The 57,279-nt window shown below is 71.0% G+C and carries 47 protein-coding genes and 2 riboswitches (2 of these 49 cut by a window edge); of the genes, 19 read left to right on the forward strand and 28 right to left on the reverse strand.

The window, feature by feature from the left end; all coding sequences use genetic code 11:
* From J2S22_RS09100 to J2S22_RS09120, 5 genes are all read right to left on the reverse strand, one after another.
* Positions 1–321 carry the 5' portion of an ActR/PrrA/RegA family redox response regulator transcription factor gene (locus J2S22_RS09100; RefSeq protein WP_272776919.1) on the reverse strand. The gene continues 252 nt to the left of window position 1, outside the view, so only the first 321 of its 573 coding nucleotides appear in the window; its start codon is at positions 319–321; its stop codon lies beyond the left edge, outside the window.
* A 180-nt stretch (positions 322–501) separates the two neighbouring features.
* Positions 502–1,872 carry an ActS/PrrB/RegB family redox-sensitive histidine kinase gene (locus tag J2S22_RS09105; RefSeq protein WP_272776920.1) on the reverse strand — a complete coding sequence of 457 codons (1,371 nt, stop codon included), beginning with the start codon at positions 1,870–1,872 and terminating at the stop codon, positions 502–504.
* 112 nt (positions 1,873–1,984) lie between these two features.
* Positions 1,985–2,290, reverse strand: coding sequence for a hypothetical protein (locus J2S22_RS09110; protein WP_272776921.1), 306 nt, complete (start codon positions 2,288–2,290; stop codon positions 1,985–1,987).
* A gap of 28 nt (positions 2,291–2,318) precedes the next feature.
* Positions 2,319–2,591, reverse strand: coding sequence for a BrnA antitoxin family protein (locus tag J2S22_RS09115; RefSeq protein ID WP_272776929.1), 273 nt, complete (start codon positions 2,589–2,591; stop codon positions 2,319–2,321).
* Between the two features lie 285 nt (positions 2,592–2,876).
* On the reverse strand, positions 2,877–3,110 hold the full coding sequence (locus J2S22_RS09120; protein WP_272776922.1) for a hypothetical protein: 234 nt from the start codon (positions 3,108–3,110) through the stop codon (positions 2,877–2,879).
* 123 nt (positions 3,111–3,233) lie between these two features.
* Between J2S22_RS09120 and J2S22_RS09125 the strand changes: the two genes are divergently transcribed.
* The 5 genes from J2S22_RS09125 to J2S22_RS09145 all read left to right on the forward strand — a co-directional run bounded on the left by J2S22_RS09125 (position 3,234) and on the right by J2S22_RS09145 (position 8,863).
* Positions 3,234–4,019 (forward strand): ABC transporter ATP-binding protein, encoded by a 786-nt coding sequence (locus J2S22_RS09125; protein ID WP_272776923.1) that lies wholly within the window; start codon positions 3,234–3,236, stop codon positions 4,017–4,019.
* A complete protein-coding gene (locus J2S22_RS09130; protein ID WP_272776924.1) occupies positions 4,016–4,849 on the forward strand; it encodes an ABC transporter permease in 834 nt (277 codons plus the stop codon). The genes J2S22_RS09125 and J2S22_RS09130 overlap by 4 nt, the downstream gene beginning before the upstream one ends.
* A 206-nt stretch (positions 4,850–5,055) precedes the next feature.
* Complete coding sequence (locus tag J2S22_RS09135) at positions 5,056–6,351, forward strand: polyhydroxyalkanoate depolymerase (protein WP_272776925.1); 1,296 nt, start codon at positions 5,056–5,058, stop codon at positions 6,349–6,351.
* 330 nt (positions 6,352–6,681) lie between these two features.
* Entirely contained in the window at positions 6,682–7,473 is a 792-nt protein-coding gene (locus tag J2S22_RS09140; RefSeq protein WP_272779872.1) for a M48 family metallopeptidase, read from the forward strand.
* Positions 7,474–7,657: 184 nt separating this feature from the next.
* Positions 7,658–8,863, forward strand: a complete 1,206-nt coding sequence (locus J2S22_RS09145) for a multidrug effflux MFS transporter (protein ID WP_272779873.1) — start codon at positions 7,658–7,660, stop codon at positions 8,861–8,863.
* A 34-nt stretch (positions 8,864–8,897) separates the two neighbouring features.
* On the opposite strand, the gene J2S22_RS09150 is transcribed toward J2S22_RS09145, so the two are convergent.
* Positions 8,898–11,054 carry a transglycosylase domain-containing protein gene (locus tag J2S22_RS09150; protein ID WP_272779898.1) on the reverse strand — a complete coding sequence of 719 codons (2,157 nt, stop codon included), beginning with the start codon at positions 11,052–11,054 and terminating at the stop codon, positions 8,898–8,900.
* Between the two features lie 751 nt (positions 11,055–11,805).
* Between J2S22_RS09150 and J2S22_RS09155 the strand changes: the two genes are divergently transcribed.
* Positions 11,806–12,342, forward strand: a complete 537-nt coding sequence (locus J2S22_RS09155; RefSeq protein ID WP_272779874.1) for a hypothetical protein — start codon at positions 11,806–11,808, stop codon at positions 12,340–12,342.
* 67 nt (positions 12,343–12,409) lie between these two features.
* On the opposite strand, the gene J2S22_RS09160 is transcribed toward J2S22_RS09155, so the two are convergent.
* From J2S22_RS09160 to J2S22_RS09170, 3 genes are all read right to left on the reverse strand, one after another.
* Complete coding sequence (locus J2S22_RS09160) at positions 12,410–12,976, reverse strand: SRPBCC family protein (protein WP_272779875.1); 567 nt, start codon at positions 12,974–12,976, stop codon at positions 12,410–12,412.
* A 183-nt stretch (positions 12,977–13,159) separates the two neighbouring features.
* On the reverse strand, positions 13,160–14,137 hold the full coding sequence (locus J2S22_RS09165; protein ID WP_272779876.1) for a Bug family tripartite tricarboxylate transporter substrate binding protein: 978 nt from the start codon (positions 14,135–14,137) through the stop codon (positions 13,160–13,162).
* Between the two features lie 211 nt (positions 14,138–14,348).
* Positions 14,349–15,326: a Bug family tripartite tricarboxylate transporter substrate binding protein gene (locus tag J2S22_RS09170; RefSeq protein ID WP_272779877.1), complete on the reverse strand. Its 978-nt coding sequence runs from the start codon at positions 15,324–15,326 to the stop codon at positions 14,349–14,351.
* Positions 15,327–15,804: 478 nt separating this feature from the next.
* Between J2S22_RS09170 and J2S22_RS09175 the strand changes: the two genes are divergently transcribed.
* From J2S22_RS09175 to J2S22_RS09190, 4 genes are all read left to right on the forward strand, one after another.
* The gene (locus tag J2S22_RS09175; protein ID WP_272779878.1) at positions 15,805–16,626 is read left to right on the forward strand and encodes a hypothetical protein; all 822 of its coding nucleotides are present in this window, start codon (positions 15,805–15,807) and stop codon (positions 16,624–16,626) included.
* The gene (locus J2S22_RS09180) at positions 16,623–18,794 is read left to right on the forward strand and encodes a hypothetical protein (protein ID WP_272779879.1); all 2,172 of its coding nucleotides are present in this window, start codon (positions 16,623–16,625) and stop codon (positions 18,792–18,794) included. The genes J2S22_RS09175 and J2S22_RS09180 overlap by 4 nt, the downstream gene beginning before the upstream one ends.
* Complete coding sequence (locus J2S22_RS09185; RefSeq protein WP_272779880.1) at positions 18,776–20,650, forward strand: DNA translocase FtsK; 1,875 nt, start codon at positions 18,776–18,778, stop codon at positions 20,648–20,650. Before J2S22_RS09180 ends, J2S22_RS09185 begins: the two co-directional genes overlap by 19 nt.
* 144 nt (positions 20,651–20,794) lie before the next feature.
* Positions 20,795–22,549 (forward strand): chloride channel protein, encoded by a 1,755-nt coding sequence (locus J2S22_RS09190; RefSeq protein WP_272779881.1) that lies wholly within the window; start codon positions 20,795–20,797, stop codon positions 22,547–22,549.
* Positions 22,550–22,555: 6 nt separating this feature from the next.
* On the opposite strand, the gene J2S22_RS09195 is transcribed toward J2S22_RS09190, so the two are convergent.
* A complete protein-coding gene (locus J2S22_RS09195) occupies positions 22,556–25,384 on the reverse strand; it encodes a [protein-PII] uridylyltransferase (RefSeq protein ID WP_370878191.1) in 2,829 nt (942 codons plus the stop codon).
* A gap of 275 nt (positions 25,385–25,659) precedes the next feature.
* On the opposite strand from J2S22_RS09195, the gene J2S22_RS09200 reads away from it, so the two are divergent.
* The 3 genes from J2S22_RS09200 (at position 25,660) to J2S22_RS09210 (ending at position 28,375) form a co-directional block, all read left to right on the forward strand.
* Complete coding sequence (locus tag J2S22_RS09200) at positions 25,660–26,649, forward strand: aliphatic sulfonate ABC transporter substrate-binding protein (protein ID WP_272779882.1); 990 nt, start codon at positions 25,660–25,662, stop codon at positions 26,647–26,649.
* A 22-nt stretch (positions 26,650–26,671) separates the two neighbouring features.
* Positions 26,672–27,529 carry an ABC transporter permease gene (locus J2S22_RS09205; RefSeq protein ID WP_272779883.1) on the forward strand — a complete coding sequence of 286 codons (858 nt, stop codon included), beginning with the start codon at positions 26,672–26,674 and terminating at the stop codon, positions 27,527–27,529.
* A gap of 72 nt (positions 27,530–27,601) precedes the next feature.
* Positions 27,602–28,375 (forward strand): ABC transporter ATP-binding protein, encoded by a 774-nt coding sequence (locus tag J2S22_RS09210; RefSeq protein ID WP_272779884.1) that lies wholly within the window; start codon positions 27,602–27,604, stop codon positions 28,373–28,375.
* A gap of 28 nt (positions 28,376–28,403) precedes the next feature.
* Here J2S22_RS09210 and J2S22_RS09215 read toward each other — a convergent pair whose 3' ends face one another.
* From J2S22_RS09215 to J2S22_RS09230, 4 genes are all read right to left on the reverse strand, one after another.
* On the reverse strand, positions 28,404–29,579 hold the full coding sequence (locus tag J2S22_RS09215; protein ID WP_272779885.1) for an ABC transporter permease: 1,176 nt from the start codon (positions 29,577–29,579) through the stop codon (positions 28,404–28,406).
* 1 nt (position 29,580) lies between these two features.
* Complete coding sequence (gene rbbA, locus J2S22_RS09220) at positions 29,581–32,331, reverse strand: ribosome-associated ATPase/putative transporter RbbA (protein WP_272779886.1); 2,751 nt, start codon at positions 32,329–32,331, stop codon at positions 29,581–29,583.
* A complete protein-coding gene (locus J2S22_RS09225; RefSeq protein ID WP_272779887.1) occupies positions 32,328–33,374 on the reverse strand; it encodes an HlyD family secretion protein in 1,047 nt (348 codons plus the stop codon). Before J2S22_RS09225 ends, rbbA begins: the two co-directional genes overlap by 4 nt.
* A 144-nt stretch (positions 33,375–33,518) precedes the next feature.
* Entirely contained in the window at positions 33,519–34,190 is a 672-nt protein-coding gene (locus J2S22_RS09230; RefSeq protein WP_272779888.1) for a DJ-1/PfpI family protein, read from the reverse strand.
* Positions 34,191–34,259: 69 nt separating this feature from the next.
* On the opposite strand from J2S22_RS09230, the gene J2S22_RS09235 reads away from it, so the two are divergent.
* Positions 34,260–35,330 (forward strand): GlxA family transcriptional regulator, encoded by a 1,071-nt coding sequence (locus J2S22_RS09235; protein WP_272779889.1) that lies wholly within the window; start codon positions 34,260–34,262, stop codon positions 35,328–35,330.
* Here J2S22_RS09235 and J2S22_RS09240 read toward each other — a convergent pair.
* The 6 genes from J2S22_RS09240 to J2S22_RS09265 all read right to left on the reverse strand — a co-directional run bounded on the left by J2S22_RS09240 (position 35,320) and on the right by J2S22_RS09265 (position 41,884).
* Positions 35,320–36,192 carry a branched-chain amino acid ABC transporter permease gene (locus J2S22_RS09240; RefSeq protein WP_272779890.1) on the reverse strand — a complete coding sequence of 291 codons (873 nt, stop codon included), beginning with the start codon at positions 36,190–36,192 and terminating at the stop codon, positions 35,320–35,322. The two genes, J2S22_RS09235 and J2S22_RS09240, sit on opposite strands and share 11 nt — an antisense overlap.
* Positions 36,189–37,178 (reverse strand): branched-chain amino acid ABC transporter permease, encoded by a 990-nt coding sequence (locus tag J2S22_RS09245; protein ID WP_272779891.1) that lies wholly within the window; start codon positions 37,176–37,178, stop codon positions 36,189–36,191. The genes J2S22_RS09240 and J2S22_RS09245 overlap by 4 nt, the downstream gene beginning before the upstream one ends.
* Before the next feature lie 199 nt (positions 37,179–37,377).
* Positions 37,378–38,067, reverse strand: a complete 690-nt coding sequence (locus J2S22_RS09250) for an ABC transporter ATP-binding protein (protein ID WP_272779892.1) — start codon at positions 38,065–38,067, stop codon at positions 37,378–37,380.
* The gene (locus J2S22_RS09255; RefSeq protein ID WP_272779893.1) at positions 38,064–38,858 is read right to left on the reverse strand and encodes an ABC transporter ATP-binding protein; all 795 of its coding nucleotides are present in this window, start codon (positions 38,856–38,858) and stop codon (positions 38,064–38,066) included. The genes J2S22_RS09250 and J2S22_RS09255 overlap by 4 nt, the downstream gene beginning before the upstream one ends.
* A 106-nt stretch (positions 38,859–38,964) precedes the next feature.
* Positions 38,965–40,212: an ABC transporter substrate-binding protein gene (locus tag J2S22_RS09260; protein WP_272779894.1), complete on the reverse strand. Its 1,248-nt coding sequence runs from the start codon at positions 40,210–40,212 to the stop codon at positions 38,965–38,967.
* A gap of 247 nt (positions 40,213–40,459) precedes the next feature.
* Positions 40,460–41,884: a M24 family metallopeptidase gene (locus J2S22_RS09265; RefSeq protein WP_272779895.1), complete on the reverse strand. Its 1,425-nt coding sequence runs from the start codon at positions 41,882–41,884 to the stop codon at positions 40,460–40,462.
* 476 nt (positions 41,885–42,360) lie between these two features.
* Between J2S22_RS09265 and J2S22_RS09270 the strand changes: the two genes are divergently transcribed.
* The 3 genes from J2S22_RS09270 (at position 42,361) to gcvP (ending at position 47,323) form a co-directional block, all read left to right on the forward strand.
* Positions 42,361–43,212 (forward strand): GntR family transcriptional regulator, encoded by an 852-nt coding sequence (locus J2S22_RS09270; protein WP_272779896.1) that lies wholly within the window; start codon positions 42,361–42,363, stop codon positions 43,210–43,212.
* Between the two features lie 118 nt (positions 43,213–43,330).
* Positions 43,331–43,879, forward strand: coding sequence for a flavin reductase family protein (locus J2S22_RS09275; protein ID WP_272779897.1), 549 nt, complete (start codon positions 43,331–43,333; stop codon positions 43,877–43,879).
* A 122-nt stretch (positions 43,880–44,001) separates the two neighbouring features.
* A riboswitch (glycine riboswitch) is annotated at positions 44,002–44,088 on the forward strand.
* 3 nt (positions 44,089–44,091) lie between these two features.
* Positions 44,092–44,170, forward strand: a riboswitch (glycine riboswitch).
* A gap of 267 nt (positions 44,171–44,437) precedes the next feature.
* Positions 44,438–47,323: an aminomethyl-transferring glycine dehydrogenase gene (gcvP, locus tag J2S22_RS09280; protein WP_272779447.1), complete on the forward strand. Its 2,886-nt coding sequence runs from the start codon at positions 44,438–44,440 to the stop codon at positions 47,321–47,323.
* 128 nt (positions 47,324–47,451) lie between these two features.
* Here gcvP and J2S22_RS09285 read toward each other — a convergent pair whose 3' ends face one another.
* The 8 genes from J2S22_RS09285 to J2S22_RS09320 all read right to left on the reverse strand — a co-directional run bounded on the left by J2S22_RS09285 (position 47,452) and on the right by J2S22_RS09320 (position 55,450).
* Complete coding sequence (locus J2S22_RS09285) at positions 47,452–48,228, reverse strand: sulfite exporter TauE/SafE family protein (RefSeq protein WP_272779448.1); 777 nt, start codon at positions 48,226–48,228, stop codon at positions 47,452–47,454.
* On the reverse strand, positions 48,228–50,654 hold the full coding sequence (gene pheT, locus J2S22_RS09290) for a phenylalanine--tRNA ligase subunit beta (RefSeq protein WP_272779449.1): 2,427 nt from the start codon (positions 50,652–50,654) through the stop codon (positions 48,228–48,230). The genes J2S22_RS09285 and pheT overlap by 1 nt, the downstream gene beginning before the upstream one ends.
* Before the next feature lie 3 nt (positions 50,655–50,657).
* Positions 50,658–51,098, reverse strand: a complete 441-nt coding sequence (locus J2S22_RS09295; RefSeq protein WP_307155818.1) for an endonuclease domain-containing protein — start codon at positions 51,096–51,098, stop codon at positions 50,658–50,660.
* A gap of 109 nt (positions 51,099–51,207) precedes the next feature.
* On the reverse strand, positions 51,208–52,290 hold the full coding sequence (pheS, locus tag J2S22_RS09300; protein WP_272779451.1) for a phenylalanine--tRNA ligase subunit alpha: 1,083 nt from the start codon (positions 52,288–52,290) through the stop codon (positions 51,208–51,210).
* 108 nt (positions 52,291–52,398) lie between these two features.
* The gene (gene rplT, locus J2S22_RS09305) at positions 52,399–52,758 is read right to left on the reverse strand and encodes a 50S ribosomal protein L20 (RefSeq protein WP_111419834.1); all 360 of its coding nucleotides are present in this window, start codon (positions 52,756–52,758) and stop codon (positions 52,399–52,401) included.
* A 69-nt stretch (positions 52,759–52,827) separates the two neighbouring features.
* The gene (gene rpmI / locus J2S22_RS09310; protein ID WP_272779452.1) at positions 52,828–53,028 is read right to left on the reverse strand and encodes a 50S ribosomal protein L35; all 201 of its coding nucleotides are present in this window, start codon (positions 53,026–53,028) and stop codon (positions 52,828–52,830) included.
* Positions 53,029–53,323: 295 nt separating this feature from the next.
* Positions 53,324–53,863 (reverse strand): translation initiation factor IF-3, encoded by a 540-nt coding sequence (gene infC, locus J2S22_RS09315; RefSeq protein WP_272779486.1) that lies wholly within the window; start codon positions 53,861–53,863, stop codon positions 53,324–53,326.
* 228 nt (positions 53,864–54,091) lie between these two features.
* Positions 54,092–55,450 carry a glycosyltransferase family 4 protein gene (locus J2S22_RS09320; RefSeq protein ID WP_272779453.1) on the reverse strand — a complete coding sequence of 453 codons (1,359 nt, stop codon included), beginning with the start codon at positions 55,448–55,450 and terminating at the stop codon, positions 54,092–54,094.
* A gap of 179 nt (positions 55,451–55,629) precedes the next feature.
* Here J2S22_RS09320 and J2S22_RS09325 point away from each other — a divergent pair, with 179 nt between their 5' ends.
* Positions 55,630–56,457 (forward strand): alpha/beta hydrolase, encoded by an 828-nt coding sequence (locus J2S22_RS09325; protein ID WP_272779487.1) that lies wholly within the window; start codon positions 55,630–55,632, stop codon positions 56,455–56,457.
* 31 nt (positions 56,458–56,488) lie between these two features.
* Positions 56,489–57,279 carry the 5' portion of a hypothetical protein gene (locus J2S22_RS09330; RefSeq protein WP_272779454.1) on the forward strand. The gene runs 181 nt beyond the window's last position, so 791 of the gene's 972 nt are visible here — the first part of the coding sequence; its start codon is at positions 56,489–56,491; its stop codon lies off the right edge, out of view.

Here is a 57,279-nt window from a genome sequence, read left to right on the forward strand (position 1 = left end):
CGTCACCGCGGTGGCGATGTTGCCGTAGCCGGTGAGCACGATTCCACGGGCGTCGGGCCGGCGCTTCTTCAGGGCCGAGATGACGTCGAGGCCGTTGCCGTCGCCGAGCCGCATGTCGACCACGGCGAAGGCCGGCGGCTGGCGCTCGACCTGCTGCAGCCCGTCCGCCACCGTCTCGGCGGTCGTCACCGTGAAGCCGCGCGACTCCATGGCGCGCGCCAGCCGCTGCAGGAACGACTTGTCGTCCTCCACGATGAGCAACGAACGCTCGCCCGCGGGGGCAGACCCCGACAGCGCAGACGAAGACGTGGCTTCCACCATGGCGTCGATCCTTGTCCTGCTCGTCCTTACCTGGTCCACATGGGTCCCGGTCCGGCCGAAGGCCGGCCGTCACGTGCCTTACGACGAAGCTGCCCGGTCCGACGCGAAATTGCGCCGGACCAGATGTCGCACCTCGCCGATCCGCCGTGCCCCTGCAGGTAGGATCGGACCGGCCGCGACTCAAGCCCGCGGCGCCTCCTCCTCGGGCACGCCGGCGTCGCTGCCGGCCGAGCCCCACAGGGTCTCGGCCGGATGCTCGAACTCCTCCCGGCTCCAGTGGATGCGGACGATCGCGCCGCGCTGCGGGAACCTGCGGTTCTGCAGGGTGAGGCGGCCGCCGGAGCGCTCCAGCAGGGTCTTGGCGATGAAGAAGCCGAGCCCGAGGCCGGGCGAGTCCTCGCCCTTGCGGCGGCCGCGACGACTGGTCACGTAGGGCTTGCCCAGCCGGTCCATGATCTCGGGCGGGAAGCCCGGCCCGTCGTCGGAGATCATGATCCACACCGAGTCGGCGTTCCACGACACCGCCACCTCGACCCGCTCGCGGGCGAAGTCGGCGGCGTTCTCGACCAGGTTGCCGAGCCCGTAGAGGATCGCCGGGTTGCGCACCCCGATCGGCTCCGGCCCGCCCTCGGACGGCATCACCACGTCGATCGCCGCCTCGCCGGTGCGGTGCGGCGCGACCACGTCCTCGACCAGGGCCGAGATCGGCATCCGCACGAACATCTCGCCCGGCTCGGGGAACTCGGACAGCTTGCCGAGGATCTCGCGGCAGCGCTCGGCCTGCTGGCGCAGCAGCCGGATGTCGTCGAGGATCGGCGAGGCGGGATCGAGCTCGCGCTCCAGCTCCTTCGACACCAGCAGGATGGTGGCCAGCGGCGTGCCGAGCTCGTGGGCGGCGGCGGCGGCGAGCCCGTCGAGCTGGGAGAGGTGCTGCTCGCGGGCGAGCACCAGCTCGGTGGCGGCCAGCGCCTGGGTCAGCTTGCGCGACTCCTCGGTGATCTGGCCGGCATAGATGCTGATGTAGCCGATGGCGAGCGCGATCGCGAGCCACACCCCGAACACGTAGATCCAGGGCAGCTCGAAGGTCCCCTCGCCCGGCCACGGCAGCGGGAAGTACACGAACATCAGGAGCGTCGCCGACGAGATCGCCAGCATCCCCAACATCAAGGTGAGGCGCGCCGTCAGAATGCTGGCGGAGATCAGCACGGGGCCGATGAACAGGAGCGCGAACGGGTTCTGCAGCCCGCCGGTGAGGAACAACAGGATCGCGAGCTCGGCGATGTCGATGCCGAGCAGCAGCGCGACGCCGTCGGATTCGAGCCGCGCGTCGCCATGGAAGCGCCACAGGAGATAGACGTTGAGCGAGCCGTAGAGCGTGACCACCGCGAGGGCGATCCAGAACAGCGCCTCGCTGACCAGGCTGTCGTGGACGATCAGCACGGCGGCGAGCTGGCCGAACACGGCGATCCAGCGCAGCCGGACCAGCGTGTCGAGACGGACCGGCCGGGCGGGCTCGTCGTCCTGGGACGGGACGGTGGATTGCAGCGTCATGGCGGGAGTGTAGCGGGTCGCCTCTTAACGAACCGCCGCGACGCGGCGCCGCGGGGCACGGCCGGCCGCTGGCCGGGCGTCCGCCCCACGACGGTGGGACGGAGGGCGCCGTTCAGCTCCGCCGGCCCTGCGCCTCCTGGGTCTTCAGCCACTCCGACAGGGTCTCGGTCGACTTGCCGGCCTTGCTGCGCGCCGGCGCCTTGGCGGAACCGGAGCCGGACTTGGCGACGGATCGCGAGGCGGAGCCGGACTTGGGCTTGGCCCCGCTCCTCCCGGTGGCGGCCGGCGGCTCGGCGCCGTCACGGGCGAGCCGCAGGGCGCGCAGCCGCTCGGTCTTCTCGCGCAGCGCCTGGGCCTCCCGCTCGTAGGCGGGCACCCCCTTGCCGCCGTCCGGGCGGTCCTTGGGACGGTCGTTCATGACTTCTTCTCCGGCTTATTGAAACGGGCTACGGCTCCAGCGCCTTGCGCAGCGCCGCATTGATTCGGTCCTGCCAGCCCGGCCCGCTCTCGCGGAACCGCTCGAGGACATCCTGATCGATCCGCAACGTCACCTGCTCGCGCACCGGCGGCAGGCCCTGGGCCGGCGTCTTGGGGGCGACCGGGGCGGGGCCGGCCACCGGCTTGGTGGTCACCGCCTTGAACGCCTTCTCGGCCGCCGCCCGTGCGTCCTGGCCCCCGCGCCGCGTGTCGTATGGGCGGCGTATCCTGTCGCCGGTCATCGGCTTCCCCTCGTGCTCTCGTGCAGCGTCCTGGCGCGGCGTCGTGATGTGGCTGTGATCGATCGGCATGTCCAGCGCCCGGCCGTCCGCATGCCGGCCGCTCGCGCGGCGCAGGCGGCGCGGGGCCCGACGCAGCCACGCGCATCCTGACACATTGCGGCGTCCGGCTGTAGCGGGTCGTGTGCAGATGTGGGCAACGCCCGCCACGCCGCGCGCCGCAACGGCATCCGCCCGGCGGGAGCGCGGGCGGACGCCGTCGCCGAATCGTCGCGGCCGGAGCCGGCCTCAAGCCGTGTGGCCGTCGCCCGGCGTGGTCGGGGTCTTCTTGGCGCGCTGCGGCGTCATCGGCGCCGGGGCCAGGTCGGGATGGCCGCGTGGTCCGCCGAGCTGCGCCTGCGCGTAGTCGTCGCCCGTCGGCCGCTCGGCGCCCGGATCGGTGCGGGCCGGAAGGTCCGGACGCGGAACCGCCGCGTCCGGCTCCGACTCGGGTGCAGCGCTTCGGCGGGGCGTGTCGGCCATGCGGATCTCCAGGGTTTTCGGGGTTAACCCCGCCCGCCGCGCGAGGTTCGACCGCGGCCGCCGGGCGGCCCTGCGACCCGCGCCCTTGCACCTCCCGCATATCCCCATACATTCGCCGGGCCCATGACAGCAGCAGCACGCATCAGTCCCGCCATCGAGGCCGACCGGCTCGTCAAGATCTACAAGGGCGGGACGGCGGTCGACGGCGTCTCGTTCGCGCTGCCGGCCGGCTCGGTGACGGGCCTGCTCGGCGGCAACGGCGCCGGCAAGACGACCACGATCGCCATGATCATGGGCCTCGTGATGCCGACCTCCGGCACCGTGCGGGTGCTGGGTGCCGAGATGCCGCGGCAGCGCTACCGCGTGCTGGAGCGGATGAACTTCGAGAGCCCCTATGTCGAGATGCCGCTGCGCCTGACGGTGCGGCAGAACCTCACCGTGTTCGGCAAGCTCTACGGCGTCGACGGGATCGACGCGCAAGTCGCCCGGCTCGCCGGGGAGCTCGACCTCGTCGCCCTGCTCGACCGGCCGACCGGCAAGCTCTCGGCCGGGCAGAAGACCCGGGTGGCCCTGGCGAAGGCGCTCATCAACAGCCCCGAGGTCCTGCTGCTCGACGAGCCGACCGCCTCGCTCGACCCCGACACGGCCGACTGGATCCGCGAGCGGCTGGAGCGGTACCGGGCGGAGCGCGGCGCCACCATCCTGCTCGCCTCGCACAACATGGCCGAGGTCGAGCGGCTGTGCGACCGGGTGATCATCATGAAGCGCGGCCGGATCGAGGACGACGGCACGCCGGCGGCGCTGCTGGCCCGCTACGGCCGCTCCAACCTCGAGGAGGTCTTCCTCGACGTCGCCCGCGGCCGCGGCGAGGCGGCCGAGGCGGATGCGGAGCGGGAGGCGGCGCAATGAGCCTCCGCACCGGAGAAGGCAGCACCGGCGAATGGGAGATCTCGGGCCGGCGCATCGCCGCGCTGGTCGAGCGCTACTGGTACCTGCTGCGCTCGTCGTGGCCGCGGCTCCTCGACCTCGTCTACTGGCCGGCCGTGCAGATGCTGATGTGGGGCTTCCTGCAGACCTACGTGTCGCAGACCGACGGGGCGCTGGCCCGCGCCGGCGGCACCTTCATCGGCGCCGTGCTGCTGTGGGACATCCTGTTCCGCGGCCAGCTCGGCTTCTCGATCTCGTTCCTCGAGGAGATGTGGTCGCGCAACCTCGCCAACCTGATGATGAGCCCGCTGCGGCCGATCGAGTTCGTGATCGCGCTGATGATCATGAGCATCGTGCGGCTGTCGATAGGTCTCGTCCCGGTGACGCTGCTCGCCATCGCGTTCTTCGGCTTCAACCTGTGGGGGCTCGGGCTGGCGCTGGCGGCCTTCTTCGTCAACCTGATGCTGACGGCCTGGGCGGTCGGCATCTTCGTGTCCGGCATCCTGCTGCGCAACGGGCTCGGCGCCGAGAACCTCGCCTGGACCATCATGTTCCTGATGCTGCCGCTGGCCTGCGTGTACTACCCGGTCGCGGTGCTGCCGCCCTGGCTGCAGACCATCGCCTGGATGCTGCCGCCGACCTACGTGTTCGAGGGCATGCGGGCCCTGATGATCGACCACGTGTTCCGGGCCGACCTGATGGCGTGGGCGCTCGGCCTCAACCTGGTGCTCTTCGCCGGCGGCACGATCGGCTTCCTGGCGCTCCTGAAGAGCGCCCGCCGCCAGGGCTCGCTGCTGCAGACCGGCGAATGACGATTCAGCCCTAGCGGGAGCGCGTCTCCAATATCGCGCACAATGATACGCGATAAAATCCGACGCGAAATTTTTTGTCTTTTTCGCTCCTGAAAACGGAATTTGACGTTGCGCAATGCTGCGCCGCACGGCAGCATTGATCAAACATAAAATCCTACGTCGGAAAGCGAGCTGCCAGACTCCTGGCGAGCCGAAGGAGCCGCATCATGACAATCCGGGACGTCGAACATACGCCGCCCCCGTCGCTGGAAGGCGTCGGCATGGGCCTGTCCTCGCCGCTGTACTGGTTCTACGAGATGACGCATGTGGCGCTCAATCCGTCGCGCGCCCTCGCGCACGCCACCCACGCCTTCTTCAAGAGCCCGAGCAATCCGGTCTCGAGCACCACGTTCGGCAAGTCGATCTCGGCCGCCTGCGAGCTGTTCGAGCGGGCCACCCGCCGCTACAGCCAGCCCGAATGGGACATCGAGAACACCGTCGTCGACGGCCGGCTCGCGCCCGTCTCGGTGGAGAGCGTGTGGGAGCGTCCGTTCTGCCGGCTCCTGCATTTCGACCGGCAGGTCGCGATCACCCACAAGCCGGATCCGCGCGTCCTGGTGATCGCGCCGCTGTCCGGCCACTACGCGACGCTGCTGCGCGGCACCGTCGAGGCGCTGCTGCCCGACCACGACGTCTACATCACCGACTGGATCGACGCCCGCATGGTGCCGATCAGCGAGGGCCGCTTCGACCTCGACGACTACATCGACTACATCATCGGCATGCTGCGCCTGCTCGGCAGCGACACCCACGTGCTCGCGGTGTGCCAGCCCGGCGTGCCGGCGCTGTGCGCCATCTCGGTGATGGAGGCGAACGAGGAGGCACACGTTCCCGAGTCGCTGATGCTGATGGGCAGCCCGATCGACACCCGCATCAGCCCGACCCAGGTGAACCAGGTGGCGATGAAGCGCGGGCTCGACTGGTTCCGGCGCAACGTCATCACCAAGGTGCCGTTCCCGAATCCCGGCTTCATGCGCGACGTCTATCCGGGCTTCCTGCAGCTCAACGGCTTCATGTCGATGAATCTCGACCGCCACCTCGAGGCGCACAGCAAGCTGTTCCAGCACCTCGTCGAGGGCGACGGCGACTCGGCCACGGCGCACCGCAAGTTCTACGACGAGTACCTGGCCGTGATGGACCTCACCGCCGAGTTCTACCTGCAGACCGTCGACACCGTGTTCGTCCGTCACCTGCTGCCGAAGGGCGAGTTCGTCCATCGCGGCATCCGGGTGGATCCCGGCAAGGTCCGGCGCGTCGCGCTGATGACCATCGAGGGCGAGCAGGACGACATCACCGGCCTCGGCCAGACCCAGGCCGCCCAGACCCTGTGCTCGAACATTCCCGACGAGAAGCGGCTCCACTACGTGCAGCCCGGCGTCGGCCATTACGGCGTCTTCAACGGCTCGCGATTCCGCAACGAGATCCTGCCCCGGATGGCCGCCTTCATTCGGGCGAACGACTGACACGGCGCGCCGCGCCCTCCGGCGCGGCGCCCGACGGGGCCGGCGCGACGCCCGCCTAGACACGATCGGCCCGGCTTTGCAACGACTTCGGCGCGCCCCCGAAAGCCTCGCGCAACATCTTCAATCCACACGATAAATCCGCGTGCCCCCAAGTCCCCGCTCCCGCCGATAAAGCGGACCCAGATTCAATTCTTCGCACCCCACATTTCGACGTCGCGGCGTCGCGTCTCACAAGATTTGGCCCCTCCAAAAGGACCGTTCGGAGGGGGCTTCAAGCTGCCCCGAATATGGCACACTCCGGCCCCAGGACGGGGGGCGGAATCGACCGTCATGACTCTGCGCGCCATGCTCTATCGTCGCCCGAGCGAACCGCACGCCATCGAGGTGGTGTTCGAGCGCTCGATCTATCTGGTCCGGCTGCGCCGGCACCGGCAGGCGCGCCGCTACACGCTGCGCATCCAGGCCGCGACCCGCGACGTGGTGCTGACCATGCCGCCGCAGGGCACCGTCAAGGAGGCGCGCGATTTCGCCGAGCGGCACGGCGGCTGGATCGCGGCCCGGATGGGGCGGCTGCCCAAGCCGGCCCCCTTCGCGCCCGGCACCGTTCTGCCGCTGCGCGGCACGCCGCACCGCATCGTCCACCGCCGCGGCGCCCGCGGCACGGTGTGGACCGAGACCGACGAGAGCGGCGAGAAGCTGCTGTGCGTCGCCGGCGAGGCGGCGCATCTGGAGCGGCGGGTCACCGACTTCCTGCGCCGCGAGGCGAAGCGCGACGTCGAGGCCGCGGCCCGCGTCTACGCCGACCGGCTCGGCCTCCGCATCAAGCGGATCACCATCCGGGACCAGACCAGCCGCTGGGGCTCGTGCTCCACCACCGGGGCACTGTCGTTCTCGTGGCGCCTGGTGCTGGCGCCCCGCTACGTGCTGGACTACCTCGCCGCCCACGAGGTGGCGCATCTCGTCGAGATGAACCACTCGTCGCGGTTCTGGCGACTGCTGCTCAAGCTCTGCCCCGACATGCGCCGCGCCAAGGTGTGGCTCGACGTGCACGGCGGCGACCTCCACCGCTACGGCGCCCGCAAGGACGAGCCGCCGGCCCGCCGCCGCCCGGCCGCAATGTGAGTCCGCGGACAGGAGTCTGACCCGTCCTGGCCGGGACGAGTGTCCCGGCCAGGACCTCGTAGGATGCGGCGCACCTCGACACGGCGCGGCCGCATGCGCTACATGCCGGGCCGGCAGGCCCGGCCGGGCCGGTGCCGCGATCGCGCCGCGCGCCCCTCTCGCACCCGGACCCTGCGTACCCCCGATGCTCCGTCCCGACACCTTCGCCCTGACGGCCCTGCTGGCGCTGCTGACCGCGCTCGGCCCGCTCGCCATGGACCTCTATCTGCCGTCGTTCCCGGAGATCGGGCGGACGCTCGCCGCGACGCCGTCGCAGGTGCAGCTCACCATCTCGTTCTACATGCTGGGCTTCGCGGTCGGGCAGCTGTTCTTCGGGCCGATCTCGGACCGCTTCGGCCGCAAGCCGGTGCTGTCCTTCTCGCTGGTGGTGTTCTGTGTCGGCACGCTCGCCTGTGCGCTCGCCCCGACCATCACCACGCTGATCGCCGCCCGCGTGCTACAGGGCGCCGGCGCCGCCGGCGTCATCGTGCTGGCCCGCACCGTGGTGCGCGACCTCTACGAGGGAGCCCGCGCCGCCCGCGAGATGGCCCTGATGGGCGCCATCATGGGCTTCGCCCCGATCCTCGCGCCGATGGTCGGCGGCGTGCTGGAGGAATGGCTCGGCTGGCGGGCCGGCTTCGTGCTGATCCTCGTCGCCGGGATCGCCGCCATGAGCGTGGTCGGCGGCCTGCTGCCCGAGACGGTGCCGCCGTCGCCGAAGCACGCCAAGCTCGTCCGCGGCTCCCTCGAGTCCTTCGGCATCATCCTGAAGAACAAGGCGTTCCTCGCCTATCTCGGGATCGTCACGGCGACCTTTTCGGGCCTGTTCTCCTACATCTCCGGCTCGCCCTTCGTGATGCAGAGCGTCTACGGCCTGTCGCCCACCGGCTTCGGCCTGTTCTACGGCGTGACCTCGCTCGGCTTCATCTCCGGCACGCTGACGGCGGCCCATGTGGTGATGCGGCTCGGCTTCGACCGCACCATCGGGATCGGCGCGACCGGCGTGCTGGTCGGCGGGCTGGGCTCGCTCGCCGCCGTCGGCTTCGCGCCGCACTCGATGGCGGCGCTGGCGGCAGCGCTCGCCGTGTTCCTGTTCGGCTTCGGCATGGCGATGCCGCAGGCGCAGGCCGGCACGCTGCAGCCGTTCCCGGAGCGCGCCGGCGCCGCCTCGTCGCTGGTCGGCGGCGTGCAGCAGACGGTGGGCGCCGCGGTCGGCGCCGTGGTCGGGCTGGCGCTCGGCGCGACCGCCTGGCCGATGGTGATCGCCATCGCGCTGACCGGCGTCGCTACCTTCGCGATCTGGATCACGACGCGGAAGGTGCGGGCCGCCGCGCACCGGCGGCACGGCTGAGCCCGCTCGTCGCGGGGGCCCGGCCGGCGCGGCCTCACCGCCCGAGCAGGCGATCCAGGAACCAGCCGTCGAGCCCGGCGGAGGCGGCCGGGCGCTGCGATCCGCCGGCCGCAGCGACCGGGGCCGGGCGGGGCGCCGGCGCGGGCGAGGCCGTCGCGCCCCAGCCGGGGGCGACGGCGGACGGAGCCGGCACCGGGGCCGGCGCCGGCGCAGGCACCCCGGCCGTGGTGCCCGACAGGCCGACCAGATCGGCGATCGGCACGCCGTCATGGGCGCTGCGCATGAACTTCGCCCAGGTCTCCACCGGCGGGCCGCCGCCCGTCATCTTGCGGGTCGGCGAGTTGTCGTCGTTGCCGAACCACACGCCGGTGACGAGGTGGCCCGTGAACCCGACGAACCAGGCGTCGCGGAAATCCTGGCTGGTGCCGGTCTTGCCGGCGACCGGCCAGCCCGGCAGGCCGCCGGCGGCGCCGCGCGCCGTGCCGACCCGCACGGTCTCGCGCATCATCTGGTTCATCATCGCCACATAGGCCGGCTCGACGACGCGGCCGAGCACCGAGGACGGGCGCGCATAGAGCACCTTGCCCTTCGGCCCGCGTATGCGCTGGACCACGTGCGGCACCGTGGCGAGCCCGCCATTGGCGAAGGGCGTGTAGGCGTTGACCAGCTCCAGCACCGACACCTCCGAGGTGCCGAGCGCGATCGAGGCGTTGGGCTCGAGCCTGGAGGCGATGCCGAGCCGGTAGGCGGTGCGGGTCACGGCCTGCGGCCCGAACTCCATGGTGAGACGCACCGACACGGTGTTGAGCGAATGCGCCAGCGCCTGGGTCAGGGTGACGGGACCGTGATACTCGCGGCCGTAGTTCTCGGGCCGCCAGCCCTTGATGGCGATCGGCTTGTCGTCCCGCACCGTGTCGGGACGCAGGCCGCGCTCGATCGCGGTGAGATAGACGAACGGCTTGAACGCCGAGCCCGGCTGGCGCTTGGCCGCCACGGCACGGTTGAACTGGCTCTCCTGGTAGTTCCGCCCGCCGACCAGCGCCCGCACGCCGCCCTCCGGCGTCATCGCGACGAGCGCCGCCTGGGCGACCCCGAACTTCTCGCCGCGCTGGGTCAGCGTGTCGATCACGGCGCGCTCGGCGAGAATCTGCAGGGCCGGATCGATCGTCGTCTCGACCACGAGATCGTCCTCGACCCGGCCGACGATGTCGTTGACCACGTCCATCACCCAGTCGGCGACGTAGCCGGCCGAGCCGCCGCCCGGCTTCACGACTCGCGGCGGATCCGCCATCGCGGCCTTGATCACGCCGTCCGGCACCATGCCCTCCTCCGCCATGGCGGCGAGGACGAGCTGGGCGCGGCGGCCGGCGCCGTCGTAGTTGCGGGTCGGCGCCAGCTTCGACGGCGACTTCACGAGGCCCGCCAGCAGCGCCGCCTCGCCGACCGACACCTCGCGGGCCGACTTGCCGAAATAGCGCTGCGACGCCGCCTCGACCCCATAGGCGCCGGAGCCGAAATAGACCCGGTTCAGGTAGAGTTCCAGGATCTCGCGTTTGGAGAACTTCTGCTCCAGCCACAGCGCCAGCATCACCTCCTCGAGCTTGCGCATGATGGTGCGCTCCGGCCGCAGGAAGAGGTTCTTGGCGAGCTGCTGGGTGATCGACGAGCCGCCCTGGGCGATGCCGCGTCGCGCGACGTTGGCCCACACGGCGCGACCCAGCCCGAGCAGGTCGATGCCGAAATGCGAGTAGAAGCGGCGGTCCTCGATGGCGATGAAGGCGTTGGGCAGATGCGCCGGCATGTCCCGGAGAGCGAGCGCCGAGCCGCCCATGTCGCCGCGGCTGGCGAGCAGCGTGCCGTCCATCCCGGTGATCTGGACGTTGGGCGGCCGCTTCGGCACCTCGAGCGCGTGGATCGGCGGCAGGTGCATGGCGACGTAGATGAACAGGGCTCCGGCGGCGACGACGCACCACAGGCCGGCGACCGCCGCCCAGTAGACGCCGCGCCCGAACGCCGAGCCCTTGGGGCCGCGGCTCCGGCCGCCGCCCCTGCCCTTGCCGCCCTTGCCGCCCACCCCGCCGTTCGCAGACTTGCCGTTCGAGGAGCTGCCGGTCGCCTTGGCCGCCTTCGCCCCGCCCGGCTTCGCGCCGCCGGTCCTGCCGGCCCCGCCCTTCCCGGTCGCCTGCGACATGGCCGGCCCCTCGTCGATGTCGAATGCCTCGAAGTCCGCGTCCTCGTCGCGCCGTCGCTTGCCCGAGCGCGGAATCCCGACCTGGGCGTCCTCGTCGACCACGATGAGCGGCGCCCGGGATTTTTTCGGCTCGCCTTTCGGCGGCGGCTTCACCTCGGGGGCGCGGCTCCCGGCGCCGTCACGGCCGGCGGCCCGCGCCGTCTTCACCCCGGTGCCGGCTCCGGCGTCTCGCGTGCTCTTCGGCGGCGCCATCCCACTCCCCGGCCGGACCGCGACGGTCCCGTGTCGCCGGCGCCGCCTGATCCTGGCCCGAAAGCCCGGCACGCCGACGCGCCGGCGCCGCCCCCGCGGCCCCGGCCTGTCCCGGCGAAAGCGTAGAGGCGGCAGGGTTACGGGGGGGTTAAGTGAGGGGCGCCCCCCTCGGACCCTCTCGGCCTCGCGGAAACGCGACCGAGCACAACACATCGTCGGCACGCACGTGAAACAGCGCACGCCAGCGGCACATTCCCTAAGATTCATCGATAACGAGGAATTACCTCGAATTTTAGCGGTCGGCCGTTGTCGTGGCGGGACCGGCGGCGGACACTCTCGACGCGTGCGGTCGCGGGCCGGACGGCCGCTGGACACGGCGACCGGGCGGCGTCCGCGGACGTGACCGAACGGTCGACCCCCGAAAGGCCGGCGCCGCTGGGCGACACGGCCGGACGCCGCCGGCCGGGCGGCGATGCCATCGACAGCGGGAGGAACCGACATGAAGCGTATCGCGTACACGATGCTGGTCGCCGGGGCGGCGACCCTGGCGTTTTCTCCCGCCGCCTCGGCGCAGCGCTGGCACGGGCCCGGGATGCATCGGGGCGGCGGCTACGCCGTCCCGGGCCGCGCCTGGGCGCGACCGGCGATGGCCCGCGGCTACGGCTGGCGGGCGGCGGGCTGGCGCGGCACCCGCGTGCGTCCCCATGGCTGGCGCGCCGCCGGGTGGCGGGGCTACGGGCCGCGGGCCTATGGCTGGCGTGGTTACGGCTACCGGCCGTGGGCGCCGGCCGCGATCGGCGCCGGCGTCGCTGCGGCGGCGGTCTACGGCGCCACGGCTCCGGGCGCCTACGCACCCGCTTACGGGCCGGGCTACGGATACGACTCCGGCGCCGGCTATGCGGGTGCGGCCTGGGGCACCGGCTGCGGCGGCGGGTTCGGAACCGGCTGCGGCTGGTCGGGCTACACGATGGTTCCGGCCGGCTACGGCTGCGGCGGCTGCGCCTACACGGTGGTCTATCGCCGCGGCTGCTGCTGACCGGCAGCGCCGACCGCCTCGGCGTCGCCCGATCCTGGATGGCGCGAGCGCCGTCCGGGCCGTGGGCTCATCCGATCCTGCGAAGCCCGACGGCGCTGCCGATCGCCCGGCCGAGGACATGCAGGCCGTCGACCGCCGGTGCCGGCCCGCCCGCGTCGGGCGCGATCCCGGTCGCGTCCGCTTCGGCCGCCACCGTCTGGTCGAGCGTTTCGGCGAAGTCCTGGAGCAGATACGCGGCAATGTCGCGATAGACGGCAGTGCCGCGCACATAACGGGTGATCGGCCCGGCGAGGGTGAGATCGGTCGTGACCACGACCCGGCTGCCGGCAGCCGTCGGCTCCAGGCGGAAATCGACCACCGCCATCACGGTGCCGCGCCGCCCCTCGTCCAGCCCTTCGCATTCGACCCGCGCCGTACGGGCGACGTCGTCGAGCGCCACAATCCTGGCCCGCCCGTCGAAACGCAGACGGACCGGCCCGACCCTGACCGAGAACCGGCCGAGAAACTCGCCCGTGTCCGTGACGTCGGTCAGCTCGGCGCCGGGCAGGCAGGGCGCGATGCGGGGGATGTCGATGAGCCGGCGCCACGCCACGTCGGGCGGAAGCGAGACGTCGAACGAATTCTCGAACTGCATGATCGATCGGCCCCGGACGGACGGCGCCGCTGCCGCGCCGATCCGGCGCGGCAGCGGCCACCGTCTCCTACCCGACCGGCCGGTCGGCGTCGATGCGCCCAAGGGCGCGGCAGGGCGAGACGTGCGGGCCCTGCCGCCGGCGCGTCGAGGCAGGCCCGCCGCAGGGGCGGGCCCGCCGTTCGCTCACTTCAGCTGGATGTTGGCGGCCTTGATCACCGGGCCCCACTTCTCGGCCTCGGCCTTCATGTAGGCTTCGAACTCCTTCGGCGTGGAGCCGACCGCGACCGAGCCGGTCTTCTTCAGATAGGCGACGACGGTCGGGTCCTTCAGCGCGTCGGCGACGTCCTTCTGGAGCTTCGCCACCAGCGCCGGGTCCATGCCCTTCGGCCCGAGCAGGCCCCACCAGACGGCGGTGTCGAAGCCGGCGACGCCGGCCTCGGCGACGGTCGGCACGTCCGGCAGGGCCGGCGAGCGCACGGCGGTCGTCACCGCGAGCGCCCGCACGGTGCCGCCCTCGAGCTGCCCGACCACCTCGGCCATCGGATTGAAGCTCATCGGGATCTCGCCGGCGATCACCGACATCAGCGCGGGCGCGCCGCCCTTGTAGGGGATCGAGACGATCTTCACCTTGGCCATGTGGTTGAGCAGCTCGCCGGCGAGATGCGCCGAGGTGCCGATGCCCGACATCCCGTAGGACAGGCTCTCGGGCTTGGCCCGCGCCTGGTCGAGCAGCTCCTTCAGGCTCTTCACCGGGCTGTTCTTCGCCACGTTGATGGTGAGCGGCGAGTAGGCGACCTCGGTGATCGGGGTGAAGTCGGCGAAGGTGTCGTAGGGCAGCTTCGGATAGAAGAACTGGTTGAGCGGGTGGCCGCTGGCGACGAGCAGCAGCGTGTAGCCGTCGGGCGGCGACTGGATCAGCGCCTGCGAGGCGATGATGCCGCCGGCGCCGGGGCGGTTGTCGACCACGATCTGCTGGCCCCAGGTCTTCGACACCGCCTGGCCGACCGTCCGGGCCAGCACGTCGACGGCGCCGCCGGCCGCATAGGGCACCAGGATGTGGACGGGCTTGGTCGGGAACGACTGGGCCGTCGCCACGGCCGGAGCGGCGAGAACGAGCGGCAGCGCGAGCGTCGCGAGCGCGAGGCGTCTCGACAGAATCATCGGCGATCTCCCTCGGGTGCGCGCCGGCCCGGGCGGGCGGAGCCGGCCCCCGGCGCGTCGGTTGCGGGCGGACGCTGCGCTTTGCGCAGTGATGACGCAAATGGTTCGTTTTTTTGGATTGAGCAATCCAGTGCATCAATCGCGGAACGCCGGATCGCCATGCCCGCGGCACGCGGCGACGCGGACGGAGGCCGCCCGCGCCGCGCCGGGCTCAGTTCGTGGTGATGCCGGCCGCCTTGATCACCGGCACCCACTTGTCCATCTCGGCCTTGTGGTAGGCCGTGAAGCCGGCCGGCGTCTGGTGGGCGGCCGGCGGGATCTCCTGGGCGATCTCGCCGTAGCGCGCCTTGGTCTTGGGATCGGCCAGTGCCTCGCGCACCGCCGCGCCGAGCTTCTCCAGGATCTCCGGCGGCGTGCCCTTCGGGGCCCACAGGCCCTGCCACACCGAGACGTGGAATCCGGGCAGGCCGGCCTCGTCGACGGTCGGCAGGTCGGGCAGGACGCCGAGCCGGGTCGGCGACGTCACCGCATAGGCCTTGACGGTGCCGGCACGGATCTGCGGCAGCGCTCCCGAGGTCTGCTCGATCATGGTGTCGAGATGGCCGGCGACCACGTCCTTGAGGCCGGGTGCCGAGCCGCGATACGGCACGAACTGGAACTTGACGCCGATGCGGTCCTGGAAGGTGAGGCCGGAGACGTGGCCGGGCGCGCCGACGCCGCCGGTCGCCATGGTCGGGCCGGGCTGGCTCTTCAGCCAGGCGATCAGGCCTTTCAGGTCGGTCGCCGGCACGTCCTTCTTGGACAGGATGATCTGCGGACCCGAGGCGAGCTGGGCGATCGGCGCGAAATCGGCGAACAGGTCGTGATTGAGGTTCGGATAGATGCCGGCGTTGACGACATAATGGTTCCAGCCGCCGATGCCGAGCGTGTAGCCGTCCGGCTGGCTGCGCGCGACGCGGCCGGTGCCGATGGTGCCGGAGGCGCCGCCGACATTCTCGATCACGATGGTGGCGCCGCCGAGCGCCGTCGCCATGCGCTCGGTGACGATGCGGGCGATGGTGTCGGTGGGACCGCCGGCGCTCGCCGCGACGATGACGGTGACGGGACGGCTCGGATAGGTCTCGGCGGAAGCGCCCTGCGCGAGGACGACGCCGGCCGCGCAGGCGGCCAGAAGCAGCACAGACTTCATGTCGCAAGCTCCGTGTCGACGGAAGAGGCCGATGGCGAGACGGGAATGGAGAGACCGAGGTCGGTCGTGAGGCGGGCGAAGCCTAGCATGCCCGCGGCCGGTGGGAAGACGCCCATGCAGCGCCGAATGGTCGCGACGTGATTTGTTTGTTCCGCCGCGGCGCACGCGCTGCAGCGCGACATCGATGCTGCGCGGCAGCAGAGCATCCGCACACGTGATCACGTCCGCCACGGCCCGGCTCGTCCGTCCACTTTGCATGCAAGGACGCTCGGGACGGTCCGGCGGCACTCTCCGGCTTCGGCCGAGGCGGCCGCCAAGATCCCCGGCCCGGCTGGACGGGCCGGGGCGAGGCCTCCATGCGCTCCGCTGCGCCCCGCACACGCGGCCGCCCGGGCGGCAGATTCGGCTTTTCTCGCGCTGCACACCGACTATGATGCCGGCCGGTTCCGCCGTTTCATTGCCCGACCCGGTCGCTGCCATGGCCTCGAAGCTCGACGACCTCCTCCCGGCGATCGTCGCCGCCAAGGATGCCGGCCTGACGCTCGGCAGGATCAAGGGCAAGTTCGTCGGCAGCGGCAGACGCGGCGCCGCCGAGCGCGAGGCGGCGTTGCGCGACCGGCTCGCCGCGCTGGCGCGCGAGGGGGCGATCTGGGGCCCGGTCCGGCACGGCGGCACCCAGTACTGGTTCGGCAGCGGCCAGGGTCCCTCGATCGAGACCGCGAGCGCGATCCTGGTCCGGCTCGTGCTCCAGTCGGGCACCAAGCTGCTGTCCCGGCCCGGCCTCGAGAAGAAGGTCACGGGACTGCACCGGCGGTACTTCGCCGACGCGATCAAGCACGCGGTTGCGCGCCGCGAGATCGTCGAGCTCGGTTGCGGGACGTCCAGGTACTACCTCCACCGCGACGTCGCGGCGGACCGTTTCGGCCTGGAGGCGGCGGACGACGGCGCGCCTGCGCCGAACGCATCGGCCGCGGCGCCCGCCGCGCCGGCCCCGACCGCCGTGTCGGCCGCGGCAGCGGCGCCGCAGCAGCTCGACCTCGCGGCGCTGCTGCCGGCCTATCGGCGGCTCAAGGCCGAGCAGGGCGGCTTCTCGGCGGTCAAGATTCTCGATCTGCAGACTGCGCTGGGCGCGCCGCGCGAGGCGCTGCACGCGCTGCTGCTCGCCGAGGCCAAGGCGGGCCGGATCTCGATCCATCCGACCACCTCGGTCGAGCTTCCCGCCGCCGTGATCGAGGCCGGCATCCGCCTGCCCGGCTTCGCCGAGCCCTTCGTCACCGTCGTCGTAAAGGACGACCGATGACGAAGACCTTCGCCGAGCTCGCCGTGAACCCGTTCGAGGACGACGTGGTCCGCGAGCCACGCGAGGTCTCGTTCTCGGTTCGCGGCCTCAACGACGCGCCGCTGAGCCGCCTGCACCGCGAGTTCTCGGCGCTCGACGGCGGCCCGCCGCCGCGCCGGCCGACGAGCCCCAAGAAGGCCCAGCTCGTCGTCTCGCCGGACCGCGGCTACGGCAAGTCGCACCTGCTCGGCCGCCTGTTCGCCAGGCTCGGGCGGCGCGCCACCAAGGTGTATCTGCGGCCGTTCCAGGATCCCTACAAGGCGTGGCACTCGATCCTGCTGCTCACCCTCCAGGAGCTGGAGCAGCCGGACGAGGCGCGCAGGGGGGCGCCGCGCCAGATCGAGTCGCTCGCGGTCGGCACCCTCGCCCATGTGGCGGCAGACTTCGTCGCCGACCTCCCGGGCTACAAGGACGCAGACGGCGCGGTCTCCTTCCTGCGCAAGCTCGGGGCCGAGGCGGCCCTGCCCGACGAGAAGACGCGGCCATGGTTCGAATGGCTGAGCGGCCGCATCCTCGATCCGCGCGACATCGGAAAGCTCTCCGCCCGGCTGCATCTGCGCGGGATCGATCTCGACGGGCGCGAGCAGGCCTGGCTGATCGTCCTGGCGGCGATCGCGCTCGACGAGCGCCACGGCGAAGGCCGCCGCACCGCGCTCAAATGGCTGCGGGCCGAGCCGCTCGAGGTCGACGAGGTCGAGTTCCTCGGACTGTCCGCCGCCGACAACGAAGGCCGCGGCGACTCGACCGCGCAGGAGATCAACGACCTCAGCTTCCGCCGCCTGCAGGGGCTCTGTCAGCTCGCCTGCTACTATCGGCCGTTCCTGTTCTGCTTCGACCAGACCGAGTTCTACGCCAGCGACCCGGCCCTGATCCGAACGCTCGGCAACTGCATCGACCAGCTCTATGTCGACCTGCGCAACCACCTCACGGTGATCACGGCCAACCAGGAGAACTGGGCGACCGAGATCCTGCCTCGCATCGCACAGCCGCAACGGGACCGGCTGTCTCCGATCGTCGAGCTGGAGGGGATCAAGCTGGACGGGGCGCGCGAGCTGGTTCTCGCGCGGCTGCAGGACCACGACCTGGACGAGGCGGAGATCGCGCGCTTCTTCGCCGACGGCTGGCTCGAGTCTGTCTTCGATCCGGTGCCGCAGCTCGGCGTGCGGGCCCTGCTGATCCGCGCGGCCGACCGTTTCCGAGCGCTCGCGTCCCCGCAGGACGAACGCGGCAAGCCGCCATCCCCGCCGCCGCCTCTCGACGACCTGTTCCTCCTGCAGGTCAACGACGTCCGCTCCAAGCAGGCGCTCATCGCCTACAGCCCGGACGCGCTGATGTGGTTCGTCAAGGACGTCGGCAAAGGCCAGCCGGGCGTCACGGTCAGCCGGCCGGCGCATCGCCGCTACGTCACGGTCGAGTGGGCCTGGCCGGACCGCTCGGTGTTCTTCGCCTTCGAGGGCGGCGACCACTGGCACCGCTGGGGCAGCATCGCCAAGGAGGCGCAGGACCTCGCCGACGCCATCCCGGGCCGCACCGTGCTGACCTACGTGTTCCGCACGCCCGATCTGCCGAAGGTGCCGCGGCCCACCTGGAAGGCCGTCAACCAGGTGATCGAGGCGGCCGAGCGGAAGGGCTTCGCCATCGTCGAGCTGACCCTCGACCAGGTCTGCGCCCTGCATGCGGCGCGCGAGCTCTACTCCAACGCGCTCCAGGGCAACATCCCGTACTCGGGCGCCGAGACGCTGGCCTTCCTGCAGCAGCGCTTCGCGGCCGAGCTCGCCGAGCTGGCGGAGCGCCCGCCGGCCCCGCAGGGGGCGGGCCTCGGCGCGACCCGGCACGATCCGGCGCGTCCGGCCTCCCGCCCGAGCCCCGCTGCCGGGCCGGCGCGACAGGCCTCCGCGGTGAACGGTCACGAGACACCCGCTCTGCCGCACGCGCTCGATCCGGCGCGGCTGCGCATCGTGCTCGACACGGTGCGGGAGCAGCGCATCGTCGACATCGCCGCGGTGCTCGACCGGCTCGGCGACGAGCGCCTGCGCGATCCGCTGCTGCGCAGCGTCGAGGCGCATCCGAACCTGAAGGCGCATCCGGGGCCCCGAACCATCTTCCTGCAATGGCGCATCACACCCTGACGGCGAGCGAGCTGACGGCCGCCGTCCTCGACCCGGACTGGCGGGCGCGATGGTGCGCCGGCGAGCGGCCCTCGACCCGCAGCTTCGCGCCGCCCGGCACGCCGCGGGCGATGAGCCTGCGCTTCCACAAGGAGGCCGAGGCGCTGGTGCGCTGGCTGACGGCGCCCGCCAGCCTCGCCGCGGCGGCCCGCCTCGACACCGCCGACTCGCTGCTCGACCATCTGTGGGCGAGCTCGCTGCAGGCCGTCACCGACAAGCTGTTCGAGAAGGGCCGCGGCGAGGAGGCGCAGCTGTTCACGGCCCGCCTGCGCACCTTCTGCACACGGCTGATCGACCTGCGGCGACGCGCGACGCACTTCGAGAACTGGCAGGACGTGTTCGTCGGCGCCGAGCAGGAGCTCGCCCGCATTCCGGTGCGGATCGGCGACGACACGGTCGAGGTCAGGGCCCGGGTCGACGCCATCCGCATCCATCCCGAGCGGCATCTCGAGGTCGTCGACTACAAGCTCTCGCAGGGCGACCGCCAGCGGGCCGACCTGGTCCAGCTCGCCATCTACGCGCATCTGCTGCCGATCTGGCGGCCGGGCTGCGGCTTCTCCGGCACGCTCGAATACTACCTGCCGGATTTCGGCGAGGTGCCGGTCTCTCGCGACGACCTCGCTGACATCTTCTCCGGCATGGTCGCGCCGGTGCTGCGCGAGATGTTCCCGTCCGCCCGCCCGGCGACCGCGGCGGGCGCCGCGCCGACGGCGGCCCCCGCCTCCGGGCCGGCCGCGGCGCACTCCGATCCGGGCGCGGTCGGCCGTGCCGTCGTCGCGGCTTTCCGCGGCTTCAATCTGGAGGTCGAGGTCGCCGGCGTGATCGAGGGACCGCAGCTCGTCCGCCTGCGCCTCGCCCCGGCTCCCGGCGTGAAGGTGTCGTCGCTGGCCAACCGGGCCGAGGATCTGCAGATCCCGCTGTCGCTTTCGGTGCCGCCGCTGATCCGGGCCGGCAAGGGCCACGTGATTCTCGACCTGCCGCGGCCGGAGCCGAAGCCGTGCCTGCTGAAGGAGGCGCTCGCCGGGCGCCTCGCGGCCACGCTGAAGAGCCCTGTCGCGTTCCCGATCGGAATCGGGGTGGAGGGCGATCCGGTGGTCGCCGACTTCGCCGATCCCAACACCTGCCACGCGCTGGTCGCCGGCTCGACCGGCTCGGGCAAGAGCGAGTGGCTCAAGGCGCTGGTGGCGAGCCTGGTGCTGCGCAACACGCCGGCGCAGGTGCGCATCGCCCTGATCGATCCCAAGATCCTCACCTTCGCCGGGGTCGAGGACAGCCCCTGGCTGTGGCGCCCGCCGGCGACCACGCTCGCCGACGCGATGGCGATCCTGCGCGCCGCGACCGCCGAGATGGACGCGCGCTACCAGCGCCTCAAGCGCGGCGGCTTCGCGAATCTCGCCGAGCGCATCGCCGCCGGCGAGACCGACATCCCGTTCCTGGTGCTGATCTTCGACGAGTTCGCCGACCTCGTCCTCGCCGGCCGCGACGAGAAGCGGGAGTTCGAGGCGCTGGTCGCCCGCCTCGCCGGCATGGGCCGGGCCGCCGGCATCCACCTGGTGCTGGCGACGCAGCGCCCGGACCGGACGATCGTCACCGGCCTGGTCAAGGCGAACCTGCCGCTGAAGGTGTGCCTGAAGGTCGCCAACGCCGTGAACGCCCTGATCGTCCTCGACGAGCCCGGCGCCGAGAGCCTCTACGGCAAGGGCGACCTCCTCTGCGACTTCGGCAAGGGTCTGGTGCGGGCGCAGGGCCTGTTCGTCCCGCAGGCCGAGTTCCTGGCGGCGGTGGCGCCGCCGCGGCGGGGCGGGCGCCGGGGCTGAGGCGCGCGCGGTCGGCCGGACGGGCTTGCCGCGGCGGCGGGGCTCGGCCACAGTGCCGCCGTCCGGGACGCCGCCCCACCCGGTTCTCCCCCACGGCGGCAGCGGCGCGCGCGCCGGCGCCCCCGAAGTTCGCAAGGCACGCGCGTGGCTCCTTCCCCCGGCGAGTTCGAAGCCCCCCACCGGCTGCGGGCGCTGGTCCGCTCGCGCGAGACCGCCCTCGTCGTGCTCGGCGCCGCGGTCGGGGCGATCGCCGGCCTGGTGGTCACGGCGATGAGCGCGGCCGTCGACCTGCTGCACGCGCTGCTGTTCGGCATCCCGTCCGGAACCCGGCTGTCGGCCTCCTGGTCGGTCGACGCCGTCGCGGCCCTGACGGTGCCGTGCCTCGGCGGGCTGGCGTTCGGCGTCGTCTCGGCCCTCGTCGCGGCGCGGCGGCCGCAGCGCGAGGTCGACCCGATCGAGGCCAACGCCTTGCACGGCGGCCGCATGTCGCTGGTCGGCAGCGTGGTGGTCGCGATCAAGACCGTGTGGTCGAGCGGGGTCGGCGCCTCGGTCGGGCTGGAGGCCGGCTACACCCAGCTGGCGAGCGGGATCGCCTCGCGCATCGGCATCGCCTTCCGACTGCGCCGCGGCGACCTGCGCGTGCTGGTCGGCTGCGGCGCCGCCGGGGCCATCGCCGGCGCCTTCGCGGCGCCGCTCGCCGGCGCCTTCTACGCCTTCGAGCTCGTGATCGGGACCTACTCGGTGGCGGGCCTCGCCCCGATCGCCACCGCGGCCGTGGTTGGCTACGCGGTCGCCGGCGCGATCGCGCCGACCCATATCGGCATCGTGGCGCCGCAGGCGGCCGCGGTCGCCCCGCACGAGCTGCTGCTCGCCGTGCTGATCGGGCTCGCCATGGCCGCGCTCGGCATCGCCGTGATGCGGGGCGTGGCCGCCATCGAGGCGGTGTTCGCCCGCCTGCTGCGGCCGGCGCTGCGCCCCTGCCTCGGCGGCCTCGTGGTCGGCGCGCTCGCGCTGGTGACCCCGCAGGTGCTTTCCTCGGGTCACGGCGCGCTGCATCTGGTCGGAATCCTGGACCTGCCGCTGAAGACCGTGGCGCTCGTCCTGGTCCTCAAGATCGTCGCCTCGGCGGTGTCGCTCGGCTCCGGATTTCGCGGCGGTCTGTTCTTCGCGTCGCTCCTGATGGGCGGGCTCGCCGGCCAGCTGTTCGCCGGCCTGCTCGGCACCGCCTTCCCGGGCATGTCCATCGATCCCAACGTCTGGTCGGTCGTCGCCATGAGCGCGCTCGCCGCCACGGTGGTCGGCGGCCCTCTCACCATGACCTTCATCGCGCTCGAATCGACCGGCGACCTGTGGCTCACGGTGGCCGTGCTGGTCGCCGTCATCGTCGCCGCGCAGGTGACGCGCGAGCTGTTCGGCTACTCGTTCGCGACCTGGCGGTTTCACCTGCGTGGCGAGACCATCCGCAGCGCCGCCGACGTCGGCTGGATGCGCGACCTCACCGTCGGCCGGATGATGCGGGACGCCCGCACCATCCCGGCCGACGCGACGGTCGCGGACCTGCGCCGCGCCTATCCGCTCGGCTCCACCGGCCAGGTGGTCGCGGTCGACCAGGGCGACGTCTACGCCGGCCTGGTGATCGTGCCGGAGGCGCACGCGCCGGAGCGCGCCGAGACGGAGCCGGTGCGCGCCCTCGCGCGGTTCAAGGAGGAGATGCTGTCGCGGACCATGACGGCCAAGCAGGCCGCCGCGGTGTTCGAGCGCACCGAATCGGAGGCGCTGGCCGTGGTCGAGTCGGCCGAGAGCCGGAAGGTGGTCGGCCTGCTCACCGAGTCCTACATGCTGCGCCGCTACTCGGCCGAGCTCGAGCGCCGCCGCCAGGAGATGCTCGGCGAGGGGTGATCCCCCCTATCCCACCGCCGCCGCGTCGCCGGCGAGCGGGCCCGGGACCCGCTCCGGGCGCGGCGCGAAGGGCTGCAGCAGGGCGCGCTTGATGGTGGCGATGCGGGTCGGCGAGGTGATGCGGGCGCCCATCAGGTCGGTGACGTAGAACACGTCGACGGCGCGCTCGCCGAAGGTCGCGACATGCGCCGAGGTGATGTTGAGGTTGAGCTTCGAGAGCGTCGAGGTGAGCTCGTAGAGCAGGCCCGGCCGGTCGAGGCCGGAGACCTCGACCACCGTGTAGCGGTGCGACCACTGATTGTTGACCGACACCTCGGGCTCCACCCGGAAGGCGCGGATGCGCCCCTTGCCGGGCTGGCGCTTGGCCAGCATGTCGGGCACCTTCATGTCGCCGCGCAGGGCCTTCTCGATCGCCTCGGTGATGCGCCCGGCGCGGCGCGCCTCGTCGTCGTCGCGGTCGAACTCGCGCGACACCGAGATGGTGTCGAGCGCCAGCCCGTCGGTGGTCGTGTAGATCTGCGCGTCGACGATGTTGGCGCCGGCCGAGGCGCAGGCGCCGGCGATCACCGACAGGAGCCACGGATGGTCGGGCGCCAGCACGGTGAGCACCGTGACGCCGCGGCTCTGGTCGAACGAGAACTGGGTGGCGAGCGGCAGGCCGGCCGCCTCGGTCTCCCGCACGAAGCGGGCGTGGCCGATCTGCGCGGCGAGATCCACCTTGAGCCAGTAGGCCGGGTAGTGGCGGCCGATATAGGTCTCGACCTGCTCGGCCGGCCAGTCGCCGACCTGGGCGAGCTCGCGGCGGAACGCCGTCTGGGCGGCGGAGACGCGCTGGGCGCGGTTGACCTCCGAGAAGCCGCCGGTGAGGGCCGGCTCGGCCTCGTAGTAGAGGGCGCGGAGGAGCTGCGACTTCCACGAGTTCCACACGCCGGGGCCGACCGCCTTGATGTCTGCCGTGGTCAGCATGGTGAGCAGCTTCATACGCTCAAGCGACTGCACGATCTGCACGAAGTTCTCGATGGTGCGGCGGTCAGAGAGGTCGCGCGACTGCGCGATGGTCGACATCACGAGGTGATACTCGACCAGCCATGCCACCGTCTCGGTGTCGGCGGCCGAGAGGCCGAAGCGCGGGCAGAGGTGCCGGGCGATCTTGGCGCCGGCCACCGAGTGGTCCTCGGGCCGCCCCTTGGCGATGTCGTGCAGGAACAGCGCGACGTACAGCAGGTCGCGGTGCTCCGGCTGGATGGTGCGCATCAGCTCGTTGGAGAGGCCGTACTCCTCGCTCTGCCCGGACTCGATCTCGGCCAGCACGCCGATGCAGCGCAGCAGGTGCTCGTCCACCGTGTAGTGGTGGTACATGTTGAACTGCATCATCGAGACGACGCGGCCGAACTCCGGCACGAAGCGGCCGAGCACGCCGGCCTCGTTCATCCGGCGCAGCACGATCTCGGTGTCGTTGCGGCCGGTGAGGATCTCGAGGAAGAGCCGGTTCGCCTCCGGGTCGGCCCGCACGTGCTTGTCGATCAGCTTGAGCGAGCGGGTCGCGGTGCGCATCGCGTCCGGATGGAAGGCGAGGCTGTGCCTCTGGGCGAGATGGAAGATGCGGATCAGGTTCTTGGGGTCGCGCGAGAAGACGTCCGGATCGGCGATGTTGATGCGGTTGTTGTCGACGATGAAGTCGTCGCTCTCGCGCAGCGTCCGCTGCGGCCGCGGGCGCAGCCGGTTGACGAAGCGGTTGAGCATCGGCACGTCCTTCTGGTGCCGGCTCTCCAGCCCGGCACAGAGGATCGCGGTGAGGTCGCCGACGTCCTTGGCGATCAGGAAGTAGTGCTTCATGAATCGCTCGACGTCCTGCATGCCGGGATGCTCGGTGTAGCCGAGCCGCACGGCGAGATCGCGCTGGATGTCGAAGGACAGCCGCTCCTCGGCGCGGCCGGTGACGAAGTGCATGTGGCAGCGCACCGACCAGAGGAAGTCCTCGCAGCGCTGGAACAGCTTGTATTCCTGGCGGTCGAACACGTCGCGCTCGACCAGCTCCTCGGGCGTGTGCACCCGGTAGACGTACTTGGCGATCCAGAACAGCGTGTGCAGGTCGCGCAGGCCGCCCTTGCCGTCCTTGACGTTGGGCTCGACCAGATAGCGCGACTGGCCGACGCGCTTGAGCCGGTCCTCGCGCTCGGCCAGCTTGGCAGCGACGAATTCCGGGCCGGTGTTCTGCACCACCTGCTTGTCGAAGCGCGTCACCAGCTCGTCGTAGAGCGACTGCTCGCCGAACAGGAAGCGCGCTTCGAGGATCGCGGTGCGGATGGTCATGTCGGCCTTGGCCTGGCGCACGCTCTCGTCGATCGAGCGCGTCGCGTGGCCGACCTTTAGGCCCATGTCCCACAGGCAGTAGAGGATCGCCTCGGCGATCGACTCGCCCCAGGCGGTCTGCTTGTAGGGGAGCAGGAACAGGAGATCGATGTCGGAGCCGGGCGCCATCAGGCCGCGGCCGTAGCCGCCGGTGGCGATCACGGCCATGTGCTCCGAGTCGGACGGGTTCTGGGTCGCGTAGAGGTGGGTCGACGCGAACTGGTAGAGCAGCGCGATGATGGCGTCCTGCATCTCGCACAGGCGCTCGGCGCAGCGTCGCCCGTGCTTGTCCGCCAGCAGGAGCTGCTCGGCCCTGGCGCGCCCTTCGGTCACCACGGTCTTGAGACGCTGCGCCACGGCGGTGCGCAGCTCGCGCTCCCGCCCCGGATACTCGTGGGCGAGCCGGTCGAGGTCGGCCGCGACGGCCTCCACGTCGAACAGCTCGCAGGCGGGGCGGAGCGGCCGGTCCATCACGTCGGTCATGACGCCTGGATAGCGAACCCGGCGCATCGTGTCACGGCCGCCGTTGCGGCACCGCGGGAACGCCCTTCTGCCGCGGGACGGCGACGGAGAACGCCATGCTCCGAACCCGTAAATACTAGAAATTCCTGTGATATTGACGATCTCGCCGGGTTTTGTCAGGTTTTTTCCGCATCCCGCCGGCCGGTTCGCCCGGGCTGCGCCTTCTGAAAGTCTTCCGACAACAGGGCCGCGAACATGCGTTCGACCGGCCGTCCCCGAACGCGCGGAGGTGTCCCATGCCGTCGCTGTCGCGCCGTGCCGCGACCGGCCTTCTGGCCGGTGCCCTCGTCCTGCCGCTCGCCGGGCCCGCCGGGCCGGCGCACGCGGCCGACAAGCCCCGTGACATCCGGCTCGACTGGGCGACCTACAATCCGGTGTCCCTGGTGCTCAAGGACAAGGGCCTGCTGGAGAAGGAGTTCGCCAAGGACGGCATCGCCATCCGCTGGGTGCAGACGCTCGGCTCCAACAAGGCGCTGGAGTTCCTCAACGCCGGCTCGATCGACTTCGGCTCCACGGCGGGCTCGGCCGCCCTGGTGGCGCGGATCAACGGCAACCCGATCAAGTCGATCTACGTCTACTCGCGGCCGGAATGGACCGCCCTGGTCATCCGCAAGGATTCTTCCGTCGCCTCGGTGAAGGACCTGAAGGGCAAGCGGGTGGCGGTGACGCGCGGCACCGACCCGCACATCTTCCTGGTCCGCGCGCTGCTCGACGCCGGCCTGACCGAGCGCGACATCACCCCGGTGCTGCTGCAGCACCCGGACGGCAAGACGGCGCTGATCCGCGGCGACGTCGACGCCTGGGCCGGGCTCGACCCGATGATGGCACAGGCCGAGGTGGAGGACGGCGCGAAGCTCCTCCTCCGCAACAAGGAGGCCAACACCTGGGGCATCCTCAATGTCCGCGAGGCGTTCCTGAAGGACCATCCCGAGCTGGTGCAGCGCGTGCTCGCCGTCTACGAGGAGGCACGCAGGCAGGCGCTGGCCGATCCCGAGGGCCTGCGCAAGACCTTCGCCGCGGTGACGAAGCTGCCCGAGACGGTGGTGAAGAAGCAGCTCGAGGAGCGCACCGAGCTGACCCACAGCCGCATCGGCGCGGCGCAGCGCTCCTCGATCCTGGCGGCTGGTCTCGCCCTGCAGCAGGCCGGCGTGATCGCCGCCTCGGTGGACGTGACGGCGACCGTCGATGCGCTGATCGACGGCCGTCTCGCGACGGCCGGCAATTGATCCGGCTGCGGCGCCTGCCCCGATGACCGCCGACGCCGACACCCTGCGGATCGCCGCGCCGGCCCAGGCCGGCGCCTCCGGGCGCCCGCGCCGAAAGGAGGGGCGCCGGCGCTGGCGCGGCGTCGCGCTCGGCCTCGCCGGGCCGGTCGCCGCCGCCGCCGGCTGGGAGCTCGCCGTCCGCGCCGGATTGTCCGATGGCCGGCTGGTGCCGCCGCCCTCGCGCATCGCCGAGACCTTCGCGGATCTCGCCGCCACGGGCGAGCTCGCCCGTCACACCGTCGCGACGGTGCTGCGGGTCGCCGCCGGCTTCGGCCTCGGCGCGCTGGCCGGCACCCTGATGGGCGCGATCGCCGGCCATTCGGGGCTCGCGCGCTCGCTGGTCGACCCCACGCTGCAGGCCCTGCGCGCCATCCCGTCGATCGCATGGGTGCCGCTGTTCATCCTGTGGCTCGGCATCTTCGAGGCCTCGAAGGTGGCACTGATCGCCGTCGGGGTGTTCTTCCCGGTCTATCTCGGCGTGATGGGCGCGATCCTCTCGGTGGACCGCAAGATCGTCGAGGTCGGCCGCATCTTTCGCCTGTCCGGGCCCGCCATGGTGCGGCGAATCCTGCTGCCGGCCGTGCTGCCGGGCTATGTGGTGTCGCTGCGCGCCGGCCTCGGGCTCGGCTGGATGTTCGTCGTCGCGGCCGAGTTCATGGGCGCGAGCGAGGGGCTCGGCTACCTGCTGGTCGACGGCCAGCAGCTCGGCAAGCCTGCCGAGATCGTCGCCGCCATCGTGGCGTTCGCCGTCATCGGCAAGACCACGGACTGGCTCCTCGTCGCCGCCACGGCGCCCTTCCTGCGCTGGGAGGACGTGGTGGCGCAGGGCGAGACGGGGTGAGGTTTTATCCCTCTCCCCTCGCGGGAGACGGAAGAAAACTGCCGCCGCATCACGCAGCCCGGTGAGCCACCCATGCTGATCCTGAAAGACCTCGGCAAGACCTACGTCAACGGCGTTCGGGCGCTCGATGCGGTGTCGCTCGACGTGCCGCCCGGCGAGATCGTGGCGGTGGTGGGCGGCTCGGGCTGCGGCAAGTCCACGCTGCTGCGGCTCGTCTCCGGGCTCGACCGGCCGACCGACGGCGGCGTCGTGTTGGACGGAGACGAGATCACGGCGCCGCACGAGCGAATCGGGATGGTGTTCCAGGAGCCGCGGCTGCTGCCGTGGCTCACCGTCGCCGGCAATGTCGGCTTCGGCCTCGCGGCGCTCGCCGCCGGCGAGCGCGACCGGCGGGTCGCGGCGCAGCTCGCCCGCGTCGGCCTCGCCGACAAGGCGGCGGTGTGGCCGCGCGAGCTGTCGGGCGGGCAGGCGCAGCGGGTGGCACTGGCCCGCGCGCTGGTGACCCGGCCCGAGGTGCTGCTGCTCGACGAGCCGTTCTCGGCGCTCGATGCCTTCACCCGGGCGGATCTGCAGGACCATCTGCTCGACCTGTGGCACGACGCCGAGCCGACCCTCGTCGTCGTCACCCACGACGTCGACGAGGCGATCGCGCTCGCCGACCGCATCGTCGTGATGCGGCCGCGGCCGGGCCGCATCGCCGCCGAGATCGCCGTCGATCTTCCGCGCCCGCGCGATCGTGACTCGGCCGTGTGGGACGCCGTGAAGCGGCAGGTGCTCGCCGCCCTGAACGGTGCCCGCGAGGGCCGCCCGACCGCGACCGCCGAGGCCGCCGCGGCCTGGTGGTGAACGGCGCGCCGGCGCCGGAGCGGCGCTGTCACGCCCCGAAGACGACGCGGCGAAAACGGCGCAGCGCCACGGCGAAGTAGACCCCGCCGATCACCGCCACGGCGACCAGCGGCGGCCAGACCACCGTGGCGCCGGCGCCGCGATACAGCACCCCCTGCGCGAACGACACGAAGTGCGGGGTCGGCGAGATCGTCCACATCACCCAGCGCAGCCCCGCCGGCATGCTCTCCAGCGGCGTGGCGCTGCCGGAGAGGAGCTGCGTCACCAGCAGCACCGGAATGGCGAGCAGGCCGAACTGCCCCATGGTGTTGGCGATGGTGCCGAGCATGATGCCGAGCGCCGCCACCGTGAACACGTAGACGGCCGCCCCGGCCAGGAACAGCGGCAGCGAGCCGGCGATCGGCACGGCGAGCCCCCCTTGCACGACGAGGACGAGCGACAGGCCGGTGGCGACCAGCGTCACGAGGCCGTTGGCGAGGATCTTCGACAGCATGATCTCGCTCGGCACCACGGGCATGATCAGCAGGTGCTCGACCGTGCCCTGCTCGCGCTCGCGGATCAGCGCCGCCCCGGTGAGGATCACGGTGAGCATGGTGATGCTGTTGACCACCTGCATGACCGAGGTGAACCAGCTCGACTTCAGGTTCGGATTGAAGGTGGCGCGCACCACCACGTCGACCGGACTGGCCGCGGCGCCGTCGCGCCCGGCCAGGAACGACGCGACCTGGTCGGCGACGATGGTGCGGATGTAGGCCGAGCCGTTGCCGGCCTGGGTGATGGCGGTGGCATCGACGTTCACCTGCACGGCGGTCTTCCGCCCGGCCAGCACGTCGGCCTCGAAGCGCGGCGGGATCTCGACGACGAAGACGACCCGTCCGGCATCGAGCGCGCCGTCGATCTCGGCCGCGCCGATCTCGACGGCGGGCCGGAACAACGGCGGCGTGAGCCCGTCGGCGATGCGGCGCGACAGCGCGGAGCGGTCCTCGTCGACCACGGCGACGGCGAGGTTCGTCGCCTCGACCGAGGCGCCGGTCGCCACCGAGTAGACGTTGATGGTGAAGGCGTAGACGACGAGCAGCAGCATGATGGGGTCGGCCCGGATGCTGCGCAGCTCCTTGACGGTGAGGCGGAAGACGTTGGCGAGGCGCGCCGCGAGCCCGGTGCCGGCCGGCCGCTTCGAGACCGCCCTGGTTTCGCGCCCCATCTCACCGCTCCTGCTTCTGCAGGAAGGTCCGGGCGGCGATCAGATAGGCCACGCTGAACACCGCGAGCACCACCATCTGCGGCCATACCGCCGAAAAGCCGAGCGCCTTGGCGAAGGTGCCGACGCTGATCGGCTGATACCAGGCGGCCGGGAAGGCGAGGCCGAGCACCCGGGCGCCGCCCGATAGCGACGCCACCGGCACCAGCAGGCCCGAGAAGTTGACGGCCGGCACCACGGCCAGGATCGCGGTGGCGAACACGGCCGCGACCTGGGTGCGGGTGAAGGTCGAGACGAGCTGGCCGAAGCCCGTGGTGGCGAAGCAGTAGAGCAGCGTGCCGAGCGCCAGCGCCGCGAACGAGCCGGTCACCGGCACGCCGAACAGCGTGACGGCGAGGATCATCAGGGTGGCGAAGCTCGCCATGGCGACGGCGACATAGGGGAGCTGCTTGCCGACCAGGAACTCGACCTTGCCGGTCGGCGTCGCGCGGAAATTGGCGATCGAGCCGGTCTCCTTCTCGCGCACCACCGCGACGGCCGACATCACGGCCGGGATCAGGATCAGCATCAGGGCGATGATGCTCGGCACCATCGCGACGACGCTCTTGAAGGCCTGGTTGTAGCGGTACCGCACCTCGACATCGAGCGTGCTCGCCGACGCGTTGGGACCGGCGCGCTCGATCGCGCGCTGCTGCGCGTATTGGAGGGCGAGCCCGCCGACATAGCTGCGCGTCGTCTCGCCGCGGAACGGCATGGCGCCGTCGATCCAGACGCCGACCTCCGGCACCCGGCCGTTCTGCAGGTCGCGGCCGAAGCCCGGCGGAATCTCGACCACGAGCGCCAGCTCGCCGCGCCGCATGCGGTCGTCGAGCTCCGCCGTCGACGACACCGGCGGCCGCTCGGTGAAGTAGCGCGAGCCCGAGAAGCTCTCGAGCAGGGCGCGGCTCTCCGGCGTGCGGTCCTGGTCGAAGGCGGCCCATTTGAGGTTCTCGACGTCGAAGGAGATGCCCCAGCCGAACGCCATCATCAGCACGATCGGGCCGACCAGCGCGAAGACGAGCCGGATCGGGTCGCGCAGGAGCTCCATCGCCTCGCGCCGCGCATAGGCCCACAGCCGGCCGGGATCGAAGCGCTTCGGCACGGCAGCGGGGGCTTCGGCCGAGGCCACGCCGGCCGGCGTCGCCGGCACCGCGCTCTCCGTCTCGGCCGGCACCGCGCCGACGCCGCCCGCCTCGGCCAGATACGCGACGAACGCCTCCTCCAGGCTGCCACCGCCGCGCGCCGCGGCGAGTTCGGCCGGCGTGCCGACCGCCAGCACCCTGCCGGCATGCATCAGCGAGATGCGGTCGCAGCGCTCGGCCTCGTTCATGAAGTGGGTCGACAGGAAGATGGTGACGCCCTCGTCGCGCGACAGGTCGATCAGGGTGCGCCAGAAAGCGTCGCGGGCGATCGGGTCGACGCCGGAGGTCGGCTCGTCGAGGATCAGCAGCGGCGGCCGGTGCAGCACCGCGACGGCGAGCTGCAGGCGCTGCTTGATGCCGAGCGGCAGCGCGTCCGGCCGCTGGTCGGCCACCGCCTCCAGGTCGTAGCGGGCGAGCAGCTCGGCGATGCGCGGCGCGACCTCGGCCCGCGGCAGATGGTAGAGCCGGGCGTGCAGGTCGAGATTCTGCCGCACGGTCAGCTCGGCATAGAGCGAGAAGGCCTGCGACATGTAGCCGACATTGCGGCGCAGGCCGACATCGCCGGCCCCGATCGGCGCGCCGAACAGCTCCGCCCGCCCGTCGCTCGCCGGCAGCAGGCCGGTGAGCATCTTCATCGTCGTGGTCTTGCCGCAGCCGTTGGAGCCGAGGAAGCCGAAGATCTCGCCGCGACCGATGCGGAAGCTGACATGGTCGACGGCGACGAAGTCGCCGAAGCGCCGCGTCAGCCCCTCCGCCTCGATGGCGGGCGTCTCGTCGGCCGCGGCGACGCGCGGGCGCACCACCACGGGGGCGTGGCGGGCCCGCTTCTCGGCCGGCAGCAGCGCGATGAAGGCGCGCTCCAGCGATGTCTCGTCCGCCCGCGCCAGGATCTCGGCCGGGGCGCCGTGCGCGATCTCCCGGCCGTCGTCCATGGCGGCGAGCCAGTCGAACCGCGCCGCCTCCTCCATGTAGGCGGTGGCGACGAGCACGCTCATCTGCGGCCGGCGCGCCCGGATCGTGTCGATCAGCTCCCAGAACTGCCGGCGCGACAGCGGGTCGACGCCGGTGGTCGGCTCGTCGAGCACCAGGAGATCCGGGTCGTGCATCAGGGCGCAGCACAGGCTGAGCTTCTGCTTCATGCCGCCCGACAGCTTGCCGGCCGGACGCCCGACGAACGGATCGAGCCCGGTCGCGCGGGTGAGGTCGGCGATGCGGGTGCGCCGCTCCGCCTCGCTCTGGCCGAACAGGCGGCCGAAGAAGTCGACGTTCTCGAACACGCTGAGCGTCGGATAGAGGTTGCGGCCGAGCCCCTGCGGCATGTAGGCGATGCGGGCGCAGCTGGTGCGCCGGTGAACGGCGTCGGCCATGTCGCCGTCCAGCACCGTGACGGTGCCGGACTGGATTCGTCGCACCCCGGCGAGGAGCGCGAGGAGCGTGGACTTGCCGACGCCGTCCGGCCCGATGACCCCGACCATGCGGCCGGCCGGGATGTCGAGCGTGACGTCGGCGAGGGCGTCGACGGTACCGTAGCGGTGGCTCACCCCGTCGAGCCGGGCGACGCAGTCCCCGGTCATTTCGGCAGCTTCACGGCGAGGTCGCCGGGCCACGGGATCTTCGGGCTCGTGCGCACGAAGCCGATGCCGCGCACCCCGGTCTTCACCTGACGGTGGTACTTCTGCAGCACGTCGGGATCGACCTGGAGCTTGACCCGGAACATCAGCTTCTGGCGCTCCTCGGCGGTCTCCACGCTCTTCGGCGTGAACTGCGCCTCGGTGGCGACGAAGCTTACGGTGGCCGGGATCACGTATTCGGGGATCGGGTCGGCGACGATGCGGGCCTCGTCGCCGAGCGCCAGCTTTCCGGCATCCTCGGCCGGCAGGTAGACGGTGAGATAGACGTCCTTGAGATCCAGGATCGTAAGGACGCGCTGGCCGGCCGCCACCACCTCGCCGGCGCGGGCGAGCCGATACTGGACGCGGCCGCTGCGCGGCGACACCAGGACGAGGTCGACCAGGATCGCCTGCAGGCGCTGCACGTCGGCCTCGGCCACCTGGATGGCGAACTCGGCCTGGTCGCGCTGCGCCGTCGCGGCCCGCAGGGCGGCCTCGGCGGCGTCGGCCTTGTTCTGCCGCTGATCGACCGCCTGCTGGGCGATGTTGCCCTTGGCGAGCAGGCTGCGGCCGCGCTCGAGATCGGTACGGGTGAACTCGACGTCGCTCTTGCGCTGGGCGATGAGGGCGACCGCCTCGGCGAGCGCCTGCTTGGCGCGCAGCACCTGCGCCTGGGCGCCGCGCAGCTGCGCCTCGTATTCGGGCGCCGTGATGGTGGCCACCACCTGACCGGCCGTGACCTCGTCGCCCTCGTCGACCGTCACGCGGGCGAGCCGGCCCGGATACTTGGCCGCGACGTCGACCTGGGTGGCCTCGATGCGCCCGTTCGATTTGACGATGCCGGCCGGCAGCCGATTGCCCCGCAGCCGCGCGATCAGATCGCGGACCGCCGCCTCGGCGCGCGCCGCCGGGCCGGGCTCGGCCTCCTGGGCCGCCGCGATTCCATCGCCCCCTCCCGATGCGACGGCCAGAACGACGGCGAGCACGGCAGCGGCACGGACGAGCATCACGATCTCCCGGGAACGAACGCGCTCCCGGATCGACAACGGCACGCGATTCCGTCCCGGCTTGGATCATACGCCGTTTCGCCCGGCCTGTCCCGAAACGGCCCTGCGGCGGCCCCGCAGCCGGGCTGCGACGGGCGCCGCGCCTCAGGCCCGGAGCGAGGCGACGATCGCCTCGCGCTCGCGCCGGGACGCGGCGTAACGCTCCCGGGCGGCTGCGATCGCGGCGGGCGGTGCCTGCTTCAGGGTACCGCCTGCGAAGGGCGGCTGCGGCGCGTACTCGAAGGCGAGCGTGATCTCCTCGGCGCGCTCGCGGCCGACCGCCGCATCGACCACGGCGAGCGCGAGGTCGATGCCCGAGGTGACGCCGGCGGCCGTGAACAGGTTGCCGTCGCGCACCACCCGCTGGTCCACCGGCTCGGCCCCGAAGGCGGCGAGGAAATCATGCGAGTTCCAGTGCGTTGTGGCGCGCCGCCCGCGCAGCAGCCCGGCGGCGCCGAGCAGCAGCGCGCCGGTGCAGACGCTGGAGAGCCACGGCGTCCGCGCCGCGGTGGCGCGGAGGAAGTCGAGGACCGCAGCGTCGGTCATCAGCCGGTTCACGCCGGCCCCGCCGGGCACGCACAGCACGTCCAGCGCCGGCGCCTCGGCGAAGGTCGCGGTGGCGGCGAACGGCAGCCCGCCGGCCGACATCACCGGCGCGCGGTCCTTCCACAGCAGATGCAGCGTGGCGTCCGGCACGGCCCGGAACACCTCGTAGGGGCCGGCGAGGTCGAGAATCTGGATGCCGGGGAAGACGAGCAGGCCGATCGAAGGCGACATGGAGAGGTCCCGTGACGAGGTGGCGTTGACAGCGCGAGCCTAGCGGAGGAGGCTCTGGCGGATATGCCAATGTCCCCTCGGATTCAGCCAACCCGGCCCGCCACCCGCGCCGCCCCGCCGCCGCGCCGGATCGAGATCCTGGCGTTCGACCGCGTGCAGCTCCTCGACGTCGCCGGCCCCCTGCAGGTGTTCGCGACCGTCAACGACCAGCTCGCCGACCGGGGAGAGCCGCCCGCTTACGCTCCGGTCGTCGTGGCGCAGACGCGCGAGATCGCGTCGTCGGCCGGCCTGGCGCTGGTGGCGCAGCCGCTGCCCGACCCGCAGGCGCCGCTCGACACGCTGCTCGTCGCCGGCGGGTTCGGCGTGAACGCCGCCTGCGAGGGCCCCCTGCCCGCCTGGATTCTCGCACGCGCGACACGGGCGCGCCGCACGGCCTCGGTGTGCAGCGGCGCCTTCCTGCTCGCCACCGCGGGTCTGCTCGACGGCCGCCGCGCCGTGACGCACTGGCACCGCTGCGCCGAGTTCGCCGAAAAATTCCCGCAGGTGCGGCTCGACCCCGATCCGATCTTCGTGCGCGACGGGCCGGTCTGGACCTCGGCCGGCATCACGGCCGGGATCGATCTCGCGCTGGCGCTGGTGGAGGAGGACCTCGGGCCCGTGCCGGCGCTCGCCGCGGCCCGCCATCTCGTCGTCTTCCTCAAGCGGCCCGGCGGCCAGAGCCAGTTCAGCACCGCACTCGCGCTGCAGCAGCGCGGCGACGGCCGCTTCGGCGCGCTGCACGCCTTCATGGAGGCGCATCTCGACGGCGACCTCTCGGTCGCGGCCCTCGCCGGGGCCGCCGGCATGAGCGAGCGCAGCTTCGTGCGCCACTACCGGTCCGCCACCGGCGAGACGCCCGCCCGCGCGGTCGAGCGCCTGCGGATCGAGGCGGCACGGCGCATGCTCGAGTCCGGCCTCGCCGTGAAGCAGGTCGCCGCCCGCTGCGGCTTCGGCGCCGAGGAGACGCTGCGGCGGGCCTTTCAGCGCATGCTCGGCACGTCGCCGCAGGCGTATCGGGCCCGCTTCTCCCTCGAACGCGAACCGGCCGGGCACGAGGCCCGGCCGGCCGCAGTGTCGCGGGGCCCCGAGGTCAGCGCTTGAGCATCGCGCTGCCGTAGAGGCCGGTCGGCTTGATCAGCAGGATCAGCAGCATGATGGCGAACGGCGCCATCTGGGCGAGCGGCGCGTAGATCAACGAGCCGATCGACACCACCTGCCCGACCAGAAAGGCCGAGATGAAGGTGCCCTTGATGCTGCCGAGGCCGCCGATGATCACCACCATGAAGGCGAAGGCGAGCACCTCGAGCCCCATGTCCGGGAACACCATGATGAGCGGCGCGTGCAGGCCGCCGGCGAGGCCCGACAGGGCGCCGGCGATCACGAAGGTCAGGGTGAACAGCCGGTAGACGTTGATGCCCAGCCCCTCGACGTGTTCGACGTCCTCGATGCCGGCGCGGATCGCCTTGCCGATGATGGTCTTGTTGAGGAACAGCCAGATGCCGGCATAGACCAGCAGCGCCAGGACGACGACGGCGAGCCGATAGACCGGAACGTCGGTGCCGAGGATGTTCCACTGCGCCTCGATCGGCACCGGGACGGGCCGCGGCACCAGACCCCAGATCACCTTGATGACGCCGATTCCACCGATCAGGATGCCGAACGACGTGATCATGCTGAAGGTGATGTCGCGGGCGTAGATGCGCAGGAACACGAAGCGCTCGACGAACAGCGCGGTGGCGCCCGCCACCGCCACGCCGGCCAGCGCACCGATCCAGACGTTCCCGACCGCGAGGCTGACCGAGTAGGTCAGGTAGGCCCCGACCGAGTAGTAGAGCAGCTGGTCGAGGCTGATGATGCGCATCAGCCCGAAGCACAGCGACAGGCCGACCGTCATGAGGAAGAAGACGCTCCCCATGGAGAGGCCGAAGATGACGCCCGACAGGAGCAGTTGAGGATCGATCATCGCGCTTTCACTCCCGCATCGGCCACGACCGGCTTGTCAGTCTCGCGCTGGCGGAGGATCCAGCGCCGCAGCAGCGGCTCCAGCGAGCCCCAGATGCCGCGCTCGCCGGCCAGCATGACGAACACCAGGAGGAAGCCGACGATCAGCTCCCAGTGGCCGAACACCTTGCTGATCAGATCCTTCATGCCGACGAAGGCGATCGAGCCGACCAGCGGTCCGTAGAGCGTGCCGACGCCGCCCAGGATGGTGACGACCACCGGATCGGCGGCGCGCGCCGGGCTCGACATCTCGGGGCTGACCAGCCCCTGGTGGACGGCGTAGAGGGCGCCCGCGAAGGCCGTCGTCGTGTTGGCGACCACGAAGGCCATCAGGCGGATGCCGTAGTTGCTGTAGCCGAGGAAGCGCAGCTTGTCCTCGTTCGCCTTGGCGGCCAGGCAGCAGGCCCCGAACACCGAGTCGTCGAGATACTTGTACAGCGCCCACACGCCGAAGGCGGACACGAAGGCGAAGACCCAGAACTGGTCGGGCCGCGAGATGTCGAGGATCGGCGTCACGTCCATCTTGGTGAGGAGCTCGAGCCCGTTGTCGCCGAACGTCACGCTCGCCAGCACCTTCTGCATCAGGAAGAAGATGATGACGGCGAGCGCCAGGTTGACGAGCGCGAAGTAGTCGGACCTCAGCCGCACGAACAGCGGCCCGACCAGCGCCGACACCACGATGCCGGAGACGATCCCGACCAGGATGCCGACATACGGATTGCCGCCGAAGTAATAGAGATAGAACGCCGTGCCGTAGGCGCCGACGGCCAGGTAGGCCGGCTGGCCGAACGAGATGAAGCCGACGCGACCGAGCAGGTAGTTGCAGCCGATCACGTAGATCGAGAAGATGATGATCTCGTTGTTGAAGGGAAGTGGCAGGAAGATTCGGAGCAGGACCAGCAGCCCGAAAGCCACCAGCAGCCCCGACCACCATCGCAGGACGCTCATCGCGGGATCCCTCTCTCGATCGCGCCCGCGTACGGGCCGAGACCCGCCGCGCAGCCGACCTCCCGGGGGCGACGACCCGACGTCGTCGCCCGAATTGTTCTCGGAACCGTCCGGACCGTCCCGTCAGGCTCGCCCGGCGAGCCGGCCCACGGCGGCACGTTCTCGGCCCGCGGACCGGCGGGTCCGCGGACGACGTCGGTCAGAGATACGGCTCGCAGACCTCGGGCCTGATCTGCTCGGGGTCGGTGAGCTCGGCCACCAGCCGCCCCTCGTTGAGGGCGTAGATCTTGTTCGCGATGCCGCAGATCATCGGCAGGTTCTGCTCGACGATGACCAGCGCCGCGCTCTTGGAGAGCTCGCGGAACACGTCCTTGAGATGGGTGACGATCGACGGCGCCAGCCCCTCGGTCGGCTCGTCGACGAGGAGCAGCTTGGGCTTGCCCAGGATGGCGCGCCCGATCATCAGCATCTGCCGCTCGCCGCCCGAGAGATAGCCGGCCTTGCGGTCGAGCAGCACCTTCAGCTTCGGGAAGAAGGCGAGCACCGGGTCCCAGTTGTAGTCGCCGGAGGCGTAGGAGCCGAGCTCGAGATTCTCGCGCACCGTCAGGTCGGAGAACACCTTCTTGTCCTGCGGCACGTATTTGATGCCCATGCCGGCGATCGCGTAGGCGGTGCGGCCGACGAGGTCGACGCCCTCCGACGTGACGTTACCGGCGGTCGGCCTCAGGAACCCGGCGATGCTCTTCAGCAGCGTCGACTTGCCGGCGCCGTTGCGGCCGACGCAGCCGACCACCTGCTTGTCGCGCACCGCGATGCTGACGTCGAACAGGACCTTGGATTCGCCGTAGGCGGCGTTCAGGCCCTTGACCTCGAGGATCTGGTTGCTCATGCGACTGCCTCGCCCTCGCCGGCCTCGGTGGCGATCTGCCAGTAGCTCCGGCGGACCTCGGGATGCCGCAGGCACTCCTCGCAGGGGCCTTCGGCGATCACCCGGCCCTCGTGCATCACCGTGAGGCGCTGCAGGAAGTCCTGCACGTGGGACAGCTTGTGCTCGACGATCAGGATGGTCTGGCGGCCGACCCGGGCCTTCAGCACGTCGAGCAGCATCTTGATCTCGGACTCGGCGAGGCCGGCGAGCGGCTCGTCGAGCAGCAGCAGCGAGGGATCCGCCAGGATCGACATCGCGATCTCCAGGCGGCGCTTCTCGCCGAGGCTGAGGTTCTTGACGACGCGGTCGCGCAGGTCGGCGAGATTGAACGTCTCGAGGATCTCGACGATCTTCGGGTTGTTGCGCCGGCTCTTGCAGGTGTTGAAGAACAACGCCAGGAGCGACGGCTTCTCGTAGGCCCGGAAGTAGGACAGGACGAGATTGTCGACGACGGTGAGACTGTCGAACGTCGCGGTGAGCTGGAACGTCCGCATCATGCCGAGGTCGACCCGCTGCTCCGGCGGCATGCGGGTGACGTCCTGGCCCTTGAAGTAGATCCGGCCCTCGTCGGGCGGGTAGTAGCCGGTGACTAGGTTGAAGAAGGTCGTCTTTCCGGCGCCGTTCGAGCCGATGATGCCGGCCACGTCGAATTCGCGCAGCACGAAGCTCACATTGTCGACGGCGACGAGGCCCTTGAAGCGCTTGGTGACGCCTTCCGCCCGGATGATCTCGGCGCGCGGGTCCGTGCTCACGATAGTCCTCTCTTCTGGTCGCGGCCGGCGGCGCGGTCGCCCGTCCGCCGGGCCGCGTGGGAGGGGGAGGCCGACGCGGGGCCGGCCTCGGGCGTGGTCGGAGCGCTCAGTAGCCGAGCGACTTCAGCGGAGGCAGGATGGCGTCCCCGCCCATCGAGCCCTGGACCGTGAACAGGTCCCACTCGCTCTTCTGCTCGCCGGGCCCCTTGCCCTTGACCAGGAAGGCGCCGTACTTGAACGCCGCCTGATGGTCCTCGCGCCACGACGCGGGCCCCTTGACGGAGTCGAACTTGCCGCCGTTGGCCATCAGGGCGGCCGTGACCTTGGGGGCGTCGTAGGACTTCGCCTGCTCGAAGCCGCGGAACATTTCCATGTAGGCGATATAGGCGATCGCCGCGTAGGCGTCCGGCGGATAGCCGTACTTGTCGCGGAACAGCTTGGTGAACTCGGCCGCCTGCTTGGCCACCTCCTGGTCCGGGAAGCCGGCCAGGTCGTAGTAGAAGTAGTGCATGGCGTAGACGCCCTGCAGGGCCTCGGGCGGCAGGCCCTTCGCCACCACGTTGGTGATGAAGGCGTTGAAGATCGTCATCTCCTTGTTCAGGCCCATCTGGTGGACCTGCTTGAGGAGCGCGACCGAGTCGGCGGCGAACTGCGCCGCGATGAAGACGTCGGGCTTCGCGGCCCGCACCTTCTGCAGGATGGTGGTGAAGTCGCTGGTGCCGAGCGAGGCCTCGTCGTAGCCGACGATCTCGGCGCCGTTCTCCTTGGCGGCGGCGTAGACGCCGTCACGGATGTCCCAGCCCCACGAGTCGGAGCGCGCCAGGAAGAAGATCTTCTTCTTGCCGAGCGTCTTCACGGCCTGGGTGCCGGCCATGTAGCCGACCGTCCACGGGCTGTAGGCGGCGGCGAAGGTGGACGGCGCGATCTTGCCCTTCTGGAACGCTTCCTTGGCCTGGACGCAGACCGGGAAGTAGGGCTTCGGATCGCGCGACACGAGGGCGTTGATCGCGTAGGCGAGCGGCGCCCAGGTCTGGCCGCCGACGCCCTTGACGCCCTGGTCGACCAGATACCGATAGCGGCGGACGCCGACGTCGAGCTTCGATTCGTCGTCGTCGACCACGCCTTCGATCTGGACCTTGCCTTCCGGCATGTTGAGGCCGCCGCGCTTGTTGATCACGTCGACGGCGAGAAGGGCGCCCTGCTTCTGGGTCTCGGCGACGGCGGCGAACGGGCCCGTGAGGGGCAACAGGATGCCGACCTTGATCTTCGGGCCGGCGCTCTGCGCCGACGCGAGGCCGGGAGCGAGGATGCTGCACAAGGCGGAGACGGCGAGCAGACCCCATAGCCTCTTCATTTCTGCCTTCCTCTCTATCTAGCGACGGGTTTTATTTTGAAGCCAAGTGGAACACGGCTCTTTGTTATCGAGGCTGCAACACTCCGGAAGTACCCGCAATGCGGTTTAGTGCGGCACGCTCGTCCCGATATCGACGCGCGGTCTCCTCTGTTCGGGTCTCCCGGACCGAAACGACGCCCGCAGCGCCGTGGCGCGGCGGGCAGGCGGGCCGGGGACGGAGCGCGATGCGCGCCCCGCCCCGGGAACGTCACTTCTCGAGCGACGGGTGGTCGACGCCGCCCGGGCGGGTGTGGTTGCCGACCGCCTCCTCCATGTGCTCCATCAGCGTGAACACGATCGGGCCGTTCGGGCCGACCAGCACGTTCTCCTCGAGGCGCGTGGTCTGCTCGAGCTGCGGATGGCCGGCGAAGGTCTCGATCGCGAAGTACATGTTCTCCTTGATCTCGGCCGGCTGGCTGAGCGAGTAGGCGCGCGAGATCCACATGCCTTCGTAGAGCGTGATGCCGATCGAGTGGGCGAACTGCTGCAGCGTCACGGTGCCGTAGGTGTCGTCGTCGTACTCGGGGAACTTGGCGGCGACGTCGGCCGTGGAGTTGCCGGGCTTCAGCATCTCGATGCCGGCATACATGGAGTCGTAGGTCTGCTTGTAGAGGTCGATCTCCTTCTGGGTCATCTTCGCGGCGCACTTGAAGCAGCGCACGTAGTCGATGAAGTAGCCCGACGGACCGACCGCGTTGATGTCGACGATGACGAGGTCGCCCTGCCGGATGATCTTGTCGGTCGCCCATCGTCGATACGGCGAGGTGTTGCCGCCCGACGCGACGATGATGTCGTAGATGATCTCGCAGCCCAGACGCAGCATCAGCTCGTGCACCTTGGCCTCGATCTGGCGCTCGGTCACGCCGGGCTTCAGCCATTCGTGCTTGATGTGCCACATCGCGGCGTCGCCGATGGTCGACGACTGCTTCAGGAGCTCGATCTCGTCGATCGTCTTGACGACGCGGGCCGCCGACATGGCCGGCCAGCCGTTGACGATGTTGATGTTGAACTTCTTGAAGGCCTCGAGCGACGGGATGTCGAGATTGTCGACGCCGATCTTCTCCTTGGTGACGCCGTACTCCTTGAGCACCTCGTAGATCGAGGCGACCATGCGCTCGGCCATGTAGGGAACGGCCGACTCGGCCCACTGCCAGGTCATGGCGGGGCGGATGTTGTCGCGCATCATCAGGCCGGGATCGGTCAGCGGGTCGATCTTGCGCTCGCGGGCGCCGGCGGCGATCGAGGCCGAGCCCTTCAGGCCTTCGGCGATGTTGCTGCCGCGCGTCTTGTGCATCCACGGCAGATCGATGCGGGCGCACTGCATGTCGGAGCCGGCGGTCTCGAACAGGATCGGATCGCCGCCGCGCGGCAGCACCGCATAGCGGATGTTGATGTTGTACTTCCAGTTGCCCTGGTACGAGCCGGTGATGTAGCGGATGTTGGCGCCGGCGTAGAGCACCAGGGCGCCGAGATCGTGGATCTCCATCTGCTCGCGCGCCTTCTCCAGCCGCTGACGACGGAGGCGCTCGTAATCGACGCGATACTGCCAGTCGCAGCCCTGAGCCGCGTAGACGCGGCGCGGAAGCTGGTGATGCGGCTTGCCGAGAAATGCGTGGTCTAGTTCATAGCTCATGGAGCGCTCCTCGTTGGACCGACTTCGAGGTTCGGAGGGTGGGGACCCGACGTGCGGGAGATGCGAAGAAAGCCCGAACCCAAGTGATCCGAGCGGCTCGAATTATAACGACGACCAACCCGGTGGGAAGCGAACGGCGATGTGGTTCCTACGGCACAGCTCTGCAAAAATGGACGGCGCCGAATAGGTTTGGACCGGCGCACGAGGCGGCTCCATCCATGTGCCGCGCGGCGTGCTGCACTGCATACAAGGCGGAGCGGGAGCCGGACGATTCGCCCCGCCACGCGATCGCGCCGGCCGACGAGTCGCGCCGGGGGCGGCGTTCGAGCGCATGCGCGCCACGCGCCGTCACGGCTGGCGCGCGGCCCCGAACACCTCTAGGATCTTGTCGACGCGACAGGGGGTCGCGGGCGGGCCTCTCGCCATCTTGCGGCGCAGCATGAGAGGTCCCGCCGGAGCGCAACGGCGGACGTCCGATGGCACAGGCTCGAATCGAACGCGGCACGCGGCCGAAGCGGAAGACCGGCACGGCGGTCGCGTCGCCGGCCCCCGCAGAGAAGGAGCGGGAGAAGGCGCGGGACCGCGACAAGGAGCGGGAGAAGGACCGCGAGAAGGACAAGGGCGCGTCGCTGTCCGACCGCGCCTATCAGCAGATCAAGGAGATGATCCTGACGCTGTTCTTCCTGCCGGGACAGTATCTCAACGAGGCGGCGATCTGCGACCTCCTCAAGCTCGGCCGCACGCCGGTTCACCAGGCGCTGCAGCTCCTGCAGGTCGAGGGCCTGGTCGAGGTGGTGCCGCGCAAAGGCGTCATCGTCCGCCCCGACTCGATCAACGAGGTGATCGAGATCCTCGATGCCCGCATCCTGGTCGAGGTCGAGATGGTGCGCCGCGCCGTCGCCAACAGCACCAAGGAGGACATCAAGGAGCTCGCCGGGATCCTGGAGAAGACAAACCGCCGGCACGGCGGCGGGTCGCTCGACGCCTTCGTCGAGTCGGACCGCGCCTTCCACGTCAAGCTCTCGGCGATGTCGGGCAACGCCATCCTGGCCGATTTCGTACGGCTGATGCACGAGCGATCGACCCGCTTCTGGTATCTCCATCTGTGGCAGACCGTCGACGTCTACGCCGCGGGGCGCGAGCATCGCACCATCCTGGAGGCGATGGAGACGCGCGATCCCGAGCGCGCCGCGCGCGCCATGCGAAAGCACATCGAGAACCTGCGCGAGCGCCTCCAGCACATCCTCCACCACGGCCCGGGCCGCGGCGGCGTTCGGCCGGCGGCCACCCCGCCGGCGCAGCCGCGGGCGCGCCGCGCCGTCACCTGACGGCCGGTCCCGGCCGGCGCCCGCCGCGGCGACGCGGCGCGGCTTGATGCGGCGGTGCAAAGCTGGTTGATAGCGCCAGCCACCGTCGCGGCTCCGGCCGCCAGGAGCCGCAGCCCGCATGCAGGACGCCCCCTTCGACGAGGCCCGTTTCCGCCAGGCCCTCGGCCGCTTCGCGACCGGGGTCGCCGTGGTGACGGCGCTGGCGCCCGACGGCGCGCCGCTGGGCATCACGGTGAGCTCGTTCAACTCGGTGTCGCTGCTCCCGCCCCTCGTCCTGTTCAGCATCGCCCGCCGCGCCAACAGCTTCCCGGCGTGGCAGGCCGCCCGGCACTACGCCGTCAACGTGCTGTCCGAGCAGCAGGAGGCGCTCTCCGACCGCTTCTCGCGGCCGCGCGCCGACAAGTGGGACGGCGTCGCCACCGTCGCCGGCCGGCACGGCGTGCCGCTGCTCCCGGGGACCCTCGCGGTCCTGGAGTGCGCCGCGCACGCCCGCCACGAGGGCGGCGACCACGAGATCTTCGTCGGGCGGGTGGAGGCGCTGCGGATCGGCGACGGCCCCTCCCAGCGCCCGCTGGTGTTCTTCTCCGGCCGCTACCGCCGGCTCGATGCGGCCGGCGAGCAGCATGTGGCGCCGTCGGATTCATTGTTTCCGCGAGGCTGGGCGTAGACGGATTTTTGTGCATGCCCATCTTTGCGGCAGCGCGCCGCCTTGACTTCGCCGGGCGTTGAAGGCATCGACGAAGCACCTAGATCCTGTGTTCGAGCATCCTGCTTGCAAGGAGGTTTCGCGTACTCTCGACGGGAGAGACCGGCTCTGCCGGCGCCGAAGGAGCAACCGCCCCGGAAACTCTCAGGCAAAAGGACCGTCGCGAGAGGTGAATCTGGAAAGTGACGTGCCCGGACACCATGCCGGGACGCGTCCGCCGACGGGATAACACTCTCAGGCACAGAGACAGATGGGGCGCCGTGGCGAGCCGAGCTTGTCGGGAGGCGCTCCCTGTCGTGTCGCGACCCCAGGTCGCGACGTCGCGCCATCCACGATCGTTCGGTCCGCACCGTGACGCCCCGAGGACGTGACGCCCCCGAGGACGTGACGGCGCATCGCCCTGGCATCCGCAACCGGCCCGTCGCGTGCGACGGCGCCCGCTCCGTCCCCCGGCGGCGGGCCCGCGTGTGCGTGGCGGCATCGCCCCATCGTCCGGATCGCAGCCGTCAGGACAACAGAATGAACGCCCCCATCCGCATGCAGACCGAGACCCCGGCCACCGATTTCGTCCGCCGCCATGTCGGACCCGGCCCCCGCGACATCGACGTGATGGTCGAGGCGGTCGGCGCCAGGAGCCTCGACGCCCTGATCGCCGACGTGATCCCGGCGGCGATCCGCGACAGGCGGCCGCCGGCCCTCGGTCCGGCCCTCTCGGAGCCGCAGGCGCTCGCCCGCATGCGCGAGATCGCGAGCCGCAACCAGGTGTTCGTGTCGCTGATCGGCCAAGGCTATCATGGCACCGTGCTGCCGGGCGTGATCCTGCGCAACGTGCTGGAGAATCCGGCCTGGTACACGGCCTACACGCCCTACCAGCCGGAGATCAGCCAGGGCCGGCTGGAAGCGCTGATGAACTTCCAGACCATGGTGGCGGACCTGACCGGGCTGCCCGTCGCCAACGCCTCGCTGCTCGACGAGGCGACCGCCGCCGCCGAGGCGATGACGCTGGCGAAGCGCTCCGCCGCATCGAGGGCGACCGCCTTCTTCGTCGACCGCGCCGTGCACCCGCAGACGCTGGCGGTGCTGCGGACGCGGGCCGAGCCGCTCGGCCTCTCGCTGATCGTCGGTGACCCGGAGCGCGACCTCGACCCGGCCGCCGTGTTCGGCGTGCTGGTGCAGTATCCCGGCACGTACGGGGCGGTGCGTGATTTTCGGGCCGTCGTCGATCGCGTCCATGCGGCGAAGGGGCTCGTGGTGTTCGCCGCCGATCCGCTGGCGCTGACCCTGCTGGTGCCGCCGGGAGAGCTCGGCGCCGACGTGGCGATCGGCTCGACCCAGCGTTTCGGCGTGCCGATGGGCTATGGCGGCCCGCACGCCGCTTACATGGCGGTGCGCAAGGGGCTCGAGCGGACCATGCCGGGCCGCCTCGTCGGCCTGTCGGTCGACGTGCGCGGGGCGCCGGCCTACCGGCTGGCGCTGCAGACCCGGGAGCAGCACATCCGCCGCGAGAAGGCAACCTCGAACATCTGCACGGCGCAGGTGTTGCTCGCCGTCATCGCGTCGATGTACGCCGTCTATCACGGTCCCGAGGGCCTCACCGAGATCGCCCGCCAGGTGCACCGGCGCGCCGCCGTGCTGGCGGCCGGCCTCCGCGCGCTCGGGGTCGCAGTGCCGGCGGTGCCGTTCTTCGACACCGTCACGGTGCCGGTCGGCGATCGCCAGACCGAGATTCTGGAGAGGGCCCGGGCCGGGAGGATCAACCTGCGCGCCGTTCCGGCGGGCGCCTTCGCCGGCGAGCCGGCCATCGGCATCAGCGTCGACGAGACCACCGACGAGGCCGTGGTCGAGGCGGTGTGGCGCGCCTTCGGCGGCACGTTCCGCTACGACGACATGGCCGGCGAGGCCGACGTGCGGCTGCCGGCGTCGCTGACCCGCACCTCGCCGTTCCTGACCCACCCGGTGTTCCAGCGGTACCGCAGCGAGACCGACATGCTGCGGTATCTGCGCAAGCTGTCCGACCGCGACCTGGCGCTCGACCGCGCCATGATCCCGCTCGGCTCGTGCACCATGAAGCTCAACGCCACGGCCGAGATGATCCCGATCACCTGGCCGGAGTTTTCGGGCCTCCACCCGTTCGCTCCGGCCGAGCAGGCCGAAGGGTACCGGTTCCTGTTCGACGAGCTGGCGGGCATGCTCGCCGCGCTCACCGGCTACGACGCGGTGTCGCTGCAGCCGAACGCCGGCTCGCAGGGCGAGTTCGCCGGCCTGCTGGCGATCCGGGCCTATCACGCCTCACGCGGCGAGCCGCAGCGCACCGTCTGCCTGATCCCGTCCTCGGCGCACGGCACCAACCCGGCCTCCGCCGCCATGGCCGGCATGCAGGTCGTCGTCGTCGCCTGCGACCGCGACGGCAACATCGACGTGGCGGATCTGGAGGCGAAAGCGGCGCAGCACGCGCAGAAGCTCGCCTGCGCCATGATCACCTATCCGTCGACCCACGGGGTGTTCGAAGAGGCGATCCGCGAGATCTGCGAGATCGTCCACCGCCACGGCGGGCAGGTCTATCTGGACGGCGCCAATCTCAACGCCCAGGTCGGCCTGTCGCGGCCCGGCGCCTACGGGGCGGATGTCAGCCACATCAACCTGCACAAGACGTTCTGCATCCCGCACGGCGGCGGCGGCCCCGGCATGGGCCCGATCGGCGTCAAGGCGCACCTGGCGCCGTTCCTGCCCGGCCATCCGGCCGTCGACGGGGGCACCGCGCCGGTCGGTCCGGTGTCGGCGGCGCCGTTCGGTTCGGCGTCGATCCTGCCGATCTCGTACGCCTATGTGCTGATGATGGGCGAGCAGGGGCTGAAGCGCGCCACCGAGGTGGCGATCCTGTCGGCCAACTACGTCGCGCGCCGCCTCGCGCCCCACTATCCGGTGCTCTACAAGAACCACAACGGCCGCGTCGCGCACGAGTGCATCGTCGATCCGCGGCCGCTGAAGGAGACGGCCGGCGTCACCGTGGACGACATCGCCAAAAGGCTGATCGACTACGGCTTCCACGCCCCGACCGTGTCGTTCCCGGTGGCCGGCACGCTGATGATCGAGCCGACCGAGTCGGAATCGAAGCACGAGCTCGACCGCTTCGTCGACGCCATGATCGCGATCCGCAAGGAGATCGCGGCCGTCGAGGCGGGTCGGTTCACGATCGAGCAGTCGCCGCTGCGCCACGCGCCCCACACCGTGCACGACCTCGCCGACGACGCCTGGAATCGCGCCTACACGCGGGCCGAGGCGGTGTTCCCCGAGGGCGTGTCGCGCACCGACAAGTATTTCGCCCCCGTCGGCCGGGTGGACAACGTCCACGGCGACCGCAACCTGATCTGCTCCTGCCCGCCGGTGGAGGCCTATGCGGGGTGAGGATGCCGGTCATTCCGGGCGCGGGCCGACGGCCCGCGAACCCGGAATCCAACCCCGCGACGTGCGCCTGTTTCCGTCGCTGGATTCCGGGTTCGCCGCTGCGCGGCGCCCCGGAATGACGAGAAGCGTTATCTCAGAATCCCGTCGAACACCGGCAGGCTGAACAGGCCGGTGGCGGCGATGAGGCTGTAGGAGACGGCGCGGAAGACGCGCACGTCGGCGAGCCCGAACATGCGGGCGCCGAGGAAGAGGCCGATCCCGTACACCGGACCGACCAGCACGGCGAGGCCGAGCACCGCCGTGGTGAACATGCCGACCGTCAGATAGGCCGTGATCGACAGCAGCGTCGACAGCGCGAAGTAGAACACCAGATTCGCCCGCACCGCCGCGTGGTGGCCGGCGCCGCCCAGCCAGTAGAGCACCACGGGCGGACCGCCGGTCTGCGACATGCCGCTGAAGAAGCCGGCCGTCGCGCCGACCGCGACGGTGAGCGGACGCCGCGGCTTGCCCTTGAACCGCCAGCCCGACATGACGACGGCCAGCATCAGGAACACCAGCACGGCGACGGCCCAGCGGATCGACACCGGGCTCGCATGGGTGAGCACGAAGGTGCCGAGCGGCAGGCCGAACACGGTGCCGGTCAGCATGGTGAACACCTCGCGCTTGTCGGCGAGCCGCACCGCGCCCGGGATCATGCCGGCCGACATCACCACGTCGACGACCACGAGCAGCGGCGCCACCAGGCTGGGAGCGATCATGGTCGAGGCGAGCGGCACGAAGATCAGGGCCGAGCCGAATCCCGAGAAGCCGCGGGCGAGCCCGGCGATGAACGCCGCGGCCGCCACGAAGGCGATGCTGCCGACGGAATGGTCCGCGATTCCGAGCGCGAGCAGGAGCTCGCGCATCAGGCCCTCAGCACGCCGCCGGTCCGCTTGACGATCTCGCCGACGATCTTCTGCCCCACCGCCTCGATCTCCTCGTCCGTGAGGGTCTTGTCGCGCGGCTGCAGCGTGACCGCGATGGCGACCGACTTCCGGCCGGGATCGATGCCCTTGCCCTCGTAGACGTCGAACACCGTGACGCCGGCGATCAGCTTGCGGTCGGCGCTCTGCGCGGCCCGCACGATGTCGGCGCCCTTCACGGCGTGGTCGACGATGAAGGCGAAGTCGCGCGTCACCGGCTGGAAGGCGGCGAGCTCCAGCGGCGGCTTCGCCCGCGTCGCCTTGGCTTTCGGCTCGGGGATGCGGTCGAGGATCAGCTCGAAGGCGACGACGGGCCCTGCGACGTCGAGCGCCTCGAGCAGCCGCGGGTGCAGCTCGCCGAAATGCCCGAAGACGAGCTTCGGCCCCATCTGCAGCGTGCCGGAGCGGCCCGGATGCAGCCACGCCGGACCGCCGGGCTGGATCTGCACGCCCTGCACGGGCGCGCCGCAGGCGGCGAGCACCGCGAGCGCGTCACCCTCGATGTCGAAGGCGTCGGCGGCCGCCGCGCCGGTGCGCCAGTGGCGCCCGGTGCCGGTCGGCCGCGCGAGGCCGCGCCGCAGGCCGGCGGCGGCGACGAACTGATCCTCGGGCTTGTCACCCCGGAAGATCTGGCCGACCTCGAACAGCGCGACATCCGGAAAGCCGCGGTCGGCGTTGCGCTGCGCCGAGGCGATCAGGCCGGGCAGCAGGCTCGGCCGCATGTCGGACAGCTCGGCCGCGATCGGGTTGGCGAGCGCCAGCTCAGGGCTTCCGCCGCCGAACAGCTCGGCCTCCCGCTTCGAGATGAACGACCAGGTGACGGCCTCGGTGAGGCCGCGTGCGGCGAGCGCCCGCTTGGCGCGACGGGTGCGCGCCTGGATCGGGGTGAGCACCGGCTTGCGGCCGCGGTCGTCGCGCGGGAACGGCGTGAGCGGCACCCGATCGACGCCGACGATGCGCACCACCTCCTCGACCAGGTCGGCGACGCCGTCGACGTCGGGCCGCCACGACGGCACCGCGACCTTCAGCTTCTTGGCGTCGCCGGCGACGAAGAAGCCGAGCCGGGTGAGGACACGCTTGGCCTCGGCGAGGCCGATCTCGAGCCCGGCGAGGCGCGGCAGCGCATCGAGCTGGAAGTCGATCACCCGGTCGGGGATCGGCGGGGTGCCGGCGGCCACCACCTCGGAGGGCGTGCCGCCGCAGATCTCCATGACCAGATGCGTCGCGAGGTCGAGGCCCGGCAGCATGAAAGCCGGATCGACCCCGCGCTCGAAGCGGTAGCGCGCATCGGTGACGATGCCGAGCCTGCGGCCGGTGAGCGCGATGTTGATCTCGTCCCACAGGGCCGACTCGATCAGGACGTCGGTCGTGCCCTCGTCGCAGCCCGACACCTCGCCGCCCATGATGCCGGCGAGCGACTCCACGCCGTTCTCGTCGGCGATCACGCACATGCTGTCGTCGAGCGCGTAGGTCTTGCCGTCGAGCGCCAGCAGGGACTCGCCGGCACGGCCGCGCCGGACGACGAGGTCGCCCTTCACCTTGGCGGCGTCGAACACGTGCAGCGGCCGGGCGCGGTCGAAGGTGAGGAAGTTGGTGATGTCGACCAGCGCGTTGATCGGGCGCAGCCCGATCGCGGCGAGCCGGCGCTGCATCCATTCGGGCGACGGGCCGTTCTTGACGCCGCGCACCAGGCGGAGCCCGAAGGCCGGGCACAGCGACGGCGTGTCGCCGAAATCGAGCGTCACCGAGACGGGGCACGGGAACGCTCCCTTCACGGGCGGGATCGGCTTGTTGATCAGCGTGCCCATGTCGGCCGCCGCGAGATCGCGGGCGATGCCGGACACGCCCGTGCAGTCGGGCCGGTTGGGCGTGAGATTGATGTCGATCACCGGATCGTCGAGCTTCGCCCAGGCCGCGAAGGACGTGCCCACCGGCGCGTCCGCAGGCAGATCGATGATGCCGTCGTGATCGTCGGAGATCTCGAGCTCGGCCTCGGAGCACAGCATCCCGTGGCTCTCGACGCCCCTTATGGTGCCGACCGAGAGCGTCAGCTTCTTGCCCGGAATCCAGGTGCCGGCCGGTGCGAACACGCTCGTCATGCCGGTGCGCGCATTGGGCGCGCCGCACACCACCTGGATCGGCTTGCCGTCGCCGGCCGGGCCGATGTCGACCATGCAGACGCGCAGCCGGTCGGCGTTCGGATGCTGCTCGGCCGAGATCACCCGGGCGATGACGTAGGGGGCGAGGAGCTTGCCCTTGTCCTCCACCTCCTCGACCTCCAGCCCGATCATGGTGAGTTTTTCCACGATCGCTGCGAGCCGCTCGTCGGTGTCGAGATGGTCTTTGAGCCAGGAGAGGGTGAATTTCATGTCTTATGACCCACAAAGCCCGCCGCGCTCTCCCCCTCCCCCGTTTGCGGGGGAGGGTAGGGAGGGGGCATGTCCGAGTGACGTGACGATCGTTTCCAGCACGCCAAGCAAATTGGTCGGCACATCGAGATTGCTGAAGCGAAGAACGCGATGGCCCTTGGAGCGGAGAAACGCCTCGCGTCGGAGATCGTGATCACGCTGCGGTCCTTCGACGTGATGCCCTCCGTCGACCTCGACGACCAGCCGGTGCTGATGACAGAGGAAGTCGACCAGGTAAGGGCCGACCGGGGTCTGTCGACGAAAGCTCGCGCCACCGAGACGATGTGCCCGCAGGGCGTACCAGACCTTGCGTTCGGCATGGGTCATGTCCCGACGGAGCGCGCGAGAGCGCGACCGCATCCTCGGAGTGACGCGCCAGGCCGGCGATTTCGGTTGGTCAGCCATGATCGACCCGTCGTGCCGCCTTCCCCCTCCCCGACCCTCCCCCGCACGCGGGGGAGGGAGTCCGCGCCGCCCTTGCGTTTGCGTCGCGGCTTCTAACAGCTTGCGGCGCTCACCCGCTCAGTCCCCCCGCGAGCGTCGGGAAGTCGAGCGGGCGGAAGCCGTAGTGGTCGAGCCAGCGGACGTCGGCCTCGAAGAAGGCGCGCAGGTCCGGCATGCCGTATTTCAGCATGGCGATGCGGTCGATCCCCATGCCCCAGGCGAAGCCCTGGTAGACGTCGGGGTCGATGCCGCAGTTGCGCAGCACGTTGGGGTGCACCATCCCGCAGCCGAGGATCTCGAGCCAGTCCTCGCCCTCGCCGAAGCGGATCTCGCCCTTGTCGCGGCGGCACTGGATGTCGACCTCCAGCGACGGCTCGGTGAACGGGAAGAACGACGGCCGGAACCGCATCTTCACCTGGTCGACCTCGAAGAAGGCCTTGCAGAACTCGGCGAGGATCCACTTCAGGTGGCCGAGATGCGAGCCCTTGTCGATGACGAGGCCCTCGACCTGATGGAACATCGGCGTGTGGGTCTGGTCCGAGTCGCAGCGGTAGGTGCGGCCCGGACAGATCACCCGGATCGGCGGCTCCTGCGACAGCATGGTGCGCACCTGCACGGGCGAGGTGTGGGTGCGCAGCAAGAGCCGCGAGCCGTCCTGCTTCGGCGGGAAGAAGAACGTGTCGTGCATGTCCCGGGCCGGGTGGCCGACCGGGAAGTTCAGCCGGGTGAAGTTGTAGTCGTCGGTCTCGATGTCCGGACCTTCCGCGACCGAGAAGCCCATGTCGGCGAAGATCGCCGTCAGCTCGTCGATCACCTGGCTGATCGGATGGATGCGGCCGCGGTCGAGCGGACCGTCGGGCAGCGGCAGCGTGACGTCGACCGTCTCGGTGGCGAGGCGCCGGTCGAGCGCGGCATCGCGCAGCGCGGCGCGGCGGGCCGCGAGCGCCTCGCCGAGTCGGTCCTTGAGGCCGTTGATCAGCGGCCCCTGGGTCTTGCGCTCTTCCGGCGACATCTTGCCGAGCGTGGCGAGCAGGGCCGAGACGGCGCCCTTCTTGCCCAGCGCGGCGACCCGCACGGCCTCGAGCGCCGGCTCGTCCGCCGCCGCGGCGACGTCGGCCAGCAGACGGGCCTCGAGCTCGGCAATCTCCGACATGGCTCACCCCAAGGCAGCGCGGCCGTCCGCACGCGCGGACGACCCGGCAACACGACCGCTGAAGGATCGCGGCCTCGGGACCCGGTCGAAGTCTCGGACCGCCCGGCCTCAGGCCGCGAGCGCGGCCTTGGCCTTCTCGACGATCGCCTGGAACGCCGCCGGCTCGCGGATGGCGAGATCGGACAGCACCTTGCGGTCGACCGTGATGCCGGCCTTGGCGAGACCGTCGATGAAGCGGCTGTAGGAGAGCTCGAACGGACGCACGGCGGCGTTGAGCCGCTGGATCCACAGCGCCCGCCAGGTGCGCTTCTTCACCTTGCGGTCGCGATAGGCGTACTGCTGCGCCTTCTCGACGGCCTGCTTGGCGACCCGGATGGTGTTCTTGCGCCGGCCGTAATAGCCCTTGGCGGCCTTGAGGACCTTCTTGTGCTTGGCGTGCGCGGTGACGCCCCGTTTGACGCGGGCCATGGCTGATCTCCTGGAAACGGTTGGTGTCTAGCAGTCGAATGCCGCGTGGATGAACGCGGCGGGCGGCGATCAGCCGTTGGGCATCCAATACTTCTTGATGTTGTCGCCGTCGGTCTTGAACAGGACCGTGGTGCCCCGGTGCTCGCGGATCTGCTTGGTCGACCGCTTGATCATGCCGTGACGCTTGCCGGACTGCTGGTACTTCACCTTGCCGGTGCCGGTGATCTTGAAGCGCTTTTTCGCGCCCGACTTGGTTTTCATCTTGGGCATTTGGCTCGTCTCCTGGCCGTGCGCGACCGGGCCGGGCCGAAGAGGCCCCCGGGTCCGCCGGACCGTCTGGTTGGTATGAGCGCGCCCGGAAACGGGCACGGTGCCCAAACGGGCACGACGCCGCCACGGCAGCCCATTTATCAGCCGGGCGGCGGGAAGGCGGGGTTATGGCAGAGGCCGCCCCGAATGGCAACTCCGGCCGCCACCGGAAGGTCGGGGCGGCCGGAGCGGACCGTCCGAGACGGCTGTCCGGGGGCGAGGCGACCGGGCCGGCTGGGGGCCGGCGCGCGGCGGGTCAGCGCGGCGCCAGCACCATGACCATCTGACGACCCTCCATCTTGGCGTCCTGCTCGACCTTGGCGAGCTTGGAGGTGTCGTCCTTGACGCGGTTGAGGAGCTGGAACCCGAGCTCCTGGTGCGCCATCTCGCGCCCGCGGAACCGCAGGGTCACCTTGACCTTGTCACCCTCCTCGAAGAAGCGGTTCATGGCGCGCATCTTCACGTCGTAATCGTGGTCGTCGATCATCGGGCGGAACTTGATTTCCTTGACCTCGACGATCTTCTGACGCTTGCGCGCCTCGGCGGCCTTCTTCTGCTCCTGGTACTTGAACTTCCCGTAGTCGAGCATCTTGCAGACCGGCGGGGTCGCGTTGGGCGCGATCTCGACCAGGTCGAGCCCGGCCTCCTGGGCCAGCCGCAAGGCCTCTGCAATTGGGGTGGTGCCGCGATTGGCGCCATCCTTGTCGATCAGATGAACCTCTCGGACGCGAATCTCCTCGTTGACGCGCGGCCCGTCCTTTTGGACGGGGGGCGGCGCTCTCATGGGGCGGCGAATGGCTGTAAACTCCTCTGTCGTTGAACCTGTGGTCGTCGAATCCCGGGTGGTCGTGGCTGAGGTCGTCCGAATCCGAAGGCTCGGGACGACGGTCGCGACGCTGCGCCGGAAGAACCCGTCTCGCTCGTTCCCGCATCACCGCGTCGCAGACCGCTACCCAATACCGGCGGTCGCGCCGGACGGGCGCGTGCGAGAGGATCATTAGAATTGGGACATTCGGGTTTCAAGTCAACGTTGCCGCGGATCGACGGCCGGGCCGGCCGGGTGCGGCGTCGCCGCACCCCGGGCCGGGCCCCCGCACACGTCCGCATAGATCGACAGGATGCGGGCGGCCGTATCCTCGGGGTCGAACTCGGACAGCACCCAGGCGCGGGCCCGCTGGCCCATGGCGTGACGGGCGTGGTCCGAATAGGAGAACATCCGCACCAGAGCGGCGGCGAGCGCCGCGGCGTCCCCGGCCGGGACGCGCAGGCCGGTCATCCGGTCCTCGGGAACCGTCGGCGGCGACAGCACGGCCTCGGGCCCGGCGGCGAGGTCGGAGGCGACGACGGGCCGCGCCATCGCCATGCCTTCGAGCAGGCCGCGCGGCAGGCCCTCGAGCTGGATCGCGGCCGAAACCACCACGGTGGCGGCGGCGCAGCAGGCCGGCGGGTCGGCGCTCGGCCCGCCGAGCCGGACGACGTCCGCGGTCCGCGAGGCGAGCACCTGGTCCCACAGCTCGCCCGAGAAGCTCGACGTGCCGCCGTCCTCGCCGGCCAGCACGAACAGGAAGTCGCGCAGTCCGCGCGCCTTGAGATGGGCGGCCGCCTGCACGGCGACATGGTGGCCGCGCCGCCGGATGATCCGGCCCGGTACCAGGACCACCCGCGTGTCGGGCGTCACGCCCCACGTCTTGCGGGCGGCGGCGATGCGGTCGGGCGCGATGCCGCCCGGATCGAACCCCGTCAGGTCGACCCCCGGGTGGACGATGGCGAGGCGCGCCCAGGGCACGCGGTGGCGCTCCACCATCAGGTCGCCGATCGGCTCGCTCACCGCGATCACCCGGTCGGCCCGCGCCATCACGCCGTTATAGATCCGCTTGAGCCGGTTCTGCTCGCGGAAGCCGGTGTAGCAGGTGGTGAGGAACGGCCGTCCGGAGGCGCGCGCGGCCGCCCAGGCGCTCCACGCCGAGGCGCGGCCGTGGGCATGGACGGCGTCGCAGCCGTGCTCGCGGATCAGCCGGTGCAGCCGGCCGGCGTTGCGGGCGATCACCAGCGGATTGTGGCTGGTCGCGTCGAGCCGCACGAACACGCCGCCGAGCCGGGCGATCTCGCCCTCGAAGCGTCCGCCCCGCGAGGCGACCACCGGACGGTGGCCGGCCCGGCCGAGAATGCGGGCGAGCTCGATCGCGCCTTCGTCGGCGGCGCCGACGTCGAGGGTCGGAACCGTGATCAGCACCGCCAGCGGACGGACGGACGGACCCGCGGCGCCGGCGTCCGGCTCGCGCTCGCCGGGCTCGTCCGCATCCGGCCCCCGCGCCGGGATCGTCGATCCCTCCGAGGTCCCGGTTACGCGAGTTCCGTGCGACACGCCCAGAGCTGCCGGCAAACATCACCCTCCTGGCGTGGACCGCTCCACGCCGACGCGGACGGGTCCGCGCGGACGCGGCACCGATCGTCGATGCGCGCGACGCCGGTCTCCCGCCCGGCATGCCGGTATAGACCGCGGGCCGGAGGGCGGCAATATTCGTGACCGACCCATCCCGCGAGAGCCATCCGGAGTGCATCATGGAGAACGACGTCGCCCACCTCGAGGTCGGCGAGGGCGCGCAGGCGCGCCGCATCGCGGTGCGGCAGCGGGCCGGCCGGGCGCCCGGCATCGTCTGGCTCGGCGGCTTCATGTCCGACATGCAGGGCACCAAGGCGCGGGCGCTCGATGCCTGGGCGGCCGAGCACGGCCACGGCATCGTCCGTTTCGACTACGCCGGGCACGGCGAATCGAGCGGCGCCTTCGCCGACGGGACCATCGGATCGTGGCTCGAGGACGCCCTCGCGGTGTTCATGACGGCCTGCCGCGGCCCCCAGATCCTGGTCGGCTCGTCGATGGGCGGCTGGATGGCGCTGCTGCTGGCGCGCGCGCTGAAGCGCCGCGCCACGCCGTGCGATGCGAGCATCGCCGGCATGGTGCTGATCGCGCCCGCCGTCGACTTCACCGAGGAGCTGATGTGGAAGCGCTTCCCGCCCGAGGTGAAGCGCGAGCTCGAGACCACCGGCCGCTTCGAGCGCCCGACCGACTACGACACCGGCCCGCATGTGATCACGCGGCGGCTGATCGAGGAGGGCCGCGACCACCTGCTGCTCGGCGACCTGATCGAGACCGGCTGCCCGGTGCGCATCCTGCAGGGCGTCCAGGATCCCGACGTTCCGTGGCAGCACGCGAGCGCGCTCGTCGCCCGCCTCGCCCAGGACGACGTGGTGCTCACCCTGATCAAGGACGGCGACCACCGCCTGTCGCGGCCGGAGGACATTTCGCGCATTCTCGGCGCCGTCGCCGAGATGGTCGACAGCGTGACGGCGGCGGCATCGCACGATCGCAATACGCCGGCGGCAGGATGAGCGGCCGACCCTCGTCCCCGCAGGAGCCCGCATGCGTCGTCTCGCCCTCGTCCTCGCCGTCCTCTCCGCCTTGGCCTCTCCCGCCGTCGCCGCCGAATCGGTCGGCGGCGAGCGTGCCTTCTCGTTCGTGGCCCTCGGCGACATGCCCTACACGGTCCCGGCCGACTACGACCGGTTCGACCGGCTGATCGCCGCCGTCAATCGCCTGAAGCCGGCCTTCTCGATCCATGTCGGCGACACCAAGAGCGGTTCCACGGCCTGCACGGACGACGCGTTCCAGAAGGTGCTGGACCAGTTCCGGACGTTCGAGCAGCCGCTCGTCTACGCGATCGGCGACAACGAGTGGACGGACTGCCACCGCACCGGGTCCGATCCGCGCGAGCGGCTCGCCCGCGTGCGCCAGATGTTCTTTCCGGATCCCGAGAAGAGCCTGGGCCGCGCCCCGATGGCGGTCGAAAGCCAGGCGCGCGCCATGCCGGAGTTCGCCCGCCATGTCGAGAACGCGCGCTTCGCCCGCAACGACGTTCTGTTCGTGACCCTGCACGTGGTCGGCTCGAACAACGGCTTCGAGACCCGCGATCCCGCCGCCGCGGCCGAGTATTTCGAGCGCAACCGCGCCAATCTCGCCTGGCTCGCGGCGAGCTTCGCCAAGGCGCGCGAGAGCGGCGCCAAGGCCGTGGTGATCGCCCTGCAGGCCAATCTCTGGGACATCCGCGACTCGGTCGGCACGATCCCGCCGGCGTCCGGCTTCCGCGACACCATCCAGGCGATCGAGCGCGAGGCACGCGCCTTCGGCCGGCCCGTGCTGCTGGTCCAGGGGGA

Source organism: Rhodoplanes tepidamans (assembly GCF_030813915.1).
GTDB lineage: Bacteria > Pseudomonadota > Alphaproteobacteria > Rhizobiales > Xanthobacteraceae > Rhodoplanes > Rhodoplanes tepidamans.

Coding starts and splice junctions, on each gene's coding strand:
- J2S22_RS09145 (WP_272779873.1), top strand. CDS start 7,658: ATGCTCCGTCCCGACACCTTCGCCCTGACGGCCCTGCTGGCGCTGCTG.
- rpmI (WP_272779452.1), bottom strand. CDS start 53,028: ATGCCCAAGATGAAAACCAAGTCGGGCGCGAAAAAGCGCTTCAAGATC.
- J2S22_RS09235 (WP_272779889.1), top strand. CDS start 34,260: ATGTCCCCTCGGATTCAGCCAACCCGGCCCGCCACCCGCGCCGCCCCG.
- J2S22_RS09120 (WP_272776922.1), bottom strand. CDS start 3,110: ATGGCCGACACGCCCCGCCGAAGCGCTGCACCCGAGTCGGAGCCGGAC.
- J2S22_RS09200 (WP_272779882.1), top strand. CDS start 25,660: ATGCCGTCGCTGTCGCGCCGTGCCGCGACCGGCCTTCTGGCCGGTGCC.
- J2S22_RS09210 (WP_272779884.1), top strand. CDS start 27,602: ATGCTGATCCTGAAAGACCTCGGCAAGACCTACGTCAACGGCGTTCGG.
- J2S22_RS09130 (WP_272776924.1), top strand. CDS start 4,016: ATGAGCCTCCGCACCGGAGAAGGCAGCACCGGCGAATGGGAGATCTCG.
- J2S22_RS09110 (WP_272776921.1), bottom strand. CDS start 2,290: ATGAACGACCGTCCCAAGGACCGCCCGGACGGCGGCAAGGGGGTGCCC.
- rplT (WP_111419834.1), bottom strand. CDS start 52,758: ATGGCCCGCGTCAAACGGGGCGTCACCGCGCACGCCAAGCACAAGAAG.
- J2S22_RS09140 (WP_272779872.1), top strand. CDS start 6,682: ATGACTCTGCGCGCCATGCTCTATCGTCGCCCGAGCGAACCGCACGCC.
- J2S22_RS09215 (WP_272779885.1), bottom strand. CDS start 29,579: ATGGGGCGCGAAACCAGGGCGGTCTCGAAGCGGCCGGCCGGCACCGGG.
- J2S22_RS09150 (WP_272779898.1), bottom strand. CDS start 11,054: ATGTCGCAGGCGACCGGGAAGGGCGGGGCCGGCAGGACCGGCGGCGCG.
- J2S22_RS09175 (WP_272779878.1), top strand. CDS start 15,805: ATGGCCTCGAAGCTCGACGACCTCCTCCCGGCGATCGTCGCCGCCAAG.
- J2S22_RS09325 (WP_272779487.1), top strand. CDS start 55,630: ATGGAGAACGACGTCGCCCACCTCGAGGTCGGCGAGGGCGCGCAGGCG.
- J2S22_RS09275 (WP_272779897.1), top strand. CDS start 43,331: ATGCAGGACGCCCCCTTCGACGAGGCCCGTTTCCGCCAGGCCCTCGGC.
- J2S22_RS09295 (WP_307155818.1), bottom strand. CDS start 51,098: ATGGCTGACCAACCGAAATCGCCGGCCTGGCGCGTCACTCCGAGGATG.
- J2S22_RS09270 (WP_272779896.1), top strand. CDS start 42,361: ATGGCACAGGCTCGAATCGAACGCGGCACGCGGCCGAAGCGGAAGACC.
- J2S22_RS09180 (WP_272779879.1), top strand. CDS start 16,623: ATGACGAAGACCTTCGCCGAGCTCGCCGTGAACCCGTTCGAGGACGAC.
- J2S22_RS09205 (WP_272779883.1), top strand. CDS start 26,672: ATGACCGCCGACGCCGACACCCTGCGGATCGCCGCGCCGGCCCAGGCC.
- J2S22_RS09250 (WP_272779892.1), bottom strand. CDS start 38,067: ATGAGCAACCAGATCCTCGAGGTCAAGGGCCTGAACGCCGCCTACGGC.
- J2S22_RS09195 (WP_370878191.1), bottom strand. CDS start 25,384: ATGACCGACGTGATGGACCGGCCGCTCCGCCCCGCCTGCGAGCTGTTC.
- J2S22_RS09135 (WP_272776925.1), top strand. CDS start 5,056: ATGACAATCCGGGACGTCGAACATACGCCGCCCCCGTCGCTGGAAGGC.
- J2S22_RS09105 (WP_272776920.1), bottom strand. CDS start 1,872: ATGACGCTGCAATCCACCGTCCCGTCCCAGGACGACGAGCCCGCCCGG.
- J2S22_RS09185 (WP_272779880.1), top strand. CDS start 18,776: ATGGCGCATCACACCCTGACGGCGAGCGAGCTGACGGCCGCCGTCCTC.
- J2S22_RS09165 (WP_272779876.1), bottom strand. CDS start 14,137: ATGATTCTGTCGAGACGCCTCGCGCTCGCGACGCTCGCGCTGCCGCTC.
- J2S22_RS09155 (WP_272779874.1), top strand. CDS start 11,806: ATGAAGCGTATCGCGTACACGATGCTGGTCGCCGGGGCGGCGACCCTG.
- J2S22_RS09230 (WP_272779888.1), bottom strand. CDS start 34,190: ATGTCGCCTTCGATCGGCCTGCTCGTCTTCCCCGGCATCCAGATTCTC.
- J2S22_RS09160 (WP_272779875.1), bottom strand. CDS start 12,976: ATGCAGTTCGAGAATTCGTTCGACGTCTCGCTTCCGCCCGACGTGGCG.
- J2S22_RS09115 (WP_272776929.1), bottom strand. CDS start 2,591: ATGACCGGCGACAGGATACGCCGCCCATACGACACGCGGCGCGGGGGC.
- J2S22_RS09125 (WP_272776923.1), top strand. CDS start 3,234: ATGACAGCAGCAGCACGCATCAGTCCCGCCATCGAGGCCGACCGGCTC.
- pheT (WP_272779449.1), bottom strand. CDS start 50,654: ATGAAATTCACCCTCTCCTGGCTCAAAGACCATCTCGACACCGACGAG.
- rbbA (WP_272779886.1), bottom strand. CDS start 32,331: ATGACCGGGGACTGCGTCGCCCGGCTCGACGGGGTGAGCCACCGCTAC.
- gcvP (WP_272779447.1), top strand. CDS start 44,438: ATGAACGCCCCCATCCGCATGCAGACCGAGACCCCGGCCACCGATTTC.
- J2S22_RS09240 (WP_272779890.1), bottom strand. CDS start 36,192: ATGATCGATCCTCAACTGCTCCTGTCGGGCGTCATCTTCGGCCTCTCC.
- J2S22_RS09225 (WP_272779887.1), bottom strand. CDS start 33,374: ATGCTCGTCCGTGCCGCTGCCGTGCTCGCCGTCGTTCTGGCCGTCGCA.
- J2S22_RS09285 (WP_272779448.1), bottom strand. CDS start 48,228: ATGCGCGAGCTCCTGCTCGCGCTCGGAATCGCGGACCATTCCGTCGGC.
- pheS (WP_272779451.1), bottom strand. CDS start 52,290: ATGTCGGAGATTGCCGAGCTCGAGGCCCGTCTGCTGGCCGACGTCGCC.
- J2S22_RS09170 (WP_272779877.1), bottom strand. CDS start 15,326: ATGAAGTCTGTGCTGCTTCTGGCCGCCTGCGCGGCCGGCGTCGTCCTC.
- J2S22_RS09265 (WP_272779895.1), bottom strand. CDS start 41,884: ATGAGCTATGAACTAGACCACGCATTTCTCGGCAAGCCGCATCACCAG.
- J2S22_RS09260 (WP_272779894.1), bottom strand. CDS start 40,212: ATGAAGAGGCTATGGGGTCTGCTCGCCGTCTCCGCCTTGTGCAGCATC.
- J2S22_RS09245 (WP_272779891.1), bottom strand. CDS start 37,178: ATGAGCGTCCTGCGATGGTGGTCGGGGCTGCTGGTGGCTTTCGGGCTG.